This is a genomic window from Streptomyces sp. NEAU-174 (genome assembly GCF_052665095.1).
This window is the reverse complement of record NZ_JBQTCE010000006.1, coordinates 191520-247142: the sequence shown is the minus strand read 5'-3', so window position 1 is coordinate 247142 and position 55623 is coordinate 191520. Positions and strand designations below refer to the sequence as shown.

At 70.5% G+C, this 55623-nt stretch carries 49 protein-coding genes and 9 pseudogenes (2 of these 58 running past the window's edge); 26 read left to right on the top strand and 32 right to left on the bottom strand.

Features of this window, described 5'->3' with window-relative positions; all coding sequences use genetic code 11:
* The 4 genes in view from ACT2CW_RS19500 to ACT2CW_RS19485 are tightly spaced (each overlapping or abutting the next) and all read right to left on the bottom strand, a layout consistent with a single transcriptional unit that may run on beyond the window.
* Positions 1-137: the 5' portion of a mandelate racemase/muconate lactonizing enzyme family protein gene (locus ACT2CW_RS19500; protein ID WP_445517550.1), read on the bottom strand. 925 nt of this gene lie to the left of the window's left edge; the window shows 137 of its 1062 coding nt (coding positions 1-137); its start codon is at positions 135-137; its stop codon lies beyond the left edge, outside the window.
* Positions 134-1255, bottom strand: a complete 1122-nt coding sequence (locus ACT2CW_RS19495) for a PLP-dependent cysteine synthase family protein (protein ID WP_445517549.1) — start codon at positions 1253-1255, stop codon at positions 134-136. Before ACT2CW_RS19495 ends, ACT2CW_RS19500 begins: the two co-directional genes overlap by 4 nt.
* On the bottom strand, positions 1252-2142 hold the full coding sequence (locus ACT2CW_RS19490; protein ID WP_445517548.1) for a hypothetical protein: 891 nt from the start codon (positions 2140-2142) through the stop codon (positions 1252-1254). Before ACT2CW_RS19490 ends, ACT2CW_RS19495 begins: the two co-directional genes overlap by 4 nt.
* On the bottom strand, positions 2139-3395 hold the full coding sequence (locus ACT2CW_RS19485) for an ATP-grasp domain-containing protein (RefSeq protein ID WP_445517547.1): 1257 nt from the start codon (positions 3393-3395) through the stop codon (positions 2139-2141). Before ACT2CW_RS19485 ends, ACT2CW_RS19490 begins: the two co-directional genes overlap by 4 nt.
* Positions 3396-3495: 100 nt before the next feature.
* On the opposite strand from ACT2CW_RS19485, the gene ACT2CW_RS19480 reads away from it, so the two are divergent.
* Positions 3496-5034, top strand: a complete 1539-nt coding sequence (locus tag ACT2CW_RS19480) for an alpha/beta hydrolase (protein WP_445517546.1) — start codon at positions 3496-3498, stop codon at positions 5032-5034.
* 305 nt (positions 5035-5339) lie between these two features.
* Here the strand turns inward: ACT2CW_RS19480 and ACT2CW_RS19475 are convergent, their stop codons facing one another.
* On the bottom strand, positions 5340-5627 hold the full coding sequence (locus tag ACT2CW_RS19475) for a hypothetical protein (RefSeq protein ID WP_414085405.1): 288 nt from the start codon (positions 5625-5627) through the stop codon (positions 5340-5342).
* A gap of 54 nt (positions 5628-5681) precedes the next feature.
* Here ACT2CW_RS19475 and ACT2CW_RS19470 point away from each other — a divergent pair, with 54 nt between their 5' ends.
* On the top strand, positions 5682-6413 hold the full coding sequence (locus tag ACT2CW_RS19470; RefSeq protein WP_445517545.1) for a MerR family transcriptional regulator: 732 nt from the start codon (positions 5682-5684) through the stop codon (positions 6411-6413).
* Positions 6414-6540: 127 nt separating this feature from the next.
* Positions 6541-6852, top strand: a pseudogene (locus tag ACT2CW_RS19465) (sensor histidine kinase); the annotation flags it as partial.
* Between the two features lie 25 nt (positions 6853-6877).
* Here the strand turns inward: ACT2CW_RS19465 and ACT2CW_RS19460 are convergent.
* Positions 6878-7360 (bottom strand): CBS domain-containing protein, encoded by a 483-nt coding sequence (locus tag ACT2CW_RS19460; protein ID WP_445517544.1) that lies wholly within the window; start codon positions 7358-7360, stop codon positions 6878-6880.
* Positions 7361-7740: 380 nt separating this feature from the next.
* On the opposite strand from ACT2CW_RS19460, the gene ACT2CW_RS19455 reads away from it, so the two are divergent.
* Complete coding sequence (locus tag ACT2CW_RS19455; RefSeq protein WP_445517543.1) at positions 7741-8388, top strand: DUF1707 SHOCT-like domain-containing protein; 648 nt, start codon at positions 7741-7743, stop codon at positions 8386-8388.
* Positions 8389-8813: 425 nt separating this feature from the next.
* A complete protein-coding gene (locus ACT2CW_RS19450) occupies positions 8814-10694 on the top strand; it encodes an APC family permease (RefSeq protein ID WP_445517542.1) in 1881 nt (626 codons plus the stop codon).
* On the opposite strand, the gene ACT2CW_RS19445 is transcribed toward ACT2CW_RS19450, so the two are convergent.
* Positions 10596-11051 (bottom strand): hypothetical protein, encoded by a 456-nt coding sequence (locus ACT2CW_RS19445; protein ID WP_445517541.1) that lies wholly within the window; start codon positions 11049-11051, stop codon positions 10596-10598. The genes ACT2CW_RS19450 and ACT2CW_RS19445 overlap by 99 nt on opposite strands.
* A gap of 156 nt (positions 11052-11207) precedes the next feature.
* On the opposite strand from ACT2CW_RS19445, the pseudogene ACT2CW_RS19440 reads away from it, so the two are divergent.
* Together ACT2CW_RS19440 and ACT2CW_RS19435 are read left to right on the top strand one after the other, a co-directional pair.
* Positions 11208-13564: pseudogene (locus ACT2CW_RS19440) on the top strand (ATP-binding protein).
* The gene (locus tag ACT2CW_RS19435; RefSeq protein WP_445517540.1) at positions 13561-14244 is read left to right on the top strand and encodes a response regulator; all 684 of its coding nucleotides are present in this window, start codon (positions 13561-13563) and stop codon (positions 14242-14244) included. The pseudogene ACT2CW_RS19440 and the gene ACT2CW_RS19435 overlap by 4 nt, the downstream one beginning before the upstream one ends.
* Before the next feature lie 15 nt (positions 14245-14259).
* On the opposite strand, the gene ACT2CW_RS19430 is transcribed toward ACT2CW_RS19435, so the two are convergent.
* Both ACT2CW_RS19430 and ACT2CW_RS19425 read right to left on the bottom strand, forming a co-directional pair.
* The gene (locus ACT2CW_RS19430; protein WP_445517539.1) at positions 14260-15081 is read right to left on the bottom strand and encodes an SDR family NAD(P)-dependent oxidoreductase; all 822 of its coding nucleotides are present in this window, start codon (positions 15079-15081) and stop codon (positions 14260-14262) included.
* Between the two features lie 317 nt (positions 15082-15398).
* Positions 15399-15941, bottom strand: a complete 543-nt coding sequence (locus ACT2CW_RS19425) for a hypothetical protein (RefSeq protein ID WP_445517538.1) — start codon at positions 15939-15941, stop codon at positions 15399-15401.
* 273 nt (positions 15942-16214) lie between these two features.
* Here ACT2CW_RS19425 and ACT2CW_RS19420 point away from each other — a divergent pair.
* Positions 16215-16415 (top strand): annotated as a pseudogene (locus ACT2CW_RS19420) (pressure sensor protein); the annotation flags it as partial.
* A 378-nt stretch (positions 16416-16793) separates the two neighbouring features.
* Here the strand turns inward: ACT2CW_RS19420 and ACT2CW_RS19415 are convergent.
* Positions 16794-17267, bottom strand: a complete 474-nt coding sequence (locus ACT2CW_RS19415) for a GbsR/MarR family transcriptional regulator (RefSeq protein ID WP_445517537.1) — start codon at positions 17265-17267, stop codon at positions 16794-16796.
* Between the two features lie 5 nt (positions 17268-17272).
* On the opposite strand from ACT2CW_RS19415, the gene ACT2CW_RS19410 reads away from it, so the two are divergent.
* Positions 17273-18118 carry an ABC transporter ATP-binding protein gene (locus tag ACT2CW_RS19410; RefSeq protein WP_445517740.1) on the top strand — a complete coding sequence of 282 codons (846 nt, stop codon included), beginning with the start codon at positions 17273-17275 and terminating at the stop codon, positions 18116-18118.
* A gap of 56 nt (positions 18119-18174) precedes the next feature.
* A complete protein-coding gene (locus tag ACT2CW_RS19405; RefSeq protein ID WP_445517536.1) occupies positions 18175-18942 on the top strand; it encodes an ABC transporter permease subunit in 768 nt (255 codons plus the stop codon).
* A 220-nt stretch (positions 18943-19162) separates the two neighbouring features.
* Here the strand turns inward: ACT2CW_RS19405 and ACT2CW_RS19400 are convergent, their stop codons facing one another.
* The 8 genes and pseudogenes from ACT2CW_RS19400 to rpsN form a co-directional block, all read right to left on the bottom strand.
* Positions 19163-19927, bottom strand: a complete 765-nt coding sequence (locus tag ACT2CW_RS19400; protein WP_445517535.1) for a potassium channel family protein — start codon at positions 19925-19927, stop codon at positions 19163-19165.
* 362 nt (positions 19928-20289) lie between these two features.
* Positions 20290-21054, bottom strand: a pseudogene (locus ACT2CW_RS19395) (hypothetical protein); the annotation flags it as partial.
* A gap of 84 nt (positions 21055-21138) precedes the next feature.
* Positions 21139-22437, bottom strand: coding sequence for an ArsB/NhaD family transporter (locus tag ACT2CW_RS19390; protein ID WP_445517534.1), 1299 nt, complete (start codon positions 22435-22437; stop codon positions 21139-21141).
* Complete coding sequence (locus ACT2CW_RS19385; protein WP_445517533.1) at positions 22434-22904, bottom strand: CBS domain-containing protein; 471 nt, start codon at positions 22902-22904, stop codon at positions 22434-22436. The genes ACT2CW_RS19390 and ACT2CW_RS19385 overlap by 4 nt, the downstream gene beginning before the upstream one ends.
* On the bottom strand, positions 22891-24168 hold the full coding sequence (locus ACT2CW_RS19380) for a cation:proton antiporter (RefSeq protein WP_445517532.1): 1278 nt from the start codon (positions 24166-24168) through the stop codon (positions 22891-22893). Before ACT2CW_RS19380 ends, ACT2CW_RS19385 begins: the two co-directional genes overlap by 14 nt.
* An 810-nt stretch (positions 24169-24978) precedes the next feature.
* Positions 24979-25953: an Lrp/AsnC family transcriptional regulator gene (locus tag ACT2CW_RS19375; protein ID WP_445517531.1), complete on the bottom strand. Its 975-nt coding sequence runs from the start codon at positions 25951-25953 to the stop codon at positions 24979-24981.
* A gap of 104 nt (positions 25954-26057) precedes the next feature.
* Positions 26058-28538: an MFS transporter gene (locus tag ACT2CW_RS19370; RefSeq protein WP_445517530.1), complete on the bottom strand. Its 2481-nt coding sequence runs from the start codon at positions 28536-28538 to the stop codon at positions 26058-26060.
* A gap of 235 nt (positions 28539-28773) precedes the next feature.
* Positions 28774-29049, bottom strand: a complete 276-nt coding sequence (gene rpsN, locus ACT2CW_RS19365) for a 30S ribosomal protein S14 (protein ID WP_445517739.1) — start codon at positions 29047-29049, stop codon at positions 28774-28776.
* 107 nt (positions 29050-29156) lie between these two features.
* Here rpsN and ACT2CW_RS19360 point away from each other — a divergent pair.
* Together ACT2CW_RS19360 and ACT2CW_RS19355 are read left to right on the top strand one after the other, a co-directional pair.
* Positions 29157-29564, top strand: a pseudogene (locus ACT2CW_RS19360) (CobW C-terminal domain-containing protein); the annotation flags it as partial.
* A 335-nt stretch (positions 29565-29899) separates the two neighbouring features.
* Positions 29900-30167 (top strand): annotated as a pseudogene (locus ACT2CW_RS19355) (IS1380 family transposase); the annotation flags it as partial.
* 46 nt (positions 30168-30213) lie between these two features.
* Here the strand turns inward: ACT2CW_RS19355 and ACT2CW_RS19350 are convergent.
* Together ACT2CW_RS19350 and ACT2CW_RS19345 are read right to left on the bottom strand one after the other, a co-directional pair.
* A complete protein-coding gene (locus ACT2CW_RS19350) occupies positions 30214-30594 on the bottom strand; it encodes a nuclear transport factor 2 family protein (RefSeq protein WP_164437397.1) in 381 nt (126 codons plus the stop codon).
* Positions 30595-30667: 73 nt separating this feature from the next.
* The gene (locus ACT2CW_RS19345; protein WP_445517529.1) at positions 30668-31693 is read right to left on the bottom strand and encodes an alpha/beta fold hydrolase; all 1026 of its coding nucleotides are present in this window, start codon (positions 31691-31693) and stop codon (positions 30668-30670) included.
* Positions 31694-32406: 713 nt separating this feature from the next.
* Between ACT2CW_RS19345 and ACT2CW_RS19340 the strand changes: the two are divergent.
* Positions 32407-33809, top strand: a pseudogene (locus ACT2CW_RS19340) (IS1380 family transposase).
* Between the two features lie 312 nt (positions 33810-34121).
* Here ACT2CW_RS19340 and ACT2CW_RS19335 read toward each other — a convergent pair.
* Positions 34122-34721: an ALF repeat-containing protein gene (locus ACT2CW_RS19335; RefSeq protein WP_445517528.1), complete on the bottom strand. Its 600-nt coding sequence runs from the start codon at positions 34719-34721 to the stop codon at positions 34122-34124.
* A gap of 207 nt (positions 34722-34928) precedes the next feature.
* Positions 34929-36221 carry an 8-amino-7-oxononanoate synthase gene (locus tag ACT2CW_RS19330; RefSeq protein WP_445517527.1) on the bottom strand — a complete coding sequence of 431 codons (1293 nt, stop codon included), beginning with the start codon at positions 36219-36221 and terminating at the stop codon, positions 34929-34931.
* Between the two features lie 148 nt (positions 36222-36369).
* Here ACT2CW_RS19330 and ACT2CW_RS19325 point away from each other — a divergent pair, with 148 nt between their 5' ends.
* Complete coding sequence (locus tag ACT2CW_RS19325) at positions 36370-37713, top strand: cytochrome P450 (RefSeq protein WP_445517526.1); 1344 nt, start codon at positions 36370-36372, stop codon at positions 37711-37713.
* On the opposite strand, the gene ACT2CW_RS19320 is transcribed toward ACT2CW_RS19325, so the two are convergent.
* Positions 37703-38635 carry an AraC family transcriptional regulator gene (locus tag ACT2CW_RS19320; protein ID WP_445517525.1) on the bottom strand — a complete coding sequence of 311 codons (933 nt, stop codon included), beginning with the start codon at positions 38633-38635 and terminating at the stop codon, positions 37703-37705. The genes ACT2CW_RS19325 and ACT2CW_RS19320 overlap by 11 nt on opposite strands.
* Before the next feature lie 73 nt (positions 38636-38708).
* On the opposite strand from ACT2CW_RS19320, the gene ACT2CW_RS19315 reads away from it, so the two are divergent.
* The gene (locus ACT2CW_RS19315; RefSeq protein WP_445517524.1) at positions 38709-39698 is read left to right on the top strand and encodes an SDR family NAD(P)-dependent oxidoreductase; all 990 of its coding nucleotides are present in this window, start codon (positions 38709-38711) and stop codon (positions 39696-39698) included.
* 26 nt (positions 39699-39724) lie between these two features.
* Here the strand turns inward: ACT2CW_RS19315 and ACT2CW_RS19310 are convergent, their stop codons facing one another.
* The 4 genes from ACT2CW_RS19310 to ACT2CW_RS19295 all read right to left on the bottom strand — a co-directional run bounded on the left by ACT2CW_RS19310 (position 39725) and on the right by ACT2CW_RS19295 (position 43094).
* Positions 39725-40384: a response regulator gene (locus ACT2CW_RS19310; RefSeq protein ID WP_445517523.1), complete on the bottom strand. Its 660-nt coding sequence runs from the start codon at positions 40382-40384 to the stop codon at positions 39725-39727.
* A complete protein-coding gene (locus ACT2CW_RS19305) occupies positions 40381-41514 on the bottom strand; it encodes a sensor histidine kinase (protein WP_445517738.1) in 1134 nt (377 codons plus the stop codon). Before ACT2CW_RS19305 ends, ACT2CW_RS19310 begins: the two co-directional genes overlap by 4 nt.
* 163 nt (positions 41515-41677) lie before the next feature.
* A complete protein-coding gene (locus tag ACT2CW_RS19300) occupies positions 41678-42364 on the bottom strand; it encodes a hypothetical protein (protein WP_445517522.1) in 687 nt (228 codons plus the stop codon).
* A 73-nt stretch (positions 42365-42437) separates the two neighbouring features.
* Positions 42438-43094 carry a hypothetical protein gene (locus tag ACT2CW_RS19295; protein ID WP_445517521.1) on the bottom strand — a complete coding sequence of 219 codons (657 nt, stop codon included), beginning with the start codon at positions 43092-43094 and terminating at the stop codon, positions 42438-42440.
* 220 nt (positions 43095-43314) lie between these two features.
* Here ACT2CW_RS19295 and ACT2CW_RS19290 point away from each other — a divergent pair, with 220 nt between their 5' ends.
* On the top strand, positions 43315-44193 hold the full coding sequence (locus ACT2CW_RS19290; RefSeq protein ID WP_414083662.1) for a dioxygenase family protein: 879 nt from the start codon (positions 43315-43317) through the stop codon (positions 44191-44193).
* 4 nt (positions 44194-44197) lie between these two features.
* On the opposite strand, the gene ACT2CW_RS19285 is transcribed toward ACT2CW_RS19290, so the two are convergent.
* Positions 44198-44677, bottom strand: coding sequence for an Lrp/AsnC family transcriptional regulator (locus tag ACT2CW_RS19285; protein ID WP_037965986.1), 480 nt, complete (start codon positions 44675-44677; stop codon positions 44198-44200).
* Positions 44678-44831: 154 nt separating this feature from the next.
* Here ACT2CW_RS19285 and ACT2CW_RS19280 point away from each other — a divergent pair, with 154 nt between their 5' ends.
* Positions 44832-47183: a transketolase-like TK C-terminal-containing protein gene (locus tag ACT2CW_RS19280; protein ID WP_445517520.1), complete on the top strand. Its 2352-nt coding sequence runs from the start codon at positions 44832-44834 to the stop codon at positions 47181-47183.
* A gap of 8 nt (positions 47184-47191) precedes the next feature.
* Here the strand turns inward: ACT2CW_RS19280 and ACT2CW_RS19275 are convergent, their stop codons facing one another.
* The gene (locus tag ACT2CW_RS19275) at positions 47192-48379 is read right to left on the bottom strand and encodes a YbfB/YjiJ family MFS transporter (protein ID WP_445517737.1); all 1188 of its coding nucleotides are present in this window, start codon (positions 48377-48379) and stop codon (positions 47192-47194) included.
* A gap of 510 nt (positions 48380-48889) precedes the next feature.
* Between ACT2CW_RS19275 and ACT2CW_RS19270 the strand changes: the two genes are divergently transcribed.
* The 6 genes and pseudogenes from ACT2CW_RS19270 (at position 48890) to ACT2CW_RS19245 (ending at position 51740) form a co-directional block, all read left to right on the top strand.
* Positions 48890-49603, top strand: coding sequence for an SDR family NAD(P)-dependent oxidoreductase (locus tag ACT2CW_RS19270; protein ID WP_182468325.1), 714 nt, complete (start codon positions 48890-48892; stop codon positions 49601-49603).
* A gap of 41 nt (positions 49604-49644) precedes the next feature.
* A pseudogene (locus tag ACT2CW_RS19265) lies at positions 49645-49890 on the top strand (SDR family NAD(P)-dependent oxidoreductase); the annotation flags it as partial.
* Positions 49891-50063: 173 nt separating this feature from the next.
* Entirely contained in the window at positions 50064-50186 is a 123-nt protein-coding gene (locus ACT2CW_RS19260; protein ID WP_445517748.1) for a hypothetical protein, read from the top strand.
* A 2-nt stretch (positions 50187-50188) separates the two neighbouring features.
* On the top strand, positions 50189-50335 hold the full coding sequence (locus ACT2CW_RS19255) for a hypothetical protein (protein WP_445517747.1): 147 nt from the start codon (positions 50189-50191) through the stop codon (positions 50333-50335).
* A gap of 15 nt (positions 50336-50350) precedes the next feature.
* Positions 50351-50773 (top strand): annotated as a pseudogene (locus tag ACT2CW_RS19250) (mycothiol-dependent nitroreductase Rv2466c family protein); the annotation flags it as partial.
* A gap of 253 nt (positions 50774-51026) precedes the next feature.
* Positions 51027-51740 carry an SDR family NAD(P)-dependent oxidoreductase gene (locus ACT2CW_RS19245; protein ID WP_445517519.1) on the top strand — a complete coding sequence of 238 codons (714 nt, stop codon included), beginning with the start codon at positions 51027-51029 and terminating at the stop codon, positions 51738-51740.
* Between the two features lies 1 nt (position 51741).
* On the opposite strand, the gene ACT2CW_RS19240 is transcribed toward ACT2CW_RS19245, so the two are convergent.
* Both ACT2CW_RS19240 and ACT2CW_RS19235 read right to left on the bottom strand, forming a co-directional pair.
* Entirely contained in the window at positions 51742-52044 is a 303-nt protein-coding gene (locus ACT2CW_RS19240) for a muconolactone Delta-isomerase family protein (RefSeq protein WP_445517518.1), read from the bottom strand.
* 82 nt (positions 52045-52126) lie between these two features.
* Positions 52127-52507, bottom strand: coding sequence for an SgcJ/EcaC family oxidoreductase (locus ACT2CW_RS19235; RefSeq protein ID WP_445517517.1), 381 nt, complete (start codon positions 52505-52507; stop codon positions 52127-52129).
* 102 nt (positions 52508-52609) lie between these two features.
* Here ACT2CW_RS19235 and ACT2CW_RS19230 point away from each other — a divergent pair, with 102 nt between their 5' ends.
* Together ACT2CW_RS19230 and ACT2CW_RS19225 are read left to right on the top strand one after the other, a co-directional pair.
* A complete protein-coding gene (locus ACT2CW_RS19230) occupies positions 52610-53227 on the top strand; it encodes a TetR/AcrR family transcriptional regulator (protein WP_445517516.1) in 618 nt (205 codons plus the stop codon).
* Between the two features lie 48 nt (positions 53228-53275).
* A complete protein-coding gene (locus ACT2CW_RS19225; protein WP_445517515.1) occupies positions 53276-54199 on the top strand; it encodes a LysR family transcriptional regulator in 924 nt (307 codons plus the stop codon).
* Between the two features lie 37 nt (positions 54200-54236).
* Here ACT2CW_RS19225 and ACT2CW_RS19220 read toward each other — a convergent pair whose 3' ends face one another.
* Positions 54237-55196, bottom strand: a complete 960-nt coding sequence (locus tag ACT2CW_RS19220; RefSeq protein ID WP_445517514.1) for an SDR family NAD(P)-dependent oxidoreductase — start codon at positions 55194-55196, stop codon at positions 54237-54239.
* A gap of 161 nt (positions 55197-55357) precedes the next feature.
* On the opposite strand from ACT2CW_RS19220, the gene ACT2CW_RS19215 reads away from it, so the two are divergent.
* Positions 55358-55623 carry the 5' portion of a TetR/AcrR family transcriptional regulator gene (locus tag ACT2CW_RS19215; RefSeq protein ID WP_445517513.1) on the top strand. The gene runs 316 nt beyond the window's last position, so 266 of the gene's 582 nt are visible here — the first part of the coding sequence; the start codon lies at positions 55358-55360; its stop codon lies beyond the right edge, outside the window.

Below are 55623 nucleotides of genomic sequence, written 5' to 3'. Positions count from 1 at the left end.
GTGACGGCCTCGCCATGGCCGCTGACCCCGTCGTGCTCGACCCTCAGCCACACCGCGTCGCGGGCGGCCATCGTCGAGCGGGAGATGCGCAGCGGCTCGGTGAGTCGCAGACGGATGGTGCGCTGACTGGACTTCACAGGTTCTCTTCCAGGTGGTGGGGGCGGCGCCCAGGGGGGAGGGACGTGAGCGGATCGACACGCAAGGGGTCGGTGACCCTGGTACATCGCGTCCAGCCGGTGGCCTCGGCCGCGCCGGGGTGCGGGATCTCCACGGGCCGGGTGGCCGCCGTGGCCGGATCGAGACCGTGGGCGGCGGCGAAGTCGTCGTCGTAGACGCTGCCGAGGTAGCGGTGCGGGCCGTCGGGGAAGACGGTGGCGACGACCGCTCCGGGGTGGACGCGGGCGGCCCAGGCGGCGACCAGCGCGACCGCACCGGTGCTCCAGCCGCCGCTGACGAAGCTCCCCCGGGCGAGCCTGCGGCAGCTGTCCACGGCCTCTGCCGGGCCGACCCAGTGGACCTCGTCGAAGGCGTCGTAGGCGACGTTGCGCGGGTGGATGCTGCTGCCCAGGCCGCGCATCAGCCGGGGCCGCGCGGGCTGGCCGAAGATCGTGGAGCCGGTGGCGTCGACGCCGATCAGCCGTAGCGCGGGCCAGTGCCGCCGCAGCGGACCGATGATCCCCGCGCTGTGGCCGCCGGTGCCCACGCTGCACACCAGGATGTCCAGGTGGTCCAGCTGGGCGGTGAGTTCGGCGGCGAGTGAGGCGTAACCGGCGGTGTTGTCGGGGTTGTTGTACTGGTCGGGCCAGTACGCGCCGGGCAGTTCGGCGAGCAGCTCCCGCAGCCGGGCGAGGCGGGCGGCCTGCCAGCCGCCCCTCTCCGCCGGGCGGCGCACCAGCTCCAGGCGCACTCCGTGGGCACGCAGCAACTGCCGTATGGACGGCTCGAGTTCGCTGTCGCCGACCAGTACGACGGAGTGGCCGAGGGCCTGCCCGGCGAAGGCGAGCCCGATGCCGAGCGTGCCGGAGGTGGACTCCACCACCGGCGCTCCGGGCGGCAGTTCGCCCCGCTCTCGGGCGCCCAGCAGCATCGACACGGCGGCCCGCGCCTTCATGCCGCCCGCCGCGAGCCCTTCGAGCTTGGCCCAGAAGCCGGGGTGCGGCCCCGGCAGATCGGAGGCGATGCGGACCACGGGCGTGCGGCCGAGCAGGGCGAGCAGTTCCCGGCGGGCGGTGGGACGGACGGCTGTCGTGGTCACCGGGCACCTCCGGGGCGGTCGGCGCGGTAGTGGTGGACGGTGCCGGGGCCGCCGTCCAGCCAGAAGAACGGGTACGGTTCGGCGCACACCGCGCTCACCCCGTGCCCCAGGAGCCGGGGCAGTACGGCGCTGCCGGTCTGCGCGAACAGCACCATCCGCTTGCCGTGCCGCAGCGCGTGCTCCCGCAGCGGCTCGAAGGTCCCGTTGCCCAGCGTCATCCCGGAGACGAGCAGCGCGTCGCCGCGGGCGGCCGCGGCGAGCGCGTCGGTGACGACCGGCTCATCCCACTCCGTCACCCCGCCCTTGAGGTCGCACGGCACATAGCCGATTCCGTGCGAGCGAAGCGCCTCCAGCAGGGAGTTGACAACGCCGACCGCGAGCACCGTCGCCCCCGGCGGCAGTTCGAGCAGTTCGACGACGGCCCGCGCCCGTGCCCGGGACTTCTCCAGCGACGTCCCGGCGGGGAGCGCGACCGGACGGGCCCCGTGCTCGGGGGTGTGCGGAGTGATGTGCATCAGGTAGGCGTCGAGCGCGGCCACGCGCACCGGGAGCAGCGGATGGTCCAGGAGCTCGGCCACATCGGCGCCGACACACTCCTCCACGGCGCTGTCGGACAGGGCGCCGGGCTCGACCGCGCACGAGCCGACGGCCCCGGCGAGCCGCAGGCTGAGCACCTCGTTGCGGTAGCCGGTGCCGCGCCCGTCGTGCCGTACGGCCTGCCGCGTGGTGAAGGCCACGGCGATCCGCCGGGTGCGCGGGTCGGGCCCGAGTTCGCCGGCCCGGACACGTGTCACGAGATCGTCGTACGTCCGCACGCGGGCCGCGCAAGGGGCGCGGGCGGAGTCGACGGTGATTATGCCGGAGGTGTCGGAGGTGTCGGCGGTCATCGGATCACCAGTCCGGACCGCACCTCGGCGAGAAGCGCCTCGACCCGGTCCCGGGCTCCGGCCCCGTCCGGATCCCCGGCCATCACATGCCCGAGGTACTCGTTGTTGCTGCCCGCCGCCTTCACCTGCCTGCCGGGCTCCGTGAGTTGCACCTCCAACACGCCGGGAGCATCCCGCGGCCCCGCGCCGTCCAGCGAGGCGAGTGTGCCCGTGCGCTCCGGCACGAGGAAGCCGATGGCGGCGCTGCGCAGCCCGGTTTCCGTGCGCCGCAGATCGGGAGTGCGGGCCAGGGCCAGGTCCACGCAGGCGGCGGCGAGGTCGATTCCGGTGACATGGCGGACGAGTTCGGTGATGCGGTTTCCGGCGGGACGCGGGTTGACCTCGACCACGCGTGGCCCGTCGGAGGTCAGCTTGACCTCGGTGTGCGCCACTACGCCGTCGGTCAGCCCGAGCGCCTTGAGCGCACCCAGCGCGGTCTGCTCGGCGGCCTCCGTGTCGACGGCCGTCAGCGCGGCGGGGAACATGTGCCCGGTCTCGATGAACGCGGGCGCCCCGCCGACGCTCTTGTCGGTCACACCCACCACATGGACCGCGCCCCCGTACGAGACCGTCTCGACGCTCACCTCGGGGCCGTCCAGCAGCTCTTCGAGCAGGACCGCGGGCGTGCGTCGCTGGCCGCGCGCATTGACCGGGAAGTCGGCCAACGCACCGAAGGCGGAGGCGAGTTGGGACTCGTCGTCCACACGCCGTACGTACATGCCCGCACACAGGTCGACGGGCTTGACGACCAGCGGGTAGCCGATCTCCCGCGCGGCCCGGGCGATGTCGGCCCACTCCTCGTGCACGGCGAAGCGGGGCCCGGGCACCCCGGCCTCGGCGAGGACGCGGCGCGTGGCGTCCTTGCGGCAGGCGTTCCGGACCGCCTCAGGGGCCGGGCCGGGCAGGCCGAGGTGGCCGGCTATCCGCGCGACCGTCGGCAGGTAGTAGTCGCAGGACGTGATCGCCCCGTCGAAGCCGAACACCGAGTGCAGCCGCTCGACCTCCGGCAGCAGCGCCTCGGTGTCATTGGTGTCGGCAGTGATCACGTTGCGCGCCCCGAGCAGTGGGTGCGCCGTGCCCTCGGGGGCGGAGCGCAGGTAGTGGTGCAGGTCGCGGGTGAGGAAGGTGAACTCGTGCCCACCCTCGCGGATCGCCCGTGGCAGCAGTCTGCTCATCGATCCGACCCAGCTCTCTACCACCAACAGATGAGCCACAGCTCCCCTTTTCCATTCGTGTGGGATAACGTGGCGGACACACTATCGATAATCGTTTTCATTGTCATCTGACTCTGTGTGAACCGAGGAAGGAATCGTTGTGACCTCACCCACGCACCGCACGGCCCCGCTGTGCGCCCTGGCGGCCATCGCCGCGACCCTCGTCCCCGCCGCGCCCGCCCAGTCCGCCGCCCGTGTCCCCTCCGCCGGTTCGGCATCCGCACTCCGCTTCGGCGCCTGCCCCGGATCCGAGCCCGAGCCGCCCGCACCGGAGCGCGTCGAATGCGGGCGGCTGAGCGTCCCGCTGGACTGGAACCGCCCCCGTGGCCCGCGCATCGAGATCGCCGTCTCGCGTATCCGGGCCTCGGGGGCACCCGCCGTGCGGCGCGGCATCCTGCTGGTCAACCCCGGTGGGCCAGGCGGCTCCGGGCTCCCCTACGCGGTCACCAAGCGGGCCAAACTCCCCGTGAGCGTGCGTCGTTCGTACGACGTCATCGGCTTCGACCCACGCGGCGTCGGGCAGAGCGCGCCGGTCGACTGCGGCCCGATGGGCGGTCTCTTCGCCGCCCCGGGCGCGGACCCCGTGCCCGTCGGCCCGACGGCCGAGCGGACCCACCTGGCGTCACTGCGCGACCTGGCCGACGACTGCGCGGCGGGCGCCGGCGACGTATCGCGGTACCTGTCGACGGAACAGACCGCCCGGGACATGGACGCGATACGCGCCGCGCTCGGCGAACGGCGGACGAACTTCCTCGGTGTCTCCTACGGCACCTACCTCGGCGCGGCCTACGCCGCGGCCTTCCCGCACCGCACGGGCCGGATGGTCCTGGACAGCGTCGTAGGGCCCTGGAACTGGTACGACTTCGATGTGATCCAGAGCCGGGCACTGCTGCGGCAGCGCGACACCTTCTTCGCCTGGACCGCCGCCCACGCGGACCGCTTCCGCCTGGGCGACAGCGCGGTGGCCGTACGCCGGGCCTACCTGCACGTACGCGACGGACTCACCGCCGACCCCGCGGCCGGCTTCGGCCCCGCGGAATTCGACCGAGCCGTGTACCGCGCCCTCGGCCGCACCGAACGCTGGGCGGGCCTCGCCGATGGCCTGCGAACCTACCTGCGCGACGGCAGCCCCGACGCACTCCGTCCCGCCGAGGACTTCGCCGGCCCGGATTCACGCAACTACGAAGCCGCCAACCGCATCGTCAAGTGCGCCGACGGCCCCGGCCCCACGCCCCGGCGGATCGTGACGGACATCCGCCGCACCCGACGCGTCGACCCCCAGCCGGTCCTCACCGGCATGGAGGCGACCACCTGCGCCTACTGGCACCACCATCCCGCCCGCAGCACCCCGCTCGGCAGCCCCGACGCGCCGCCCGTTCTCCTGGTGGCCTCCGCCCACGACCCCGTCACGCCCATCGAGGGCGCGCGCCAGTTGCGCCGTCTGCTTCCCGGCTCGCGCCTGGTGACGCTCGACAACGACTACTCGCACGGGGTGTTCGCCAGCCGGGGCAACGCCTGCGTGGACGACGCCACGGCCGCCTACCTCGTCGACGGGGCCGCGCCAACGGCGGATGTGCGCTGTGCGGGGCCCGGCCTGCCCGGGCCGCCGCCCACCGACAGCAGGTCCACGCCTCAATAGCGTGCCTTGGGCGCTCGTGTCGCATCGCCGTGATGCGGCCGCCCGTCGTCGTGGGGCTGTCATGCCGTTTCGACGCCGAGTCCGGCGAGCAGGCCGCGGACGCGCTCCGCTCTGCTCGGCCCCGAGGACGCGCAGGACGACAGCTCGCTGCCGGGTTCTCCGGCTGCGAAGGAGAGGCCCAGTGGACAGGGATGTCGACTGCCCGCGAACCGACGAGGTCGACGGTGGGATCTGCGAGCGCGGCGTTGACGAGCGCGCGGATCTCCTCCGCCGTCATCGGCTTCTGTTGTCCGCCGATCGGATCCTCAATCCCGATGTCCTTCGGCCGGTGTGTCCAGCAATCGGTTCAACTCGTTCCCAGCCTCGTCGTACCCAGCGTCGGAGATCCGTTGCAGCTCACGCAGGTCGCCGGTCGCGATCGCGCGTCGAGTGAGCAGGAACCCGGCGTGCATGCACCCCTCGTCCAACAGCTCGCTCAGCTCCCCCAGGTCGCCGGCTGCGTCGGCGAGGTCGGCCAGCCGGTCCAAAGCGGTCTCGTTGCCCCCGTCGGCCAGCTCGCGCAAGGTCTCCCGATCGATGTTGGTATTCGCCATGGCGCCATGATGCGAGCCTGCCCCTGGGGAAAGGTCAAGTGGGACGATGGCGGTGTGATCACCATCGGGCAGCTGGCCAGATACGTCGGAGTGTCGATCAAGACCATTCGCGTCTATCACGACAAGGGGCTGTTCCCCGAGCCCGACCGCGATGCGTCCGGCTACCGGCGGTACGGCGCGCACGACGCCATCGACCTGATCAAGATCCGCACCCTCGCCGAGGCCGGCGTCCCCCTGGCCCGTATCCGGAACCTGAGATCAGCGACCGACCAGGAGCTCCAGCAGGCGCTGCGCGAAATCGACAATGAGCTCACCGCCCGCATCCGTGGCCTGCGAGCAACGCAAGGGCGCCTGCGTCAGCTCGCCGCCGGGCATCTGACACCGCTTCCCGTCGAGGTCGGTGCCCATCTGGAACACCTGGTCCGCTGGGGATTCACCCCTCGATGGGTGGACCTGCAACGCGACCTGTGGATCCTTGTGTTCGCCACCCACCCAGAACGCGCGATCACTCTCTTGGCCGACCAAGCCGAGACCCTGGCCGACCCCGCGCTGCGGCAGCTCTTCCTCGACTACGACCACGCGCACGACCTCGATGCCGACGATCCCCGCATCGACGACCTCGCCCGCCGGATCGCCGAAGCGACCCGAGAACGCTACGGACCCGACGACCTGCCCAAGCTGGATGCGGACTCTGAGATCCCCGCGCTCATCCAGGGTGCCGTCAACGCCTCGTCCCCGGCATGGCGGCGACTCGACACGCTCATTCGTGAGCAACTGGACGCGTGACGCGACGCTGCCCCAAGGCAAGCGCTGGTGGTGGCGCTTGGCGACACCCCGATCACCCGGACGATGGGCGTGGCGCGGCGTAAGAGTCCCGTCAAGACCGTCAGAGTCTCCGTAAGAGGGCCGTTAAGGACAGCCGGTCCTCGTCTCCGCCAGCGCTCTGGGTGACCGGGTCGAGGTCCGGGTCCTGGACCGTGGCCCTGGCGTGCCGGACGAGGCCAAGGAGCGCATCTTCGAACCCTTCCAGCGCTACGACGACTCCCCGCGCGGCAACGGAGTCGGCCTCGGACTGGCGGTCGCGCGCGGCTTCGCCGAGGCCATGGGCGGCACCCTGCGCGCGGAGGACACCCCCGGCGGCGGCCTCACCATGGTCCTCAGCCTTCCGGAGGCGGCGGACCGCCCACCGGCCACCCCCGGCCTTTCCACGAGTGCCACGTCGTAGGCGGCGACACTCAGAAGCCCACCGGTCAGGCGCCCGGGGCGCCCAAGGTGCCTGTCTTGTCCAGCAGCTCACGCAGCAGATGCGAGGCGGTGATGACGCCGAGCAGACGCGTACCGGTCTTGTCCTTCCTGACGACCGCGACCAGGGGGCTTCGCATCTGCGCCATCAGAGCGGCGACCTCGAGCGCGGTGTCGTCGGGGTCGGCGATCGGCGGCGGAGCCGCCGTGCCGGGCAGGCACTCGCCGACGCGGCGGCCGGCCAGCGCCTGGCACAGCCGGTCGGCGTGCTGCTCATCGACCACCGCGGCCAAGGTGGGGTCCTCGATGACATAGCCGGGGACCAACACTTTGATCATTTGGGAGGCGGGCAGGATGGCCTTCGGCTCGCCCCGTTCGTCCAGCACGAGCAGGCCGGGCAGCTTGTGCTCGGCCATCAGCCGCGCCGCGTCCAGGGCGCTGCTGTCGACGCTCACCGACTCGTACTCCATCGCCAGGTCACATGCGCGCACCGTGGCTCCTCGTCTTTCCTGTACGTCCTGGAACCCAGCGTCGTACGCGTCCCATCTCTCGCGCCAGGTCATCGGACGGTTATATACGCGATTCATGCGGCACTGCCGGGTGACTGGCTCCTTCAACGGTGACGATCTTGTTCTATGCATTTCGGACGCGCTGAAGCGGCCATGGGAGCGGTGTGAACTAGCCCCGGGGAGGCGGTTGTTGCCGCGACCGGGCCTCGGCATGCCGCATGCCGCATGCCGTGAATCGAAGCTGACCATCGCCTCTCGGCGATGGGGCCTGGTCGGGATCCATGTCGCGATATAACGTAAGTCTGCTACTCACGCCGCTGCATGCGTCGCGCGGAGACGTTGGACACGACCAGGACGGAAGCATGTCGGAAGAGATTTCGCCCACCGGGAAACACCCCGGCCCCGGCTCGTCGCCCGAGCTGCGAGCCTCTCATGCGGACCGGGACCGGGTGGTGGATGTGCTGCGTATCGCGGCCGGGGACGGCCTGCTGACCGCGGAAGAGCTGGACGAGCGGCTGGAAGCCGCCCTGTCGGCGCGGACTCTGGGCGAACTGGCCGCGCTCACCACTGACCTGCCACCCGTTGGCGTGACTGGAGCAGAGGCCAAGGACGTAGTCCGGATCGAACAGGTCCACAGTGGCGCGATCGAGCGCGTGGGGCGCTGGGTGGTACCGCGGAGGCTGGAGCTCGCGGTGACGTACTGCGAGGTGACGCTCGACTTCACCGACGCAGTGATCACGCACGACACCTTGCGGATCGACGTGGGCATGACGGGGAAGACCCTGACGCTGGTCACGAGGCCGGGCATCGTGGTCGACACCGATGGTCTGCAACTGGTGCACTGTAGGGTCAAGTACCGTCGGACTCCCACGCATCCGGATACACCGGTCACTCTGCGAGTGGAGCTGGTCGGTCTGAAGGCCCACGGCCGCGTGGTGGTACGGCCGCCGCGCCGGACCTTCGGGCAGTGGCTGCTGCGCAGGCCCACGTCCGTTACCGCAGGTGCTTGACTCCAACGTGGTGTGCGGCGGAGAGAGCGGGGAGGGCGGAAGGCGGTGCCCCCACGGGGACCGACGCGCACTCAGGTACGGTGCCGGGCACCGTGAACGCGCCGGATCGCGGTTTCCAGCGGCGACGGTGCTGGTCATCGCGCTGATAGCCCCAACACACCGCTGAGCGGCCGTTCCGCGGCCCTCTCCGCCGCGAGACCCAAGCTCCCACGACCGGCGGCCCGCGGACCATGGACGTTATCGCTGTCCTGACGCCGTACCACCCGGGATTGACGCGGTCCTGACGGCGCCGTGTGAGCGGTGTCAGGAGAGCATCAAAAGTGCCGCGCTCGGTGACAGGAATCCGATAACGGGGCTCGGCCCTTCCGGTCGGCCCTTGAAGCTGAGCACTCCGGTCGGAAAACGATCCTGGAGGTAGCAGCGCCATGTCGACGGTTGCCCGTGGTGGACACGGAACCAAGGCCACGGCCACGGCCGATGAGGAGCCGCCCGATACCGGCGCGGTGTCCGAGGACCCGGGCGGGCGGCACAGACTCACCGCCGTCCAGGGTCTGGCCGCGCTCTCGCTGGACGCGATGGCGTCCGTGGCGTACGGCCCGGAGGCCATCGTCCTGGTCCTGGCCGCCGCCGGTGCCCACGGGCTCGGCTTCACCCTGCCGGTCACCCTCGCCATCGCCGGGCTGCTGGCGGTGCTGGTGGCCTCCTACCGACAGGTCATCGCCGCCTTCCCCAACGGCGGCGGCGCCTACGCGGTGGCCAAGGCACATCTTGGCCGACGGCCCGCCCCGGTGGCCGCGGCCTCGCTGATCCTGGACTACGTCCTCAATGTGGCCGTGTCCGTGACCGCCGGAGTCGCCGCCCTGACCTCGGCCTTCCCGGCCCTGTACGACGAGAGGGTGTGGATCTGTCTCGCCGTGCTCGCGCTGGTCACCGCGGTCAATCTGCGGGGCATCGCCGACTCCGCCCGCGCCTTCATCCTCCCCACCGCCGTCTTCGTGGGCAGCATCCTCGCCATCATCGCCGTCGGCCTCTTCCGGTCCGCCCCGGTCTCCACCGCCACCGCCGACGGCCATGCCTCCGCGCTCGGCCACGGCGCCACGACGGTCGGCGCGCTGCTCCTGCTGAAGGCCTTCGCCTCGGGCTGCTCCGCTCTCACCGGCGTCGAGGCCGTCGCCAACGCCGTACCCTCCTTCCGCACACCGGCCGTCCGCCGGGCCCAGCGCACCGAGGTGGCCCTCGGCGCCCTGCTCGGTGTCATGCTCATCGGCCTGTCGGTGCTGATTGGCCGCTTCCACCTCCAGCCCGTCGAGGGTGTCACCGTGCTCGCCCAGCTCGCGGACGCCTCCCTCGGCCACAACTGGGCTTTCTACGTCGTCCAGTTCGCCACCACGGTGCTGCTCGCGCTCGCCGCCAACACCTCCTTCGGCGGACTGCCCGTCCTGATGAGTCTGCTCGCCCGGGACAACCATCTGCCGCACGTCTTCGGCCTGAAGGCCGACCGCCAGGTCCACCGCCACGGCGTACTCGCCCTCGCCGTGGTCTCCGCCGCCCTGCTGATCGTCTCAGGCGGGGACACCAACACCCTCGTACCGCTCTTTGCCATCGGCGTCTTCGTCGGCTTCACCCTCTGTCAGACCGGCATGGTCCGCCACTGGCGCCAACATCGCACCCCCGGCTGGCGGGGCAAGGCGGCGCTCAACGGCTTCGGCGCCCTGCTCACCGGCGTCGCCGCGATCGTGGTCACCGCCACCAAATTCACCGAGGGCGCCTGGCTCATCGTCATCGCCCTGCCGCTGCTCGTCGTGGTCTTCGAGCGCGTCCACGGCGCGTACGACCGGATGGGACGGGCGCTGGAGCTCGGCCGCGTCCCCGACGCACCGCACCGGGACCACTCGCTGGTCGTCGTCCCGGTCTCCGGTCTGTCCCGGCTGACCCGTGAGGCCCTGGACGCGGCCGTGTCCCTCGGCGACGAGGTCCACGCCGTCACCGTCGTCCACCCCGGCCCCGAGGACCGGCGGGCCGCCGAGACACTCCGCCGCGACTGGGAGCTGTGGGACCCGGGCGTCGACCTGATCGAGGTGGACTCCGCGACCCGGTCCCTGGGCCGCCCGATCACGGCGTACGTCCGCGACCTCGGCGCACACCATCCCGGCTCACGGATCACCGTCCTCATCCCCGAGACCGAACCCGCCCGGATGTGGCAGCGGCTACTGCTGAACCAACGCGGCGCCGTCGTCGCCCACGCGCTGCGCCGCGACACCGACGCGGTCGTCTGCCGACTCCGTTTCCGGCTGCCGACGGCCTGAAAGACCCACGCTGCTGATGCGCGGCCACCGTGGCACCGGCGTCCTTCGGTTCGACGCCTTGGAAGCGCTCGCGGGTTTGCTCTCCGCGGGCGAGCAGTGGGCGCCGACCCAGCCGCCTGCCAGCAGCGCGGACGCGCCCGCCGCATGCTGCCAGGGGACGGCTCCGGAGGCGATGGCGGCCGAGACCGCCAGACGGAACAGCACCAGCGAGGTCGCGTCGTTGAAGAGGCTCTCGGCCTGCACCAGCGTCTGGATACACGTCAAGACGCCGTCAACGTCTTCGGCCAACGCGTCAGGACCGCGCCAACAAGAGTCCTTGGTGGTCGCGTGCCGCGCTTCGCTGGGGGAGTCGGCCATGTGCCGACACCGACTGCTCCAGTGGGAGCGGGGACGTTCATACGACTCAGCGGGGTCCCGTATGTCAAACCTGGTCCGCACAGTGGCGACCGTCGCGTGGTACGGGACCCGCCCACGCCACCGGTCGGCGTGCTCATCGCACAAGGAGGGCCCTCGATGACGCACCGCGTCGTCGCAGCAGGCACGGCGGGCAGCCGGCCCGGCACGCTGAAGGTGTTCCTCGGGGCCGCGCCCGGGGTCGGCAAGACCTACCGGATGCTGGACGAAGGCCGACGCCGGGCCCGCCGGGGCACGGACGTGGTGGTGGGCTTCGCCGAGTGCCACAAGCGCCGGTACACCGAGGAGATGCTCGAGGGACTGGAGACCGTCCCCCGGGCCGCACGCGAGTATCGCGGTACCACCTTCACCGAGATGGACCTCGACGCGGTCCTGGCCCGCTCACCCCGGGTGGCGCTCATCGACGAACTCGCCCACACCAACATCCCCGGCGGGCGCCACGCCAAGCGGTGGCAGGACATCGAGGAACTGCTCAGGGCGGGAATCGACGTCGTCACCACCGTCGACATCCAGCACCTCGAATCGCTCAACGACGTCGTGGAGAAGATCACCGGCGTGCCGCAGCGGGAGACCGTGCCGGACGAGGTCGTGCGCCGCGCCGACCAGATCGAGCTGGTCGACATGGCCGGTGAAGCGCTGCGCCGCCGCATGGCGCACGGAAACATCTACGCCCCCGAGAAGGTCGACGCCGCGCTGGCGAACTACTACCGCTTGGGCAACCTCACCGCCCTGCGCGAGCTGGCGCTGCTGTGGGTCGCGGGGCGGGTGGACGAGGCCCTGCACACGTACCGCTTCGAGCATGGGATCGATGGCGTGTGGGAGACGCGGGAACGGGTGGTGGTGGCCCTTACCGGCGGCCCGGAGGGCGAGACACTGATCCGCCGTGCCGCCCGGATCGCCGACCGTTCGGCCGGGGGCGACCTGCTGGCACCAGCCGCCGTGGCCACCTGCTGCGCTTCCTCACCGGGCGCGGCGTGGGGGACACCATCGTCGAGCTGTCCGGCGACATCGACGTCCACATGGTGACCCATGAACGAGCCGGCCGCGGCCGTCTCCTGCCCGCCCGCGGAGGCAGTCTGTCCCGCGTCCGCAAGGTGGCCGGGCCGGTCGCCGGACTCGTCCTCCCACCGCTGCTGACCGCCGTCCTCGCCACCAACCGCGGAGGGCTCAACCTCACCAGCGAGGCACTGCTCTTGCTGCTCACGGTGGTCGGCGTCGCCTGCGTCGGCGGCGTGGTCTCCGCGCTGCTCGCCTCGATCACGGCGTCGCTGCTGCTCAACTACTACTTCATCCCGCCCATCGGCCAGTTCACCATCGGTACGCCCAACAACGCGCTGGCCCTCGCCACCTTCGCGGTGGTCGCCGTGACGGTCGCGACGATCGTCGACCGCTCCCTGCGGCTGTCCCGCCGCGCGGCCAATGCCACCGCCGAGGCGGAGACGCTGTCGTCCCTCGCGGGGGATGTGCTGCGCGGCGACCAGACGGTGCAGGGGCTCCTGGACCGTACGCGGGAGGCGTTCGGCATGAATTCCGCCGAACTCACCGCCCGCACCGGTCCGGACGGCGGAGCTGGGGCCGGAGAAGGTGTGCGGCCCGTCGCCGTGCCCGTCGGCCCGGAGGACCGCCTCGTCCTGCGTGGCCGTCACCTCGACGCCTCCGAACGCCGGGTGCTGACCGCCTTCGCCGGGCACGTGGCCGCCGCCCTGGAACGGGCCCGGCTGGCCGAGGCCGCCGCCGAGGTCGAGCCGGTCAAGGCCGCCGACCGGATGCGCACCGCCCTGCTCGCCGCCGTCAGCCACGATCTGCGCACCCCGATCGCCGGCGGCTGGGCCGCCATCAGCTCGCTGCGCAGCCGCGACGTGGAGTTTTCCGAAGAGGACCGCGACGAACTGCTGGCCACCGCCGAGGAGTCGATGGCCAAGCTCAACCGACTGGTCGACAACCTCCTCGACATGAGCCGCCTCCAGGCCGGTGCCCTCACCCTCCGCCTCCAGCCCACGGCCCTGTCCGAGGTCACCCCGCTGGCCCTGGACACCCTGCCCGACAGCCCCGTCGATGTCGTGCCCCAGGGACTGGCGGACGTCCCCGACGTGCTCGCCGACCCTCCGCTCCTGGAGCGCGTCATCGCGAACCTGGTCACCAATGCCGTACGGCACACGCCCGAGGGCACACAGGTGCTGATCGGCGCCAGTGCCCTGGCCTCCCGGGTGGAGCTGAGGATCGTCGATCGGGGTCCCGGCCTGCCCCCGGCCGACCGGGAACGGATCTTCGAACCGTTCCAGCGGCTGGGGGACACCGACAACACCACCGGCCTCGGGCTCGGGCTGGCCCTCTCCCGTGGCCTGACCGAGGCCATGGACGGCCTCCTCATCCCCGAGGACACCCCCGGCGGTGGGCTGACCATGGTCGTGTCCCTGCCCGTCGCCCCGTCACCGGAACCGAGGGCCGTGGCATGAGGAGCGTCCTGGTGGCCGAGGACGACCCGCAGCTGTTGCGGGCGCTGGACATGGCCCTGCGAGCCCAGCACTACACGGTCCACACCGCACAGGACGGCGAGACCGCCCTGCGATTCGTCTCGTGCTGTCTGCCGGACGCCCTCATCCTTGACCTCGGGCTGCCCGGCACGGCGGGTACGGACCTCATCCGCGGCGTCCGGGCCTGGAGTCCGCTGCCCATCATCGCGCTGTCCGGGCACACCGAACCCGCCGACACGGTCAAGGTGCTGGACGCCGGTGCGGACGACTGCCTGATCAAACCGTTCGCCGTGGAGGAGCTGGCCGCCAGGCTGCGCGCGGCGCTGCGCCGCCCGCCCGTCCTTCAGCAACCGGATGCGGTGGACATCGCCTCCTGGCGGGTCGATCTCGGGGCGTATCGCATCGCGCCCAGGTCGGGAGAGGGCGAGGCACCGCATCTCACCCCCACGGAGTGGCGCGTCCTCGCCCTGTTACTGCGCCATCCCGGCCGCCTGATCACCGGCCAACAGCTACTGCGCGACGTCTGGGGCCCGGGCTACGAGAGCCGGAGCAACTACCTGCGCATCTACCTCGCCGGCCTGCGCCGCAAGCTGGAACCCGAACCGGCACGCCCACGCCACCTGATCACCGTGCCGGGGCTGGTGTACCGGTTCGAGCCATGACCACGGCCCTGGGCGTCAGGCGGCCCTGGCGACCAGCCGGTCGGCCACCTTGCACAGCCGGCGGACCGTACGGTCCTCGGTCGCGATGGGAGCGGCCGGGGGGAGCGCGGTGCGGTCGTAATAGGCGCCGGGGATCACATCGGTCGCCGGATCACACAGCCGCGCCACGCGCGCGGCACCCTCGGCGGCGGGGTCCCCCTCATGCGCGTACAGCGACAGCAGCGCCGTCTCACAGATCCCCGGGTGCACACTGACCGCGGTGTACGGTGCCCTGCCGGAGGCGGCGGCCCGGGCGAAGATCGTCAAGGCGAGCTGCGACTGCGCGTACACAGCGTGCCGGGAGTAGCGCTGGGCCCGGCTCAGGTCGTTCCAGGCGATGGACGCGGTGCGGTGCATGGAGGAGGACACATTGACCACTCGGCTGCCCGGCCGGGATCGCAAGGGTCCGGTCAGCTCCCGGGTGAGCAGGTAGGCGGCCAGGAAGTTGACCTGGAAGGCCAACTCGTTGCCGTCGGGGGTGAGGGTGCGGCGCTCCGGTGCGGCCACGGCCGCGTTGTTCACCAGCACGTCGAGCGCCGGGTGTGCCTCGGCCACCGACCGGGCCAGCGCGCGGACCTCGGCGAGGCGCGAGAAGTCCGCCACGGCGAGATCGAGGCGTGTCCGATCGGCGCCCGCGTCGACCAGCCGCTCCACGGCCCGCCGCCCGGCATCGGCATCTGGTGCGTGAACGAGGACGGTCCAGCCACGCTCGGCCAGGAGCCGGGCGGTCTCCCAGCCGATGCCCGAGCTGGCTCCGGTCACCAGGGCGGTCCGGGCTGAGGATGAGGGAAGAGACATGATTCCTTCCTGAAGGGCGCGGGGCAGGCAGGCGCATCCCCCGCGTGGCGGAGAACGTGAGAAGAAGGGACGGCTCCCGCTCGCGCGGGCGGCCGTGGGCTCGGCGCGTCAGAGCGCGCGGAGAGAACAGGGCGCGCAACCGGGCCGCACCGTATGCGGTGGCCGGTCGTCATGGCGCAGAGCGCTGTTCATGGCCACCATTCAAGAGCGCGGCCGGTCCTGGTTCCAGAGACTCCAGCCGTTTCTGACGGGCCTCTGACGGAGTCCTGACACCCCTCTGACGCGGGTCACTCCGCCCCGACCCTTATCTGATCGGGTCACTCCAACCCGGACGCCTTGAGCACCGCGTGAGCCGTTTCCCCGTCGATCTGCTCGCCCAGCCGCCGCAGCGTCTCCTCCCCGTGCCGCAAGGTGCCGCGCGCGAGGGAGCGCCGGGCACCGGTCTCCAGCTCGTGCCACAGCAGGGGATCGGCGAGCAGGACGCGGGGGTCGAGCGCCACCGAGCGGCCGTGGGCGTCCCTCAGAACGAGGCGGGTGGCGATCCTGCCGTCCTGCCGTATCGAGACGAGGGCGTCGGTGCGGACGCGGCGCACGCGGAGCCATCCGCGCACCGTCAGCCATCCCTCATCCGCGGTCACTCGCGGTGGCCGCAATACGGCGAAGACGAGGATCGCGAGCAGGGACCAGAGATCGGCGCGCGGGATGGTGAGTCCGCCTGAACCCCAGTCGAGCAGGGTTGTCAGCGCGGCGAACGACAGTGCGATGTACCCCGCGCCTCGTGCGTCCGCACGCCATCGGCGCTGGCCTACTGCGTTCCCGCGCGACGGGCGTCTGGCGGATCGGCCGTCTCGCCGTTCCATGGCCATCACGCTAGACGGACGGCTCCGCGGGCGGCATCGGCCCTGACGTCCCTCTTACGTGGTCCATGCTCGTTGTTAACGGTCTGCCGAGGCTCAGCCGACGCGGACGTGAGGGCGGCGGTCGCGTTCGGTTCGGCCTCGCGGAGGACTTCCCCGGTGACGAGTGCGGCCTCTCCCAAGCCGAACAGGAAGAAGGTCCGGACAAGCGTCGCGCCGACGCTGAGGGACGACCATGGAGAAGGAAGACAACCGCTCGCGCGAGAGGAGTGAACCGTGGCGCGCGGAAGGCTGCGGGTCTACCTCGGTGCCGCCCCCGGGGTGGGCAAGACCTACGACATGCTCGGCGAGGGACAGCGCCGCGCCGGCCGGGGCACCGACGTGGCCATCGGATTCATGGAGGACTACGGTCGCCCGCACACCCGAAAGATGGCCGAGGGCCTGGAGACCGTGTTCCGCACGAGCGTGTCGTACCGCGACCCGCCCGAGAAGATCGACGCCGCGCTGTCGCACTACTTCCGCCCTGGCAACCGAAAGGCTCATCCGCCGCGGCAAGCGGACCTCCTCCCGCGGGGCAGGGGGCTAACTACTCGCTACCACCAGTGCTCCCTGAGATGGTTCGTCAAACATGACCGGCGTGTTGTCGCGAGCGTTGCGCATCCACGTGTACAGCGCGGGACCGCCGTCGGCGAAGAACGGCGGTGCGGCCACGGACTGGTCAGCCATATGTTCCCTACCCTCTTCTACTCCGCAGCGGGCACGGTGCTCGTCGCACCCACGCGGCTCGTCGCGGATCAGTCTTCGCTCGCCCGCCGACGAGGCGCCCCGGGGAGTACCCCAGCACCACCCCCGGAATCAGGGGTTCTCGGCGTCGTACTGCTCGCGCCATTTCTCGATAAGCGGGGTGAATTCCCGCTGCATGAAGGCGTAGAAGTCGTGCATCGCATGGAGCCGACGCCCGGCGGGACTCTGCGTGCCCGCCAACCCCAGCCCTTCCGACGCGGCCTGTTCCATGATGTCGATCACCGCGTTCTGGCTGCCCATCATCGTGGCCCAGGCGTGCTTGCGGAACCGATAGTGGTCGCGACGGCTGCCCGGTGCGGGCACCCGCTCGATGATGCCGATCTGGATGAGCTGCTTGACGGCCCCGGAGACGGCGCCCGAGCTGATCTGGAGACGTTCGCAGAGGGTGCCTGCGGTCATCGTCTCCTCCTGGCTGTAGAGCAGGGCGGTCATCACTCGGGCCGTAGTGCGCTGCATACCCCCCTCGGCGAGCAGGAGGGCCAACCGCTCGGCAGCGTCGAGGAGTTCCGCGTCGTTCTGTTCCATCCAGGATCGGCTTTCTGGGACCCAACGGCGCGGGGAAGACCACGACGATCCGGCTGCTCCTGGATCTGATCCGGCCCACCTCGGGCTCCCGGATGGTCCTGGGCCTCGACCCGCTGACCGATGGCATCAGGTTACGCGCCCGTGTGGGCTACTTGCCGGGTGACTTCGTGTGTGACGGGCGGCAGAGCGTCAGCGGCTACCTGCGCTTCCTCGCCGCGCTGCGCGGCGAGGTGCCGCAGGGGCGGATCGACGAACTCCCTGAGCGTCTCGGCCTCGACCAGAGCGCCAGGATCAAGAAGTTGTCCAAGGGCAACCGGCAGAAGGTAGGTCTGGTACAGGCCCTGATGCACACCCCCGAACTGCTGATCCTCGACGAGCCCACCTCCGGGCTCGACCCGCTCGTCCAGCAGACCTTCCTGGAACTGATCGCCGACGCCGCTGAGCGCGGACAGACGGTCTTCATGTCCAGCCACATCATGAGCGAGGTCGAGGCCGTCGCCCACCGCGTGGGCATCATCCGCGACGGTTCCCTCGTCGCCCTCGACAGCGTCGCCAACCTGCGCTCCGTGTCCACGCGGGAGGTCGAGGTCACTTTCGCCTCTCCTGTGTCCACTGACGCGTTCATCCGAGTGCCCGGCGCCGACGGACTGCATGTCGACACCGCCGGCACCACGCTCAGCGGGTCGTTCTCCGGTGATCCGGACGACTTGGTCAAGGCCCTCGCCGGGCACACCGTCACCGGTCTACAGGTCACCAAACCGGCTCTCGAAGACCTCTTCCATTCCTACTACGAAGGGGCGGAAGCCGCGCCCCGCCCCACGCCGCGCCCCGCTCCGGTCGGCGAAGCCTGAGCCACTGAGTACTCGACAGCGGCCTCGTACACCGGACCGGAAAGGATCCTCGGGCCATGAGTTCCCCCCTCTACACCAAGTTCCTCGCCGACAGCAGGCGCGGGCTGATCGCTTGGGCCGTCGGCTGCGCCGTCGTCGGGATGGGATACGCCAGTACGTACCCGGAGCAGAAGAACAACACCGACAGCATGCCGACGGCGTTCCGCGAGTCCCCCCACGTCGACGCGACGGCGGCGGGTTATCTACAGGCCACGGTCTTCGGCCTCATTTTGCCGCTGCTGGCCATGATCTACGGAATCACCGCAGGTCTGCGGGCCACCGCGAGCGACGAGGAGTCGGGCCAGATGGACCTGCTGCTCGCGCACCCCGCCACCCGCACCAAGCTCGTGGTGCAGCGCTTCGCCGGTGCGGTGACGGGTGCCCTGGTGATCTGTGCCGTTGTCTGGCTCGCCCTGCTCGCGATCCGCGACGGCGCCGAGCTCAACAGTGTCACACCCGTGGAGCTCCTCGCGCAGTGTGTGAACCTGCTTCTGTTGTGCGTGACCTTCGCGGCACTCGCCTTCGGCGCCGGCACGGCCTTCGGCAGCAAAGTCGCCGTGCTCGCGAGCAGCATCGTCGTCGGTGTCATCGCCTACATGGGGAACTCCCTCTACACGCAGGTCGGCGACGGTATCAAGTACGTCTCACCGATGTACTACTACATCGGTGGTGAGCCCCTCCGGAACGGCTTCCAGTGGGGGGATATCGCCGTTTTGGTCATCCTCTCCGCCGTCTTCCTCGCCGTCGGCACGGTCCGCTTCAACCGACGCGATGTGAACTGCTGAGCCTCACGCGAATGGGATTCCATGAGGACTCCGGTGCTGTCTGGTTGTCCCCAGGGGGCAACCAGACAATCTCCGCTTGCTCCACCCCCTTACCACCGTGGCGCGCCTCGCCCCCCTGAGTGTTCGCGTCTACGCGAGCGCTCTGGGGGACCACCGAGGCACTTGGCGGCACCCTGCATGCTGAATGCGTTGCCGCCGAGGTCGGCGCCGAGTGCCAACATCACGCTGGGCCAAGGCCGTTGTGATCCCTCGCGTAAGCTTGAAAGATCTCATACACGCTGCCGCCCGTATGCAGGAAACGCTGGTCGAGGACGGCGGCCAGATCTTCGAGTGCGACGGTCAGGACGGCTGTGGAGGTCCGGACATCGGCGTGCCCAGTGGTACGGATGGACTGGCCCAGTTCAGCGGCGTAGCCGAGGGTTTGGGCCAGGGACGTGTCGCCGAGCCCGTCGTGGAAGTAGTACGACTCGGCGTACTGGAGAAAGTCCACGTGCACGCGTGCGATGTCGGCGGCCAGCCCGTCGAGGAGGGCGACAGCGGGGGCGGTGTCCAGAGATTCCTCGGTGAGGTGGGCGCGACGCAGATGGGACAGGCGCAGTGCGAGGGCCCGCCGACGTGTGAGCGCCGGGTAGATGCCGAGGATCCAGGAGACGATGGCGGTCAGCAGAGCGAAGCCGACGAGGGCTTCCAGCGGAGCGACGATGCGCAGCCATCCGACTGCGGGGGTGATGTCGCCGAGGCCGAGAGTGGCCAAGGTGACCAGTGAGATGTACAGAGCGTCCACCGGTGTTGAGTGCTCCATCGGGTCCAGGCCGGTGGCGAAGGAGAAGCCGTGCGGCATGTGCGGCCAGTAGACCAGCGCCCATCCCACGGCCACGCCGCAGGCCCACATGGCCACCACCACGACCATGCCGAGCGGTCCGGCCAGGCCTGCGGCCCGCCTACGGGGGCTCAGCCGCGATGAGAGCCGCCACAGGCTGGTCATGACCATCCTGCTCAGCCCCCCGTGTCGAGTGGGGTGCCACAAGGTGTGGAACATATCGCGGAGGATGAACATCACGGTTGCCGCACCAACCATGGTGATAATCCACTTCATGCGATCTCCGAACGCCGCCGTATCTCCTCAGCATGCAGCCCCCTCTGCCGTCGCCGGATGAGGACAAGCCGTATCACCATCATTTGGAGGAGAGCAGAAGACGGGGCGGACGTCTCCGCGCTCTTCGGCGGCGGAGATCAGCTGTTGCCGAGGAGTTCGCCCAGGCCATGGCGGGTCGTGGGTTCAGTACGTAGCCGGGGTGCAGGTCCCACACCAGACCGGGCTTCCGATCGGCCACGTCGCGATCACCGCGCGAGCAGCGCATGCGCCCGCCGGATCTTGGCGGCCTCCAGAACGCGTTCATGGGTGACGTCACCAACGACGGTCGGCAGTTGGAGGACTTTGCGCGCGGTCGGCGCGTCGGTCGCGGGGTCGTCAATGGCCAGCACGTCCAGCACGGTGAGGTAGGCCGCGTGGGGAAGGTCGTCCCGGTGAACCGCCACGAGGCGAGGGCGAGCGCGAGAACGGCGGTCACCATCCCGGCGACGGACCAGCGCAGTCGGCGGGAGAACGGCGAGCCGAGCGGCACCCTGCGGCTGCCGAGCCGACGGGGCGACAGCGGTGGGCCGGTGGAGGAGACGGCTTCCAGGTCGGCCACCTCGTCGCGGGCGGGCGGGGTGTGCTCGGCCGCGTGCAGCAGCAGCCCGCCGGCCTGCACCACTTTTCGGGTGCCGCGACAGCGGTGGCCGCAGGTGCGGGGGCCACGGTGTCGGCGTCGGACAGCACGGTGGTGGCGGCGTCCAGCTCCGCCGGGGCCAGTCATCAGCGAGGTCCGGCGCCTCCATGACCCGAACGCCGGTATCCGGTGCCCCGTCCGACGCGCCCTGCCGGGGGAGCGGCGCCCGTCCGACCGCCGCTGCCACACGGCCGAGGAGAGCGGACGCGCGAGCGGGCCCTATGGCCCGTAACCGTGCGGTCTCCGCGCCCGGAACGACGACCGTCACCTGTGTGCGGTGGACCTCGTGCAGTTCGGCCGCCAGGCGGTGGGCCAGCGCGTCATCGCCGCAGACGATCATGTGGGGGCCGGCGGGATCGCCGGACGGCCCTTGAGGTGAGGAAGACATGATGGTGGAGACCCCGTCGGTCGGTGATGTCGGGGGTCAGCCGAGGGCGAAGTACCGCAACCACAGGTATCCCGCGGCGATGGTGACCGTGACCGCGGTGACGAGCAGCCCGTATTTGGTGAACTGCCAGAAGGAGATGGGCTGCTGGTTGCGTTCGGCGATGCCCAGAACGACAACGTTGGCGGAGGCGCCGATGGCCGTGGCATTGCCGCCGAGGTCGGCGCCCAAGGCCAGGGCCCACCACAGTACATGGGCGCCGTCGCCGCCGAAGCCGTGCGTCAGGTCGGCGGTGATGGGGGCCATGGTGGCGACGTACGGGATGTTGTCGACGACGCCGGACAGCACGGCCGAGCCGAACACCAGCAGCATCGTCGCGCCCAGTTCACTGCCACCGGTGGCATCCGCCAGGGCGCGGGAGACCTCCCCGATGACGCCGGTCTCGATGAGCGCTCCGACCATGATGAACAGCCCGGCGAAAAAGGCGAGGGTCGGCCACTCGACCTCCTTCAGCGCCTCGCCGGTCTCCACCTTCGAAATGGCGATGAGTATCCCGGCGCCGAGCAGGGCGACCACGCTCGGCGCGTAGTGCAGCACCGGATGTGCCACGAACCCGAAGACGACCAGGGCCAGAACCCCCAGGCCCTGGTACAGCAGCCGGTGGTCGCGAATGGCCTCGTGTTCTTCCAGCGCCATCACGTCGGCGGCACGTTCCTCGTCGTACACCAGTGCCTTGCGGAACATCACCCGGCACAGCACCACCAGAACGGCGGTGAGAACTGCGGCGATGGGTGCCAGGTGGACCAGGAAGTCATTGAAGGTCAGCCCGCCCCGGCTGGCGATGATGATGTTCGGCGGGTCACCGACGAGCGTCGCGGTGCCGCCGATGTTGGACGCCATCACCTCGGCGATCAGGAACGGCGCCGCGGGCAGCGAGAGGCGCTCGCACACCAGCAGGGTGACAGGCGCGACCAGTAGCACGGTGGTGACGTTGTCCAGCAGCGCGGAGGCGGACGCGGTGATCACTATCAGCATCGTCATCACGCGGAAGGGCTTGCCGCGGGCGCGTTTGACCGCCCAGATCGCCAGATACTCGAACAGGCCCGTCTGCCGCAGCACCCCGACGATCGCCATCATGCCGAGCAGCAGGAAGACGACGTTCCAGTCGATCCCGGAGCGTTCGTCGAAGAAGGCGGCCTTGTCGTCGGTGGCTCTGATCGTGAGCATGGCCGCCGCCCCGGCCAGGGCGGCGGCCGTGCGGTGCACGTGCTCGCTGATGATCGCCACGTACGCGATCACGAAGATCGCGATCGCCGCCCAGCTGTGCCAGTCGCTCATGTCACCCCAAGAAGACGTTCCAGCAGATGCGCGGCGGTGATCACGCCGAGCAGCCGGGAGCCGCCGCGCTTCCCTCGCTCATCCCGTTCCACCACCGCGATCAGCGGGCTGCGTTCGCGTGCCATGAGCGCCGCGACCTCCAGCGCGGTGTCATCCGGGTCCGCGACCGGCGGCTTGTGACGTTCCCGGGGCAGGCAGTCGGCCACCCGTCGTCCCGCCAGCGCCTGGCACAGCCGGTCCGCGTGCGGCTCGTCGACCACCGCCGCGAGCGTGGGGTCTTCGATCACGTAGCCGGGCACGAGCAGCTTGACCAGAGCCGACCCGGGCAGCACGGCATAGGGCTCCGCTCCGTCGTCCATCACCAGCACCCCGGGCAGCCGCTGCTCGGCCAGCAGCCGGGCCGCGTCCAGCGCATCGCTGTCCAGACGCACCGACGGATATTCCACCGCCAGATCACGTGCGCGCATTGCCGTCCTCCTCCGTCCGGGCCGCGGGCTCCGCGGCCACCGCAGTCCGTTTCCCCTTGTGCTCATCGTCATCGTCGTCATCCGGTATGCCGACGAGGTCCTCGACATCGAAGAGGCGGGCAACGGGCACATCCGTACTGCTGTGGGCGGCGATGGAGAAGGCGATGCACACCGCGATCAGGGTGTATGCCTCCTGGCCCTGCGGAATGCCGGACTGCACCACCAGCAGCCCGTAGACGACGGAGGCGAAGCCCTTCGGGCCGAACCAGGCCGCCGCCAGCTTCTCCCGCCGGTCGAAACGCGTGCCGATCAGCGAGATCAGCAGCGACGCAGGCCGGACCAGAACGATCGCCAGCACCACGGCGACATATCCGCCGGCCGACAGGTCACCGAACAGGCGCGGCGTCAGCAGCGCCCCGAACACGAGCAGCGCCGCGAACTTGCTCAGCTCCGCCAGCGCCTCCCCCAGCGGTTCGAAGGCGTGCCTGGACTCCGGCGACACCGAGGCGAGCACCGCGCCCGCGGAGAAGGCCGCCAGATACGGGTTGGCGTGGGTGAGGTGGCACGTCGCGTAGAGGATCACCCCGGCCGCCAGCGGCAGCAGCGGCTGGAGCTTCGGCTCCGCACCCAGCAGCCGGAACCGTACGAGCCCGTTCACGGCCAGCGGCAGCACGATGCCCAGCGCCAGACCGCCGACCAGCTCCAGGGCGATCTTCGACAGCGACGCCTCCGCCGCATCCGAGGCCGGCCCGGCCGTCGCGATCAGCACCAGCACGACCGGCAGCGCCAGCCCGTCGTTGATCCCGCTCTCCACGTTCAGCAGCTGCCGCAGCCGCGCCGGGACCTCCTTACGGCCCACGATCGCCGACGCGAACACCGGGTCGGTCGGCGCCAGCACGGCCCCGACCAGGAAGGACGTCGTCCAGTCCAGACCGGCCAGGAAATGGGTGATCAGCGCCATCCCCACGAACGCCAGCGGCATCCCGAGCCCGAGGGCGCGCGCCGGATTCCGCCAGGCGCCGCGCAGGGCGGGGAACGAGACGTGCATGCCGTCGGTGAACAGCACTGCGAACAGCGCGAGATCGGCCGTGACCGAGACGATCGGGCTGTTCGCTGTGATGTGGATCAGGCCAAAGGCCCCGTCACCGACGAGCGCGCCCGCGACGAGGAAGAGCAGCGAGGTGGAGAGTACGGAGCGGGCCGCCAGGCCCGAGACCAGCACCGCGATGAGGAGCGCGACGCCGAAAACAGCGATGAGCACCATGGGTTGTTCCGCCCCCGATCGGCAAAGAGAGTGATCCCCTGTTCGCCGACCAGACTTCCCGGCACTCCGCCAGGCACCTTACATGATCCTGACGCGTTCACTATGGAATCTTGATCCCGGGCCGTATCGGACCGTGGCAGAGCCGCCCTGCACCCCGAGCGGAGCGGCCAGGGTGTTGCCGGCGCTCGCGCTCGTCATCGTGCATGGCGCAGCCCGATCCGCGTCGGGGGCGCCTCTCGTGCCGCGCTGCTCATGCGGTCACCCCTTCCGGTCACGGCGGTCGCGGCCAGGACGACGACACGTCGACCGAAGACGGCCCCGAGCCCGGTGGCCAGAGCGCCTGCTCGGACCGGTCACCGTCGTGCTCGCGGTGGTGGCCGGTGCGGCGGGTGTGCTGATGGTGCGGAAGGCGGTACGCCGGCGTTCTACCAGCGGATGTGGGCGGCGGTGGCGGCGTTCTGCTCGTCGTGCGTTTGCTGGTCTATGCCATTGAGAGCGAAGCAGCGCAGCGCGGCGAACTCGGACTCGATCCAGTTCAGCCAGGAGCCGTAGGCAGGAAGACCAGCTCGACGTGCGGCCCAGGGACGGACCTCGGCCTGCTTGTTGCGGGGAGAAGCGGCGGATTCGCCAGAACTCGACGCGCTGGGCGAGCGGATCTCGGCCTCTCCGGGGAGGCGATGCTCGACCAGGTCATGGCCCGTATCGCGAGCCGATTCGCGGTCCGCGAGGATGTGGCACCGCAGGGCGCATCGGGAACGGCCAGTCGGCCGGCGTGTTCTTCGCCTACGCCACCCAGTGGTGTGGTTGGAGTCAGCGGCCGGGTTCGTACGTGAGTTGCTTGACCTCGCGCAAGGTGAGGGCGGTCTCGATGGAGTGGACTCCGTCGAGCGCTCCGATCTTGTTGCTCAGATAGGTGTACAGGCCGCCGGCGTCGGCATGGAGCGTGGCGGCGACGATGTTGGCCTGGCCGGTGGTGGCTGCCGCGAAGCGCACTTCGGGATGGGTCGCGAGGGCGTGGCCGACGTCGGCGAGGGCGGCCGGGGCGACGGTGAGCCAGAGCATGGCGACGACGTCGTTGCCGAGGTGCTCGTGGTCGAACTGTACGTCCAGGTAGAGGACTCCGGAGGAGCGCAGGCGGTCCAGGCGCCGTTTGACCGCGGATTCCGGCAGGCCGGTGCTCGCCTGGAGTTCGGTGAGCGGGGCCCGGCCGTCGCGGCTGAGGATGGCGAGCAGCGCTTCGTCGGCGTCCTCCAGGACGACGGGGGCGGTGGCCGGTTCGGTGGGTGGCGGGCTGAGGGCCGCCTGTTCGCCGGGGCTGAGGGCGTTGATCTTGCTCAGCCAGCCGACGGGGCCTCCGTAGAAGTGGTGCAGCAGGCAGTGGGCGCTGACCGAGGTGACGCGGGGGGTGCGCTGGAGGCGGTCGAGAAGGAGTTCGTCCCGGGCCTGCCGGGTGCGTGGCTTCATCGCGCACATCACCTCCGTGCCGCCCGAGATCACGCTGACGTAGGAGGTGTCCGGGCGCCGGGCGAGGGCGCCCGCCAGCTGTTCGGCGGCGTCCGGCGTGCAGCGCAGGCGAAGGAGCCAGGTGCTGCGGCCGAGGCGGCTTTCGTCGGTGATGCCGAGCACGCGCAGCTGTACAGTGGCGCCCAGCCGACGGAAGCGGCGGGCGACGGTCTGGTCGGAGACCCCCAGGGCATGCGCGATCCGGTTGAACGGCGCCCGACCGTCGAGCTGGAGTGCTTGCAGCAGCTTCAGGTCGAGTGGATCGGGCGCTTGGGACTGCACTGGTTTCTCCTGCTGTTCGGGGCGGATGTGCGGATGTCAGTGAAATGATCCGTCCAGAGGGTGCTCCTGCGTGACCGGTGACCGTCGGGTCTTCTCAGTTCTTCTCAGTTGTCCGGGTGAGCCAGCTCCAGGTGGACGTTGTCGATGCCTTGGCCGTGCAGGGTGACCGTGGTGGCCACGGGCGGGTATCCGGCGGTGATCAGCGAGTAGCTGCCCGCGTCCAGGTCGGTGAAGGAGTAGGCGCCGTCGGAGCCGGTGGTCGTGGTGCCCACCACGTTTCCGGCCGCGTCCACCAGCGTCACCCGCGCGTCGGTGAGGGCCCGGCGGCCGGCTCCCGCTCGCACCACGCCCCGCAGCCGCGCGCCCGGCCGCAGTGGCACCTCCAGCGTGGTGACTCCGGAGCCGGACAGCTGAACCGGGAGGGCGACGGGCCGGAACCCGGGGGCGTTCACCGCGAGGGTGTGGTCGCCGACGGGCAGCTCACCGAAGCCGAACCCGCCGGAGGCGTCGGTCGTGCCGCTGGCCAGTACGTCGCCGCGAACGTCCGTGACCATGACCACGGCCTCCTCCACAGGCACCCCGTCACCGGCCGAGACCACGTTGCCGACGAGCCCGCCGGCCCCGGTCAGCACCACGTCATGGAGCAGCGGCTCCTCGTGCAGCACCACCGTGGTCGCCTGGGGCTGGTGGCCATCCGCCGCGGTGATCAGTACGTACGACCCCGCCGCCGGGGCGGTCAGCTCGTAGCGGCCGGCGCTGTGGGCCACCGTCCGGCCGACCTGACGCCCAGCCGTCGAGATCAGTGTGAGCGTGGCGCCCGCCATCCCCTCGCCGGCGGCGTCACGGACCCGGCCGTGCAGAAGTGGTCCGGGACCGGTCTCGGCCGAGGCGGCGGCCTTGTCGCTCACGGAGTCGCTTCCGCCCGGCTGCCGGAGTGAGGCCCGCGCCGGACCGTGCGCGGCGGCTGCGCCGACCAATACCGGCTCGGGCTCCACCGCTACCGGCTCCGGCTCCACCGCGGGCGACGGTTTCGCCGCCTCGGGTGCCGCCGGGACCGAGGCCCGCGGGGTGCGCAGCAGCACCGCCCCGACGATGGCGGCGAGCAGCGCGAGGGCCGCGGCCACGATCAGGCACAGGTGAAGGCCGTCGAGGAAGGCCGCGGACAAGGCGCCCAGGGCGCGGCCGGTGTCCGCTCCCAGGTCCATCCGGGCCACCGTCCCCAGCCCGCCGGCCTCCACGGCCGCGGTGATTCGCTGCGCGGTCGCGCCGTCGACGCCGGCGGTCCGAAGATGGCCGGGGAGGGTGTCGGCGGTCCTGGTGGTCAGCAGCACGCCCAGAACGGCCGGGCCGAGTGCGCCGCCCACCTGCCGGAAGGCGTTGTTGCCCGCCGCCGCCATACCGGCCAGGCGGTGCGGCACGGAGGCGACGGCGGTGGCGGTCATGGGCGTGACGACCAGGCCCAGACCGAGGCCCAGAAGAGCCAGTCGCCAGGCCAGCGCACCGAACGGCGTGTGCGAGTCGAGCGCGGTCAGGGATACCAGGGCCCCCGCGGTGAGCAACAGTCCGGTGGTGATCAGGACGCGCGCCGAGACCCGGCGCATCAACGGCCCGACCACCACCCCGACGAGCAGGCACACCGCCGATACCGCCAGCATCCGGTAGCCCGCGTCGAGGGTGTCGAGCCGCTGCACCATGCCGAAGTAGAGGCTGAGGACGAAGAAGAAACCGATCAGCCCCAGGAAGCTGATCATCGCGATCAGCGTCGTGGCGCTGAATGCCGGGCTGCGGAAGAGCGTCAGGTCCAGCATCGGGCTGGCACTGCGCCGTTCGGCCAGGATGAAGGCGAGGGCGCTGACGGCCGCGAGCGAAAGCGCGACGATCACCCGGGGCTCGGAGAAGGAGTCGGCGCCGCCTTCGATCACGCCGTAGACGAGCGAGGTGATCGCCAACGCGGCGGTGATCTGCCCGGGCCAGTCCAGCCGGCGGGAGCCGGGCGCCCGGGAGTCGGCCACCAGCGGCGCCGCGATCAGCATGGTGAGGACGGCCACGGGTATGGTCGGCAGGTAGATCCAGCGCCAGGCGGCGTGGTCGAGGATGACCCCCGCCATCAGGGGGCCGACGGCCAGTGCCGTCATGAGGGCCGCCGCCCACAGCCCGACGAACTTCGCGCGCTGGTGCGGATCGGGCACCGCGTGGCTGATCAGCGCCAGCGTGGTGGGCAGCAGCGCGGCCGCGCCCAGCCCGGCCAGCGCCTGCCCGGCCCACAGCACCTGGACCGACTGCGCGCTCAGGGCGACGGCGGCTCCGACGACGGCGAACGCCAAGCCCGCCTGGAAGACCTTCTTGCGGCCGTGTACGTCTCCGAAGACACCGGCGCTCAGGATGAGGGCCGCCATGGGCAGGACGAACGCATCGGTGATCCACGACAGCTGAGATGTCGACGCGTGCAGGGCCCGTTGGATGGCGGGAAGACTCACCGAGACGCTGGTGACCGGCAGATAGGCGACGAACACCCCGACGCAGGCCATGACGAGCGTGGCTTTCGGCCTCTGCCGTGCCCCGTTCGCAGTTGTTCCGACGTTCACAAATACTCCCCATTCAGTGCGGCGGGTCGCCGACACGGCGATCACTTTCCAGCCAGCCCCGCCCAGGAGCCAGCCACAGCCGGCAGAGCTCGGAGAACCGACATCGAGGCGCCCGCTGCGAAGGTTTTCCGACACCTGTACGGTGCACCTGGCCCGCCGCGGTGCCGCCGTGGCGCCGTCGTCGCGTGCGGTGGCACCGGACCCGGAGGGCTGAGCCGTCGGGCCCGGCGGGCGGTCACCAGCTGCTCTTGGTCACTCCGGGGAGCTCCCCCGCGTGGGCCATCTCGCGGAGCCGGATGCGGGACAGGCCGAAGGCGCGGAGATGGCCGCGGGGGCGGCCGTCGATGGAGTCGCGGTTGCGTACGCGGGTGGCGCTGGCGTCGCGGGGCCGGCGGCGCAGTTCCCGCTGGGCGTCGAGCCGTTCCTCCGCCGGGGTCCTGGGGTCGGCGATGACCGCCTTCAGTTCGGCGCGGCGTTTGGCGTAGCGGGCCCCTGAGGGTGAGCCGGATATGGCGGCCCTCGCCCGGCGGCCAGTAGCGCTTGCGCTGGATATTGGGGTCGAACCGGCGCGCTGACGTCGGCGACCATGTGCTGCTCACCCAACTCACCCCGGGCGGCCCCTTCCACCCGGGCCGTCTCCACGCCGCGCTCGAGGATCTGACCTGCGCCGCCGCCCGTAGCCGCGGCCGCTTCTGGCTGGCCGACCGGCCCGACACCTTGCTGTCGTGGGACGCGGCGGGCGGGGCCCTGTGCGTGGAGTCGGCCGGACCGTGGCTGGCCGCGCTGCCGGACGCCGCCTGGGAGATGGTGCCGGCCGCGCGTCGGGTCGCCGCCGCCCTCGACTGGCACCCCGACCACGGCGACCGCTGCCAGCACCTCACCTTCACCTCACCCGGCCTCGACCGCGACAACCTGCTCGCACTGCTCGACTCGTGTCTGCTCACCGACGCCGAGTACGCGGCGGGCCCGGGCGGCTGGAAGCACCTCTCCCATGCCGTCGACGAACTGCTCGATCCCGCGATGTGAAGCGCGCGTCGAGCACCGTCTCGAAGCCGGGTGGCCGCCCGCCGAGTGAGCTCTCGCACAGGCGGGCGGCCTGGCTGCTTGCCCAGTCAGAGGAGAACGCGGGCAATATCGAGCCACTTCTGCGCATCCTTGCCGACCGCCGTGAGGTCAGTTTCGGCTCGGGGCCTGCGTTAGCCTCGCCGTTTCGCTTGGGTTTGGCGGCTGGCGAGGCGGGAAACGCGAAAGTGCCTTCCTGACCTGGGACGATGAACCTTGCTCAGGGGTTCTGTCGGTCCAGGCGGAGGGCACTTTCTGCGTGAAGGGTATCGGGTGGCCCCAGGGTCTATGTCAGTGCCGATGGTTCGGGGGTCGTCGGGCATGCCGGTGCACGGTTGCTGGCGGATCTTGCCGAGGCCACAGGTCTGACCGCCGCGTACTCCACCGCTCTCAGGCCGCTGCGGCCTCGCGGGACCGGACATGATCCGGGACGGATCGCCACCGACCTGGCGGTGATGCTCGCCGACGGCGGTGAGGCCATCGCGGACCTGGCCGTGCTGCGGGACCAGGCCGACGTGTTCGGCTCGGTCGCCTCGACACCGACGGCCTGGCGACTGCTCTCTACCGAGGGGCGGGGTTGCCTTGCGACCACCAGCCTCGCGCGCGTGATCGGTCAGGTGCCCGGAGCGATCGCACAGGCCGAGACGCAGACCCAGGTGCCATTACGCTTCTGATACGTGTCCGTGTACAGAGCTTCCTGGTCCACTCCATTGGCGAGCAGGGTGTAAGTTGCGCGACCGTGGATCAGAGCAACGTCACTGAGGATACGGATCTTGACGTCGTGCACAGCGAGATCCTTGAAGGGCCGCGGCTTAGCGATGTATTCGAGGAAATCGGCACGGTCGCGGGTGACACCCGGAGTCTGCACGATGAAGTCTTCGGCAAGAAACTCGCTGAAGCGCTTGACATCGTTGAACTGGTCGGAGTGGATGTAGTCATTGTTGAGCTGCTCGAGGATGGCCAGATCTTCGGCGGACTGTTCGGTGGTGCTCATTTTCTTGTACCTTCCCTGTACGGTTCGGCGCTGCCTGCAAGGTGGGGTGCCGTTTCGGCCTTTGAGGTGAACGCTACTTTTGCAGGAAGGACTGCAGCATGGCCGTTACTTCCTGCGGCTTTTCCTCAGTTACGAAGTGGCCAGAATTCTTCAGGACACGCCCCTGAACGTTCACGGCGTAGTCATGCCATTGGTCGGGAACTATTCGGCCGAAGGAATCCTCGCCGCCGATGGCGAGGATCGGCATCTTCAGTTTGCCCTGGGCCAGGAACTCCTTGTTCTGCTGCACGTTCGTCCGGAGTTGACGGTATACGTTCATCCAGGCTGTCGTGCGACCGGGCTCCTTCAGATAGTGGGCGTAGAAGTCATAGTCCGAGGCTGTGAACGGCGACTTGTTGCCCGCCAAGTACTCGGTGATCATGTCCTCGACCAAGACGCGCTCGTGACCAGCGATGAGGTGTTCGGCGAGAGGCAACTGGAACAGGCCGAAGTGCCAGGCTGCGGGCTTTTTCGGGTCCGCGTTGAGAACGGGGTAGCTGTAGATGCTGTCATCCGGGATGGGAGCTTCCATCACGGCCATACGTCGCACCTCTGGGCGCCATTGTGCAGCGTAGGCGTAGGCGACCCACACACCAATGTCGTGGGCGACTACCTGAACGCCGTTGTCGAGCTTCAGCTGCTTCAGCAGCTGATGCACGTCCCTGGCCAACTGTGCAGCCTGATAACCACTCTTAGTGACCTGAGAGTTGCCAGTGCCACGGAGGTCGACGGCGATCACAGTGTGCGTCTTGGAGAGCGGAACCATCTGCTGCCGCCACTCGGCCCAAGACTGGGGGAACCCGTGGATCATCACCACAGGTGAACCTTTGCCCCCCTGCATGTAGTGCATACGAAAGCCGTTCACTTCCGCATACTTGGACTGAAAACCAGCGGGTGGCACAGATTGCGGGTAAGGCGTAGGTGACTGCACCGCTACGGGGCCGTGATCGGGATTCTCACCCCACGCCCCGGAGCTCAAAGTCACGGAAACTACGAGGAGGGCCATCAAAGCCGCGATAAGCGAACGGCGCCTGTTTGGCTTTCCTGTTCCGATGTCCATTGCTTTCCTGCCTGGAGTCGGTATCTCGTTATGCGCCACTAGGCACGCGAGTGCGATGTAGCGTTACCCACTCGCTCATTTCACTTTCCACGCCCGGAACAGGCTGAATAGAAAAGTACCGCCGGACCTTGCTTCTTCCGTCCGCTGCCTGTTCATCTGACGACTGGAGTTGGCCGCCGACCGGTACCCCACTACAATCAGAGCGTGTTCCGATCTCTATGGATCTCTTCGTAGATAAGCGCCCGAGAGGAGCAAGTTCTTACCTCCGGCCCACCCAGGCAGACCCATCCGTTTCCCGGCGAGATCCGCCTAGGCCTCCCCCATCCACTCTCCTACGGACTCCAAGGTCGTGCGAGCTCGCCAGCACGCGATCGGGGCCCGCAAAGAAGGGGCCCGGCCGGCGAGCTGAACGACCATGCCATCGGCCGGTCCCGCAGCGGACTGACCACGAAGATCAACTTCGCACCGACAAGGCGTGCCACTCCCGCGGCAGCGGCTCCCACACCTAACATCGCTTCGGCTCAGGCGCTGGATCGTGCACGCCATCATCGGCTTCCAGATCGAGCTTTTCTGGACGGCCAGTGCCCGGACCTAGCCTGCGCGTTTCAGTTGCCACGGTGTCCGGATCTTGAGCGGAAACGCGAAAGTGCCTTCTGAGCTGGGACGATGAGGCTTGTCTAAGGTCGTCGTTCCAGCAGGAAGGCACTTTCTGCATGCACACTACCGGGTCGCGCCCCAGGCTCGTGGTCTCGGCCGACGGGCGCGGGGTGGTCAACCACGCTGGGTCCCGCCTGCTGGCCGATCTCGCCGATGCCACCGGCCTGACCGCATCCTTCACTGCCGCGCTGCGTCGGCTGCGTCCACGCGGTACCGGGCACGTCCCGGGCAGGATCGCGGTGGATCTGGCGGTGATGCTCGCCGACGGCGGCGAGGCCATCACGGACCTGGCTCTACTACGCGATCAGGCCGAGGTGTTCGGTCCGGTGGCCTCCACTCCGACCGCCTGGCGGCTGCTGGCCGGAATCGATCCTGCCGCCCTCGCGGCACTGCGGGCGGCCCGCGCCGCCGCCCGCGAAGTCGCCTGGATGCAGGCTGCCGACACCGGCCCTGGGATACCCACGGCCCACGCGGGCGGACGCGACCTTGCGGGCCTGGTCCTGGACATCGACGCCACACTCGTCACCTGTCACTCCGAGAAGGAGCAGGCGGCGGCCACCTATAAACGCGGCTTCGGCTACCACCCGCTGCTGTGCTTCCTGGACAACACCGGAGAAGCCCTGGCCGGAGTGCTGCGGCCGGGCAACGCCGGGGCCAACACCGCCGCCGATCACATCGCTGTCCTCGAGCAGGCCCTGGCCCAGATCCCCGACGCCCACCGCCACGGCACCGACATCCTCATCCGCACCGACAGCGCCGGAGGCGCGAAGGCATTCCTGACCCACCTGCGCAGCTTGCGCTCGCGCGGCATCCACACGTTCTTCTCGGTCGGTCATTCCGTCACCGAACCGGTCCGCCGCGCGATCCGCACCCTGGCCGAGCACGTCTGGCATCCCGCGCCGGAGCAGGACGGCTCCTTGCGCACCGGCGCGGAGGTCGCCGAGCTGACCGGCCTTGTGGACCTGGACGGCCACCCCGACGGCACGCGGATCATCGTGCGGCGTGAGCACCCGCATCCCGGCGCCCAACTGTCCCTGTTCGACCTCGACGAAGGCATGCGCCACCAGGTCTTCCTCACCGACACCCCCTACGGCGAGGCTCGTTGCAGCACCTGGAAGTACGCCACCGGGCGCACGCCCGCGTCGAAGACCGCATTCGCTGCGGCAAGACCACCGGCTTCGGCCGCTTTCCCTCGCGACACTTCACCATCAACACCGCCTGGCTGGAGCTGGCTCTGACCGCCCTCGACCTGCTCGCCTGGATGCGCGCTCTGCTGCTGGAAGGCGAACTGGCCACCGCCGAGCCGAAGAAGCTCCGCTACCGGCTGCTGCACGCAGCTGCCCGCATCACCCGCGGCGGTCGCCGCCTGCACCTGCGGATCTCCGCAACCTGGCCCTGGCGAAACGATCTGACCAGCGCATTCGCCCGCCTCACGGCCCTGCCACGGCCGGCCATCTGAACCGCGGCACCGCCCCTGACCACCCACGACCCGAGGAACCCTGGAGAACCCGACCCGCGCGTCGGGCCCCAGCTATGCCCACCCGGCCACGAGCAACCGAAACCACCGCTTCACCACGATCCGACCAACTCAGCCACGCGAAGCGAAACGGGGAGGTTAGGTGACTCGAAGGCAGAAGTCGAGGGCACTTCCCTGGCCGACACGCCACTGTTCCAGCAGCGCTGATCGCCGGTTTGGCGGCTCCCGCGGCGGCGTCGAGATCAGTGACCGGATTACCGCGGGACGGGCCGGGCGGCGGCGCCCCCGCTTGGCCTAGCCGTCCACCTCGTACTGCCCCACCTCACGGAAATAGCGCAGGGCTTCCGGGGAGCCGTCGTCGAGGGCGGCGTTGGCTGCGGCGCGCAGGGCGTCACTGATGTTCGGATCCGCGAGCATGCGGGCTATGTAGACGGCGTCGTCCTCGGCTTGGGCCAGTCGGTAGCCGGTCTCCAGCCAGGCGCGCATCTCCTCCGGGGAGTTGTTGTCGAGGAGCTTGTTGGCCTCCTCGATGACTCGCTTGTCGTTGTTCTGCCTCGCTGCGTAGAGGATGCGGGCGATGGCCACCCGGTCGTCCTCGGCCTGGGCCAGTCGGTAGCCGGTCTTGAGGAAGGCGCGCATATCATCCACGGTGCCGTTGAGAGCCTCATTGGCCTCTCGGACGACCCCTCGGCCGCTGTTCTCGTCCGCCAGGATGGCGGCGATCGCTGCACGCAGTTCGTCCTCCGACATCTCGTCCACGGGTGTGTCGGACACGGTCGCCACGGTGGTGGTCACCGTGTCCGCCGAACCGTTGGCAAACGCCGGGGCGGTGAAGAGGAGGGCCGGGGTCAGGGCGGTGGCCACGACGAGCAGAACGGCACGCGTCGGTCTCATGTGTATATGCCTCCGTGTTCGCGGACTTCAGGTACGCAGATGATCACCCATGCACGCCGAAATCGCATGAGGAATCGGTTAATCCGGAAAAGAGCGGCCGGAATGATCACCAATTGGAGCCTGGCCCAAGCCGCACCCGACTTCCTGGAGAGGCGCCACCTCGCGCCCGCCCGCCCAGCCGCCCCCGGGACTGGTGGCGTTGGTGCGTCAGGTGTCCGTGCCGCTGCGCGGGGCACAACGGGCGACCACCGTCACGGCTTGCTCGATCTGGTCGTCGGTGAGGTCGCCGCGTGCGGTGAGTCGTAGCCGGGAGTGGCGGTCGGGTGTGGAGGGCGGGCGGAAGCAGCCCACCGCCACGCCCGCCTCCCGGCACGCCCGCGCCCATGTCACGGCGGCTTCCGGTGAGGGCGCTCGTACGGACACCACCGCGGCGTCCGGCACGCTCGCGTCCAGCCCGGCGGCCGCCAGGCCCGTCGACAGCCGCCGGGCCACCTCCCGGGCTCGTGCGGCGCGCTCCGGCTCCTCGCGCAACAGCCGCAGCGCGCCCAGGGCCGCGCCCACGCTCGCCGGGGCGAGCCCGGTGTCGAAGATGAAGGTGCGGGCGGTCTCCGTGAGGTGCCGGATGACCCTACGGGGGCCCAGTACCGCCCCGCCCTGGGACCCCAGGGACTTCGACAGGGTCACGGTGGCCACTACGTCCGGGGAGCCGGCCAGACCGGCGGCGGACAGCGCGCCGCTGCCCCCGTCGCCGACCACTCCGAGGCCGTGCGCGTCATCCACCAGCAGCGCGGCGCCATGCGCACGGCATGCCTGGGCCAGCTCCGTCAGCGGCGCGGCGTCGCCGTCCACCGAGAAGACCGAGTCGGTCACCACCAGGGCACGACCACCGCCGTGCCCGGTGAGCGCGGTACGCACCGCGTCCGGCTCACGGTGCGGCACCTGCGTGACCTTCGCCCGGGAGAGTCGGCAGCCGTCGACCAGGGAGGCGTGGTTGTAGGCGTCGAAGACGATGAGTGTGCCCGGCCCCGTCAGAGCCGTGAGGGCGGCCAGATTGGCCGCGTATCCGGAGGAGAAGACCAGCGCGGCCTCGAAGCCGCAGAAGTCCGCGAGTTCCTCCTCGAGTTCCTGGTGCAGCTGCGTGGTGCCGGTGACCAGGCGCGAACCGGTGGCACCGCCGCCCCAGCGCGCCACCGCTTCCGTGGCCGCCCGCACCACGCGCGGGTGGCGGACCAGGCCCAGGTAGTCGTTGCCCGCCAGATCCAGTACCGGCTCGTCGGCCGGTCGCGGGCGCAGGTGACGGGTCAGCCCGGCGCGGCGGCGCAACTCGGTGCGCCGGTCGATCCAGTCGAAGACCGCCGCCGGGGCGGGGGCGGCATGTCCCGGGCGGGCGCGATGCGGATCGTCCCGGCTCGGGGAAGGCGCGGTGGCATCCGGTGCGGGGACGGACCGATCGCCCGAGGCCGGGGCGGGTGTGGTCGGCTGGACGGGGTGCTGGGCCATGACCGGTACTCTGACACGCGCCCGGTGGCCGGTCGGCGGGTGGGGGAGAGGGCGGCCGGTGGGGTGGACCGGGGTGGCCGCCGTGCGTCCGAGTGATGCCGAGCACAAGGGCGGCGGTGCCGGGGCGGCCACGTGTTAGCGTCCGTCCGTGCGCATACCGGCTCTGGACACCTCCGCACCTGGTACGGAGGTCCGCGACGGCGGACCCGGAAGCGGAGTGGCGGGGCCCCTCCCGCCCGGCGCGGGCGGTCCGCTGGACGGTCTGGACCTGTTCGGCGACGGCTTCGTCCGCGACCCCTACCCCTGGTTGGACCTGCTGCGGTCCCAGGCGCCCGTGCACCATGACGCGGGCACCGGTCTGTGGCTGGTCAGCCGCCACCAGGACATCCGCCGGGTGCTGCTCGACCCCGCCACCTTCCGACCGGACAACGCCCAGCACGCGGTCACCCCGCTGCCCGTGGCCGTGCTGCGGGTGCTCGCCCGGGCCGGCTTCCAGCTCCCGCCGGCGCTCGCCAACAACGGCACCGACAGCCACCCCGGGCTGCGCCGGGTCACCACCCGGTTCTTCAACGCACGGCGTGTCGCGGAAGCCGTACCGGTGATCGAGCGCCTGGCCGCGGAACTGCTCGGCACGGCGCGGGCGCGGATCGACGCCGACGGCGAATACGACCTGTTCACCTCCTTCGCGCACGTCCTTCCCTGCCGGGTACTGATGGAGCTGCTGGGCGTCCACGACGTCGATCCGGCCACGCTGATCCGCTGGAGCGACGCCTCGCTGGAGCTGTTCTGGGGCAGGCCCACACCGGACCGACAGCTCGAACTGGCGGAACTGGCCGGTGAGTTCCATCAATGGCTGACCACGACCGTGCGCACCGGCAAGGCCACCGCCGACTCCTTCATCGGAGCACTCGCCCGGCACCGGCTGCCCGACGGAGCACCGCTGGACCCCCAGACCGCGGTCGCCGCCTGCTTCTTCGTCTTCATCGCGGGCCAGTCGACCACCGGACAGCTCATCGCCACCGTACTGCGCCGTGCGCTGAGCGAGCCCGGACTGTGGCCGCGCCTGGCACAGGAGGAGGAAGCGGCCGGCGCCTGGGTGGAGGAGGTGCTGCGGCGCGAGCCACCGGTGACCACCTGGCGCAGGGTGGTAGCGCGACCGGTGGAACTGGGCGGGGTAAGGCTGCCCGCTGGGGCACAGCTGCTGTTGATGCTCATGGGCAGCGGCTCGGACCCGGAGGTCTTCACCGACCCGGAACGGATGTGTCCACACCGGGCCAACGTCCGCCACCACCTGGCCTTCGGCACCGGTCGCCACCGCTGCCCAGGAGCGTCGTTGGCGCGAACGGAAGCCGCGGTGGCCCTGCGGGCAGCGGCTCGTGGCCTGCCGAAGGCGCGCCTCGTGGCAGGCGCGGAGGGCCCACCGATGCTCGGACTGCTGTCCTTCCGGGCGCCTCTGCGCGTGGCCGTGGCCGAGTCGCCTTTCAACGGGTGAGCTTCTCGTCACGCAGCCGGTGCCGGTAGCGCAGCGGTGACTCTCCCACCTCCCGTTTGAACGCGGAGCTGAAGGCGCTCACGGAGGTGTACCCCAGGGCGGATGCCAGCGACCCAATGGGGTCGTCACCGTCGCGCAGGGCGCGCTGCGCCAGCAGCATCCGCCAGCGGTTGAGATAGGTGAGCGGCGGCATGCCCGCCACGGTCCGGAAGTGGGTGGCGAAGGACGTCCGTGACATCGCCGAGGCCCTCGCCAGCGTCTCCAGCCGCCAGGGCTTCGCCGGTTCGGCGTGCATGAGGCCGAGCGCCGCATGCAGACGGTCGTCGGTCAGCGCCCGCAGCCACCCCGAGGGGAGCTCGGCCTGGTCGACGTAGGCGCGCAACATGTCGAGCAGCAGAAGCTGGCCGTGCTGCCGGATGGCGAACGCGGAGCCGACGCGGTCGCCGGTCAGCTCGTCGAGGAGCTGGTCCAGCCTGTCTCGCAGATGGGTCGCGGCGGGGGACGCCCGGACATGCCCCACCGGCGGAAGCGCCTGGAGCAGCAGGGTCCGGCCCACCGGGTTGAGGGCGACGTGGCCGCCGAGGATCACATCGGCCCCGGTGTGGTCCGCGTCGTCCTCGCGGAGGGAGGTGTAGCTCGCCGTGGTCACATCGATGTCGCGGGGCGGCCCGTCACCGGCGCCTCCCCGGAGCTCCAGCCAGGCCTGATTGTTCAGGAGGGCGACGTCGCCCGTGTCGAGGGCGATGGGGCTCCCGGTGCTGTCGGTGGTCAGCCAGGCACGGCCGCGCGCCACCGCGATGAACTTCAGGGGATGGTCGAGGGTGCCGCGCGCCACCCAGTGGTCCCGGGCCGCGAAGCCGCTCGACATCAGCCCCCGGATCTCGATGTGGTCGAACACTTCGGACAGCTGGTCGTCGGCCATATCCGTACGATCGAGCAAAAACCCCGAACGGGCAAGTATTCAACGTACGAGGGACACACCCGAGAGTGGACCCATGCATCACACACAACACCCCCTCGGGTCCGGCTTCACCGCGGCCTCCACGGCCGCCGAGGTGCTCGCGGGCATCGACCTGTCCGGCACCCACGCCGTCATCACCGCCGGCCACGCCGGACTCGGCCTGGAGACCACCCGGGCACTCAGCGCGGCCGGCGCGGCCGTCACCGTCGGCTCGCGCCACCCGGACCGCGCCGCGGCCGCGCTGGCCGGGATCGAGAGCGTCGAGGTCGGTCGGCTCGACCTGCTCGACCCGGCCTCGATCGACGCCTTCGCGGCCCGGTACCTCGACTCCGGCCGTCCGCTCCACATCCTGGTCAACAACGCCGGTCTGCCGCTCCCCGACGGCCTGGTGCGCGACGCACGCGGCTACGAGCCGCAGTTCGCTACCAATCACTTGGGCCACTTCCAGCTGACCCTGGGCCTGCTGCCCGCGCTGCGCGCCGCTCACGGTGCCCGGGTCGTCAACGTGTCATCCGGTGGCCACCGGCTCTCCGACATCCGCTGGGACGATCCGCACTTCACCACGGGCTATGACGGCCACCTCGCCTACGGCCAGTCCAAGACGGCCAATGTGCTGTTCGCCGTCGAGCTGGACCGCCGCTGGTCCCCGGACCGTATCCGCGGCTACGCCGTGCACCCGGGCATCGTCGTCGGCACGAAACTGAACGACTCGGTCGGCGAGGAGCAGCAGAGGGCCATGGGACTGCTCGACGACTCCGGCCGGCCGGTCGTCGACCCCGACCGCGGGATCAAGAACCCACAACAGGGGGCGAGCACCATCGTGTTCGCGGCGGCCAGTCCACTGCTCGACGGGATCGGCGGTGTCTACCTCAAGGACAACGACATCTCACCGCTGGACGAGGACCCGGCCCCCATCGCCTTCGGCATCGACCAGGACCCTCCCGCCGATGTCGTGCCACACGCCATCGACCCGCGGTCCGCCCGGCGGCTCTGGGAGATGAGCGAGGAACTGATCAAGGGATGAGTGGCGGTGGTCAGCCGTGTGGCGCGTCAGGTCACCAGGCCCTGGCGGTAGGCGTAGACGACCGCCTGCACACGGTCGCGGAGCCCGAGTTTGGTGAGGATGCGTGACACGAAGGTCTTGACGGTCTCCTGGCTGATCACCAGCGTCGCGGCGATCTCGCTGTTGGACAGGCCGTTCGCGATGAGGCGGAGCACCTCCAGTTCGCGAGGGGTCAGCGGGATGTCGTCCGGGGCGCCGTCGGGAGGCCGGATCCGGGCGGCGTACCTGCCCACGAGCTGGCGTGTCACCTCGGGGTCCAGCAGGGCCGCGCCCGTGGACACGGTCCGGATCCCGTGCAGCAGTTGGGACGGCGGCGCGTCCTTGAGCAGGAACCCGCTCGCCCCCGCGCGCAGCGCCTCGTAGACGTAGGTGTCCAGGTTGAACGTGGTCACCACGAGCACCTTGACGGGGCGCCGCACCCCCGCACCGGCCAGCAGGCGGGTGGCCTCGATGCCGTCGAGCACCGGCATGCGGACGTCCATCACCACGACGTCCGGGTGCAGTCGGCCGGCGAGGTCGACCGCGGTCCGCCCGTCTTCGCACTCGCCCACCACCTCGAGGTCGGGCTGGGCGTCGATGATCGTCACCAGTCCGGTGCGGATCAGCACCTGGTCGTCGCAGACCAGGACCCGGATCGGCTCGGTCATGACGGGCTCCCCGCGGGTATCCGCGCCCGGACGACGAAGCCGCCGTTCGTCCGGGCGCCCGCCTGGAAGTCGCCGCCGAGCACATCGACCCGTTCGCGCAGACCGGCCAGCCCCCGCCCGCTCCCACCGGGCGAGGCGGGGGCCCGCGAGCCGGAGCCGTCCGTGCTGACTTCCACGGTGATGTCCCTCTCCCCGTGGTGGACCTGGACCGAAGTGCGGCTGCCGTGGGCGTACTTGAGGGCGTTCGTCAGGGCCTCCTGTACGACCCGGTAGGCCACCAGGTCGGCGCTGCCGGTCGACTCCGCCGGTCTGCCCTCCTCGGTGAACTCCACCGGCTGCCCGGACCTGCGGGTCTGCTCCACGAGCGTGAGAAGTCTGCCGACAGCCGGTGTCGTGGCCTCGGTGCCGTGGTCGGGGTTGATCAGGTCGAGCAGGTGCCGCAGATCGGTGGTGGCACGTCTGCCGGTCTCGGTGACCGCGGTCAGGGCTTGGTCGAGTCGCTCCGGCGCGGCGGTCAGATAGCGTGCCGCCTCGGCCTGTACGACCATCGCCGTCACATGGTGGGTCACCACGTCGTGGAGCTCACGGGCGATGCGGGCGCGTTCCGCGGCGCGGGTGTCCTCGGCGACGCGGCGGCGGCGCTCGGCTTCCGCGGCACGGGTGGAGCGCAGCCACGACCCCATGCCCCAGGGGAGGGCCAGCGCCAGGTAGTACATCACGAACTCGCTCGGCGCCTCGGCGCCCGACCCGAGCCGGTACAGCGCGACCGCCAGCGGCACATACGCCACGGAGAACACGAGCGCGGTGGCGCGCCGGTGCCGCTCCAGATGGGACCCCACGCTCAGCAGCGCGACGGGCATCGCGGTGCCCGCGAACGAGTGGTAGCCGCGGAGCTGGTCGACGGCGAGGCCGAGCGACACCAGGGCGAGACAGACCACCGGCCACCGGCGGCGCACGGCGAGCGGGAGGCACTGGAGGGCGACCGCCACGATGGCCAGCGCGTCGTAGGGGCGGGCCGGCAGGCCGCCCAGCTGCGTCCCGTGGTTGTGGAACTCCGGGATGAGCGACCCGGCGAGGATCAGCAGCCCGAGCGGGAGGTCCCGGACCGTGACATCGAACCGGTGCCACATCTCCGGGACACGTCGAACACTGATCACCGGGCGAGTCTAGCGGTGGTGGCGGACCGGAACAGGACACCGCGGAACGGCGGTTCCCCCGCCACCGCGGCGGCGGCCACGACCTTCCGGAATGCGTGCCCAGCGGTCCCGACGCGCAGACCCGGCCTGGCCGCGTTCACACCTCGGGGTCGATCTTCGAGGAGAGGAAGAACAGACCGAAGGCGATCACCAGGAACAACGCCGCCAGCTCGCTGTCCCGCAGATACAGAACGACGGTCACGACGATGGAGGCGAGCCCGAGCAGGCCGGTGACACAGCCGAGGATCCGCCGGGGCCGGGCGGACGGCCCGGAGAGGTGGTCGAGGTCCGGGTCCTTCGCGTTCCGCCAATGCGGAAACGGCCCCGGCCGGTAGCGCCAGCCGTCCTCCCTCAGGCGCTGAACCTCCGGGTGGCTACGGGCGTGGCGCAGCGGGCGCGGCGCGAGCTGGCGCCAGGGCAGCCACGCCTGACGGGTGGCGATCCACACCAGTGCGGGAAGGCACGCCACCACGGCCCAGATGACCGAGTGGACCTTTCCGGACGGTGTGCTGGGCAGGATCCCCAGGAGCGCGTCCAACTCACCGCCGGCGGCGTAGGCGATCGGCGCGGCGATGGCAACCGCCAGCGTGGACTGCGCGATCGTATGGCCGCCATGGCACCGCTCGCACCGTGGCACCCGGACGCTGATGCTCTGCCACTTGGTGCGGACGCCCAGATACCAGGTGGGGCTGGACTCGACATCCCGGTGCAACCCGACGATGCGATCGTGCCGGGCGGCGGTGGTCTCGCCGGCGCAGAACCAGCACTGTCGCGGTCGCGTCATGAGCGTCTCCTGGATCCGGCATGCGTTCGGCGGCACATGAACCTACCGTGGCCATGGCCTGCACCACCCCTGGTCAGCCGAGCTGCTTCTCGATCTTCGAGAGCTGGAGTGCGGGCCACTTCTCCACCATCGCGTCCTCGTCCGCCTCGCTCACCTGGTCGCTCCCGTCCCAGACGATGGCCTCCACGACGACCGTCTCGACGCGGATCGCCAGGACCGTGACGCCCGGCGCCTCGAAGGACAGTGCCGCGTCCCCCAGATCGGACGAGTGCTCCTCGGCGCCCCGGATCTTGTGGATCTCTTCGCGGTTGGCGGCCACCAGTCCGTCCCAGGCCGCTTCCGCGGCGTCCTGGTCGTCGTAGGCGAGAACATCGGACTTGACCCGGAAGAACACGTTCTCCGACCGCTCGAGCACGACCATCCCCGCGCCGTGCAGGTGGCGGCACGCCCAGCCGTCGCCCTCCTCGCGCCATTTCCGGCACTGCTTGTCCAGGCCGGTGCCGGCCAGCACGGATCTCCCCTCCTTGTTGCCGGCCGGCACCGACAGGGCACCGGTGAGCCCGTCGTGCGGGACGAACCCCGGCAGGTCCCGCTTGGTCGGCAGTGCCGCGTCCATGTCCGCCGCGTCCAGCGTGGGGGCGGGCCACAGCAGATACGCGCCGAGCCCGGCCGCTGCCAGCACCGCGACCACCACTCCGACCAGCGCCCCGCGGCGCGTCATTCGAACCATGTCCGTCACCGTAAGGACAGGCGTCGGGACCGGTCCCCATCCTCATGCGGCCGAACCCATCGTGCGAGCCGGCTACTGGAATCCGCGGCCGGTGGAACGGACCGCGGCGCGCGCCCTCTTGACCCGCGCCCGGGTCGGCGAGACACCGTGAACGTCATCCGGCGACGAACATCCCCGGACCGAGTCCGTCATCGACACCCGACCACCACGGGAGCGCGCCATGCGTGATCTGACCAGCGACACCATCACCGATGCCGTGATCTCCGCCATGCGGGACACCGAGGACGCCCGCGTCGCGGAGATCCTGGAATCGCTGGTGCGGCACCTCCACGCCTTCGTCCGCGATGTCGGGCTGACGGAGGAGGAGTGGGCCCGGGGAGTGGACTTCCTGACGCGCACCGGGCAGATGTGCACATCGACACGCCAGGAGTTCATCCTGCTGTCCGATGTGCTGGGCATCACCACGCTGGTCGACTCCCTGAGCAACCGACGACCCACGGAAACCACCCAGAACAGCGTCCTGGGCCCCTTCTTCAGGGAGGACAGGCCGCACCACGCCGACGCCGCCGACATCTCCGGAGGTCTGCCCGGCACCCCGCTGTTCTTCGAGGGACGGGTCGTGAGCCGCGCGGGAGCGCCGGTGGCCGACGCGGCGGTGGACGTCTGGCACAGCGACGGGGACGGCCACTACGACGTGGAGGTGCCCGGCCAGGCCGACCCGGCCATGCGCGCGCTGTTCCGCACCGACGGGACGGGACACTTCGGGTTCCGTTCCATCCGCCCGTCCAGCTACCCGATCCCCGGCGACGGCCCGGTCGGCGAACTCCTGGGCGCCACCGGCAGGTCGCCGATGCGTCCCGCCCATGTGCACCTGCGGATCGAGGCCGAGGGCTTCCAGCGCGTGACCACCATGCTGTTCCCGTCGGACGACTCGTATCTGGACACGGATCCGGTGTTCGGGGTCAAGGAGTCGCTGATCACGTCCTATGACACCTACGAGGCCGGTGCCGGGCCCTGCCGCGAGCTGACCGACGAGCCGTACACCGTGCTGCGGCACACCTTCGTCCTCGAACCCCGCCCCGCGGACTCGCCCGGGTGACCACTTACTCCGCCGCGGCACGGCGCAGCAGCGGGGTGAGGCGGTGCGGCACCAGCTCGCGCATGGCCAGGGCCGTCGCCGTGCGTTCGATGCCGGGAACGGCGAGGATCCGCCCCGCGATCCGGTACAGGTCCTCCGCGTCCGCGGCGACCACCCGTACCAGCAGATCCGTCTCGCCGCTGAGGCCGAAGACCTCCACGACCTCGGCGATGCCCGCCAGTGCCTCGGACACCTCGGCCAGCCGGCGCTGATCGACCCGCGCGGTGACGAACGCGGTGAGCGGGTGGCCCAGGGCCTTCGGGGTGATCCGCCGCTCGAAGGAGCCCAGCGCGCCGCCCTGCTCCATTCTGGCCACCCGCGCCTGGACGGTGTTGCGGGACAGCCCCAGCTGCTCGGCCAGGGCGACGACGGTGGCCCGTGGCTGGGCGGCGAGGGCGAGCAGGATCCGCGCGTCGGTGGCGTCCACGCCTCGCTCACTGTTCATAGTGCTCAATCGACGTCCCTCATTCGACTCAGAGCATGAGCAGAATGCTCAACGAAAGAGCAGCATCTTGTGCAGCTGAAGAGCCATCTGTCTACTGACGGAGCACAAATTCAGTTTTCCCACGGCGTGGTGCGGACAGCGGAGGCGGTCGGTGATGGTCCTGGACCCGGAGCTGAGAGCGATCGGCGGCAACGACCCGGGCGGTGCCCGGGCGGAGGAGCTCGCCGTGCTGGAGGCGGTCGGGCAGCGGGTGCTGTGGCTGTCCACCGCGATCATCGACCACGCCAACCGGGTGCGGCCGAACCCCTCGGGGCTGAAGGTGGGCGGCCACCAGGCGTCCAGTGCCTCGATGTCCTCGATCATGACGGCGCTGTGGTTCCACGCGCTGACCGCCGAGGACCGGGTGTCGGTCAAACCCCATGCCTCACCCGTGCTGCACGCCATCAACTACCTGCTGGGCGAGTTGGACGAGTCCTATCTGACCACCCTGCGCGCCTTCGGCGGCCTCCAGAGCTACCCCAGCCGGGCCAAGGACCCCGACCCGGTCGACTACTCCACCGGTTCGGTCGGCATCGGCGCCACCGCCCCGCTGTGGGGCGCCCTCGCACGGCGCTATGTGGAGGGCCACTTCGGCGGGGCCGGGAGGGGACGGCAGTACTCCCTGCTGGGCGACGCGGAGCTGGACGAGGGCGCGATCTGGGAGGCCATTCAGGACCCGATGGTGCCCAGCCTGGGCGAGGCGGTCTGGGTCGTCGACCTGAACCGTCAGTCCCTGGACCGGGTCGTCCCCGGCATCGCCGCGGACCGGCTCCAGGGCATGTTCGCCGCGGCCGGATGGCAGGTCATCACCCTCAAGTACGGGCACGCGCTGCGGGAGTTGTTCGCGCGGCCGGGCGGCGAGGCCCTGCACGCCCGTATCGACGCCATGGACAACCCCGAATACCAACGCCTGCTGCGCTGCTCCGCCGACGAGCTGCGCGAGCGTCTGCCCGGCACCGGCTCGACCGCCGGACCGATCGCGGACCTCATCGCCCCTCTGGACGACGCCTCGCTGCTGGCGGCGCTGCGCAACCTGGGCGGGCATGACATCGGCGCGCTGATGGAAGCGTTCGACAGCGTCGACGACACCCGGCCGACCGTCATCTTCGCGTACACGGTGAAGGGCTACGGACTGCCCACCGAGGGCCACCCGCAGAACCACTCCTCGCTGCTGACCGCCGACCAGATGAGGACCCTGGCCGACCGGCTGGGAACGGACCCCGACCGGCCGTGGGCCGCCTTCGCCGCCGGATCGCCGGAAGCGGCCCGGTGCGCGGCGGCCGCCAGGCGGCTGCGCCGCCCCGGACACGCGGCGCGGCGGGCCCCCGAGGTCCCCGCCGACCTCGCCCGTCCGGCCCCGACCGGCTCCGGCAACACCCAGCAGGCCCTCGGACGTGTCCTGTTGGACCTCACCCGGCGGGCGCCGGAGGCGGCCGCCCGGATCGTGACCGTCAGCCCGGACGTCAGCTCCACCACCAACCTCGGCGGCTGGCTCAACAAGGTCGGTGTGTGGTCCCCGGCCGAGCGCCCCAACTGGTTCGCCGATGACGCCGAGACGATCCTGCACTGGCGGGAGCGGCCCACGGGCCAGCATGTGGAGCTGGGCATCGCGGAGACCAACCTGGTCGGTCTGCTCGGCGAGCTGGGTGCCACCTGGAGCCGCTGGGGCCAGCCGCTGCTGCCGATCGGCGTCGTCTACGACCCCTTCGTCAACCGGGCCCTGGAGCCGTGGTCGTTCGGCATCTACGCGGGCGGCCAGTCGATCCTGGTCGGCACGCCGTCCGGCGTCACCCTCGCCCCGGAGGGCGGCGCCCACCAGTCGATCACCACACCCTCGCTGGGCATCGAACAGCCCGGCTGCGTCACCTACGAGCCCGCGTTCGCGATCGACACCGAATGGTGTCTGCTCGACGCACTCGGCAACCTCGGTCGGCCGGACGGGAGTTCGGCCTACCTTCGGCTGTCCACCCGGCCCGTCGACCAGTCCGCGGCCGACGTGCCCGGCGACCCGGCCGCCCGTGAGCGCCGCCGCCGGCAGGTGACCGCGGGAGCGTACCGGCTGCGCCGCCACGAGAGGCCCGTGGTGACCCTCGCCGCGATGGGCGCCCTGATCCCCGAGGCCCTGGCTGCCGCCGACCGGCTGGCCGCCCTCGGCCACGGCGCCGACGTGGTCTGTGTGACCAGCCCGGACCTGCTCTTCCGCGCGCTTCAGGCCCGCCGCGGCCTGTCGCGGGACCCGAGCTGGATCCTCGACCAGGTCTTCCCCACCGACCGGGCCACACCGCTGGTCACCGTGTTGGACGGCCATCCGCACACACTGGCCTTCCTGAGCACGATCCAGAACACGCCCGTCACCACCCTCGGTGTGACGCGGTTCGGCCAGAGCGGTTCGATCGAGGACGTCTACCGCTACCACGGCATCGACACCGACAGCATCGTCACCGCCGCGCTGGACCTCGTCGACTGAGGCGGAGGTCAGTCCGCCCGGGCCCCGGCGGTGCCGAGGCCCGGGGACCGCCGGTCGGCTGCGGGCTCCGCGCGAACGACCGGGTGGCCGGGCGCGGGCATGTGGTGGGGGAACCCGATCCGGAGGAGGGCCGCCGCGACGGCGGACGCCAGCACGACGACGCCCGCGAGGAGCAGGGCCTGGTGGTACCCGTGGCGCAGCAGCGGGGTGGCGGCCAGTGGGCCGAGGATCTGGCCCACCGAGTATCCGGCCGTCAGCAGCGCGACCGCGCGGGGGAAGCGCAGATGCGCGCCGGTCGCCAGAGCGAGGGTGCTGACGCCGATGAACGTGGCGCCGAAGAGCACCGCGGAGATCAGCGCCGCGGCAACGCCACCGATCAGCGCGGGCAGGGCGATGCCGACCGCCTGGACGCCCAGCGCGGCCAGCAGAAGGCCGGGGCGGGACCAGCGCCGGCCCAGCCCAGCCCACAGCGCGGAGGACGGAATGGCCGCGAGGCCCACCAGCACCCAGGCGCCGCTGCCGATCCAGCCGGGAGAACTCTGCTCGATCGCGGCCACCAGGAAGGTGCCCGCGATGATGTAGCCGACGCCCTCCAGCGTGTACGAGGCGAGGAGCGCGGTGAACCAGCGATGGGTGCGCGGGCCGCCGGCCTGCCGCGCCGCTCCGGGCGCGGGAGCGGCGGACACCGGCGCGGGTGCGGGTTCGGGCCGCAGGAACCACGCGGGGAGGGCGAGCAGCGCGCTCAGCCCGGCGGCGGCCCACCACGTGGCCTGCCAGTCGGCGATCGTGCGCAGCGCCAGGACGAGCGACCCGGACAGGGCGATACCGGCCCCGACTCCGCCGAAGGCCCACCCGGGCAGATGGGCGGGATGGTCACGCAGATGACTGAGCAGGGAGCTGACGGCGATGACGAAGATCACCGCACTGACCACGCCCGCGCACAGCCGGAGCAGCAGCCATACAGCGGTGGCGCGGCTCAGTGGCATCCCGGCCAGCGACACCGCCAGTACCACCAGACAACTCCGCAGCACGGCGGGGGAGCGCACCAGACGTGGCAGGAAGGTCCCGGCGAGCGCACCGAGCAGATAGCCCACGTAGTTGGCGGTGGCGAGATGCGCACCCGTCGCGGCGGACAGCCCGGCCTGAACGTGCATCAGGGGAAGAATCGGCGTGTAGACGAAACGGCCGACCCCCATGCCCGCCCCCAGCGCTGCGGCGGCCTGCGCGACATGGGTCCAGGGTGAGTGACGTACGCCCCGGGAGCCGGTGGCGTACGGGCGCGGAGGTGCTGCGGTCACGATGTGTGGTCCCTTGACGGTCTGATGGTACGGAACCCTGGTGGCGCCCATGCGCGCCACCGGGAATCCCATGGCCTCAGACTGCGCCTGTCACCAGGGCGAATGCCACGATCGCCGTCCTCCCTCGTGGTAGGCCCAGCCTCTTACGGGCACCGCGCGCGCGGATGTGCGGATCCCTCCTCTCCTCGGCCTTGATGCCTCGGATGGGCCGGTCTGACCAGGGCATCTGTGTGACCGGCTGCCTCCCTTCTGGTAGGCGCTGCCTCCCACCACAGGTCACAGCCGTGCGGGGGAGGTGGGGCGCTCTCGCCGTCCCTGGATGTTTGTCGACCGGTCGTCTATGTTCGTCGAAAGGCCGGTGATCAGCGCCGGTCCGGACAACACCCCACCCCACTGGAGACAGTCACCATGAGCATTTCCGGTCAGAAGGTCGCCGTCATCACCGGCGCGTCCCAGGGCATCGGCGCGGGCCTGGTCGAGGCGTACCGCAAGCTCGGCTATGCCGTCGTCGCCACCTCACGCGGGATCGCCCCCTCTTCCGATCCCGAGACCCTCACCGTCCAGGGCGACATCGCCGACCCGGCCACCGCCGAGCGCGTGGCCGGTGCCGCCATCGAGCGCTTCGGCCGCATCGACACCCTGGTCAACAATGCCGGCGTCTTCGTCGCCAAGCCCTTCACCGAGTACACGCAGGCGGACTACGACGCGGTCACCGGCGTCAACCTCAGCGGTTTCTTCCGCATCACCCAGCTCGCCACCGAGCAGATGCTCCGCCAGGGCGGCGGACACATTGTCCAGATCACCACCAGCCTGGTCGACCACGCCCACTCCGCGGTCACCTCCGTACTGGCCTCCCTCACCAAGGGCGGACTCCAGTCGGCCACCAAGGCCCTGGCCATCGAATACGCCACCCGCGGCATACGCAGCAACGCTGTATCCCTCGGCATCATCAGGACGCCGATGCACCCGGCGGAGTACCACGACACCCTCGCCGCCCTCCACCCGGTCGGCCGGATGGGTGAGATCGGCGACATCGTCGACGCCGTCGTCTACCTGGAGAACGCCCCGTTCGTCACCGGCGAGATCCTCCACGTCGACGGCGGCCAGAGCGCCGGCCACTGACCCCCGACCGCCTGCCCGGGCGCCGGTACGGGGCGCCCGGGATGGAGCTGGACGTCACGGACGAGCACGCGGTGCGGACCGTGGTCGACCGGATCGAGCGCGGGATCGGCCCGATCGACGTGCTGATCAGCAATGCGGGGTACGGCGTGGAGGGGACGGTCGAGGAGTCCTCGATGGACGATCTGCGCCGCCAGTTCGACGTCAACGTCTACGGGACCGTGGCGGCCATCCGGGCCGTCCTGCCTTATCTGAGACGCCGCCGCGGTGGACACGTCGTCACCCTGTCGTCCATGGCCGGTCTCACCGCGCTGCCCGGAGTCGGCTTCTACGGCGCCAGCAAGCCAGCAAGTTCGCCATCGAGGGCATCTCTGCCTCGCTCGCCCAGGAGGTCGCCCAGTTCGGCATCCACGTCACCTCCCTGGCGCTCGGTTCCTTTCGCACCGACTGGGCCGGGCGCTCGATGGTCCGCGTTCCGCGCACCATCCCCGACTACGACGCCGTCTTCGAGCCCATCCGCGCCGCCCGCAAGGCCAAGGACGGCAACAGACCGGCGACCCGGCCCGCGCCGCCAAGGCCCTCCTGACCGTGCTGGACGCCGAAGACCCGCCCGTGCACCTGGTGCTCGGCAGTGATGCGCTGCGCTTGATCGAGCAGGGCCGGCAACGGCTCCAGGACGACATCGACGACTGGGCCCATCTGGCGGCTTCCACCGACTTCCCGACCGACCACTGAACCACTGGACACCACATGCCCCCTGTACCGTCGTCCCTGCCGGTCGACTTCTGGTTCGACCCCGTCTGCCCGTGGACCTGGCTGACCTCCCGCTGGATGCTGGAGGTCCGCAAGACCCGGCCCGTCGACATCACCTGGCACGTCATGAGTCTGGCGGTCCTCAACGAGACACGCCTGGACGAGTTGCCGGAACACATCCGCGACCTCATGGACCGGGCCTGGGCGCCGGTCCGCACCCTGATCGCGGCGCAGATCGCCTTCGGTGCCGACGCGCTGGAGCCCCTCTACACCGCTCTCGGCACCCGATACCACCTCAACCAGGAACCCAGGACACGCGCCACCATCGAAGCGGCGCTCGGCGATGCCGGGTTGCCTGCCGACCTCGCCGACGCCTCCACGCCCGGCTTCTACGAGATCAAGCGTAGCCGCGCCGCCGGCCCGCTCTTCGACTGAGCCCCGCCACCTGACGTGACACGCCGGGGCGCCGATGCCGGGGGAATCCGGTGCCGGCGCCCCGGCGTGCGGGTGCGCCGTCGTCGGGCGCATGATGGAGACAGCGGAAGCAACCGCGCCTGGGACCTGAATCCACCGAGCGGCCCCTCGGGAAAGCGGGCGCACTTCCACAGCGCACCTGCCCGGCGCCGCGGCCCGGATCGCACCTACCGCCTGAACCGGAGAGAGCGGTGGTCGAATGAACACCGTGCAGAAGGCCGCCATCGTCACCGGCGCTTCCCGGGGAATCGGCGCCGCCCTGGTCCCCGCCTACCGCGAGCTCGGCTACGCGGTTACCGCGACCGCCCGCTCCCTGGACGAGTCGAGCGATCCCAGTGTGCTGACCGTCAGTGGTGACGTGTCCGAGCCGGGCGTGGGCGCCCGTATCGTCGACGCGACCCTGGCCCGGTTCGGGCGGATCGACACGCTCGTCAACAACGCCGGGGTCTTCGTCTCCAAACCGTTCACCGACTTCACCGACGAGGACTATGACCTCGTGACCGGGGTCAACCTGCGCGGCTTCTTCGAGACTTCCCGCAGCGCCGTCGCCGCTATGCTCTCCCGGGACGGTGGCGGCCACGTGGTGAACCTTTCCACGAGCCTGGTCGACCACGCCAACTCACAGACGCCCTCAGCGCTCGCCTCGCTGACCAAAGGCGGACTGAACGCGGTCACCAGGGCGCTGGCGATCGAGTACGCGGCCCGTGGCATCCGGGTCAACACCGTCGCGCTGGGCACAATCCGCACTCCCATGCATCCGCCCGAGACGCAAGAGGCCCTCGCGGCGATGCACCCGCTCGGCCGGATGGGGGAGGTCGACGATGTGGTCAACGCGATCGTCTACCTCGAGAACGCCCCGTTCGTCACCGGCGAGATCGTGCACGTGGACGGCGGCCAGAACGCCGGACACTGAGTCAGCCGGTGACGCCGGCCCCACCCGGGTCATTGGGGTGCGGCTGAACGGCGGTGACCACCGCGGTCATCCAGGGCCACAGGGGCAGCGTACCGAGCACCTTCTCGTGCAACTCGGCCTCGTCGGCGGCCCGCCACAGACCGATGCTGCGCAGTTCACCCACCGGACGCCACAGCCTGGCCAGGTGGCCGGCGGCGGTCAGTTCGCCGGCCCGTACCGCCTCGGCCGCACGGCGACGGTCGACCTCGGCCGGGTCGGTGCCCTCGGGGACGGTGGTGGTGAGCTCGACCAGGAACTCTTTCATGGCTTTTCCCTCTCTCGGGCCCCTGCGGGGGGCGAGGCCGTGCGGCGCGCCCGGCCTGGCGTCGCGTGGATCGTCGCCGGCCTCAGTGATCAGCGACGATCCGGGAGACGTGGTACTGGCGGATCCGCCAACTGCCGTCCTCGTACTGGAGGACCAGAGACAGGTGCACCGGGGCCTCCCAGCCCGTCGGATCCCGGAAGGTGACGTCGGCGAAGCCACCGGCCACGTGCTCGCCGATCCGGTAGCCGTGGACGTCCCCGAGATGGGCCCTGCGGTAGTCCGGAACGGCCTCGTAGTAACCGCGCACCGCATCCCGGCCGGAGATCGTCTCGGGACCGAATCCCTGGAAGAGGGCGTCGGGTGTGAACAGGTCGGCCATGACGTCCGCCTGGTGGCTGTCGAAAGCGGTCTGCCAGCGCCTCAGCACCTCGTGCATCGGGTCGTTCGCCGCGTCAGTACTCATAGCGTCTGCTCCTCCAGCGGAGAGTGCGGGGCGGTCGTTCTCGGATGGTCAGTAGATGACCAGTCTAGTAAAAAGGTAGTCGATCGGTCGTATACTGGCAACATGGGACGGACGAGTGATGCCAGGGAAAAGATCCTCAGCGCTGCGCGGTCGCTCATCGAGCTGCGCGGTTACTCGGCTCTGGGGGTGGCCGAGATCTGTAAGGCGGCCGGAGTGCCGAAGGGCAGTTTCTACTACTTCTTCGAGTCCAAGGAGGCCCTCGCGCTGGCCGTGATCGACGAGCACTGGACCGCCCAGCGGCAGGACTGGACCCGCGTCCTGAACAGCGACGCGCGGCCGTTGGAACGGCTGCGGCAGCTGTTCGAGGAGACGGAGGCCGCCCAGCGCGCCGGCCAGCGGAGCTGCGGGACCGTTTCGGGCTGCATGTTCGGGAACCTCACCCTGGAGATGAGCAATCAGACCGAAGCCGTCCGCGAGCGGCTGCAAGAGATCTTCGAGACCCAGGTCGAGATGGTCGACTCGGCCATCGCCGAAGCCGTCGAGCGTGACGAGGTCACCGTCGCCGACACCCGCGAAGCCGCTCGGTCCGTGGTCGCGCAGCTCGAGGGCCAGGTCCTGTTCGCCAAGCTCTACAACAATGCTTCGCGGCTCAGCGCGGTGTGGCCGAACTGCCTGGCGTTGCTGGGAGCCCGCACACCGCAGGCATCGGTCGGCGCATGAGCCCTGCCACTGATCGGCTCATGGGTGCCGCCTCCCACCGCGGGTAGCATGGCGATCGTGGAGCTGCGCCAGTTGCGGTATTTCGTCGCGGTGGCCGAGGAGCTGAACTTCGGCCGGGCCGCGGAGCGGCTCCTTATCGCCGGTCCCTCCCTGTCCCAGCAGATCAAGGCGCTGGAACGGGACCTCGGTGTCCGGCTCTTCGACCGCGACCGCCGTTCGGTCGCCCTCACCCCGGCCGGAGCGGCCCTGCTCCCGCACACCCGGGAGCTGCTCGACCGCGCCGACGATCTCCGTAACCGCGCCGCGAGGATCGCGGGCTCGGAACCGGTCCGGCTCGGATATGTGAATTGGCTGCCCCCGGACCTGACCGACCGCGCCTCGTCCGTGGCGCGCCTGCACCTCGACGCATGGGTGGCGCCCTCCCATGCCCAGGCCGCCCGCGTCGCGGACGGTGGCCTCGACCTCGCGGTGTGCTGGATCCGCACGGACGATCTGGAGAAGCGCGGACTCAGCGCCCGGCTCATCGGCGCGGACCGGCTGTACGCCGTCTCCGCCGGGCCGGACACCGGCGAGGTCCGCGCCCGGGACACCATCGTCCTGCTGGACGACGACGCCACCACATGGGTGTCCTGGAACGACTACGCGGAGCGGCTGGCCGCCGCCACCGGCGCCACCGCGGTGCGTATCACGGACGGCGGTGTCACAGGCCCCGTGTTCTTCGACCACGTACGCCGGCACGGGCGGCCCATCCTCAACTCGCCCAAGGGCCAGACCACTCCACTGCCGCCCGATCTGGTCATGCGTCCCGTGGTCGAGCCGAAGGTCTATTGGACCTGGTCCCTCGTCTGGCGCCGGGAAGAACTCCGCCCGGCCGTACTGAGCGCCGTGGACGCCCTGACGGAAGACGTCGGCGACTTCGGCATCCACGCGCCGGACGCGTGGCTCCCCGACGGGGATCCGTACAAGCGGTAGTTCTCGTTTCGTCGGACCTTCGTGGGGGATGGCGTGGTCAGGCGGTGGTCACGGCGGCCGCGAGCATGTCGAGCGAGATCTGCCACAGCCGGGCCGCGTGCTGAGCGTCCAGTGCGTGGGCGGCCACTCCGCGCCGTACACCGGGCCGATGGGGCCCGGCCTCGTCGCAGTCCTCGAAGTACCGGCCGGTCACGCCCTCGGTCAGCGGGGAGGCGGCGAGCAGCACCGAGGTCGCGGCCCCCTGCTCGATGTTCTTCCAGGACACGTCGGTGCTGGTGGGATCGAACGAGGCGGGGCTGTGGGAGATGTCCCCGATGTGGCGGCCGAGCCGGGTGCTGGTGATGCGGCCGGGGTTGAGGGCGTTGACGGCGATCAGGTCCGACGCCCAGCGGCGGCTCGCCTCGACGGCGAACAGGACGTTGGCGGTCTTGGACTGGCTGTAGGCCGCCCACGGGTCGTAGGGGTGGCGCTCGAAGTTGATGTCGTCGAAGAGCACCTCGCCGTTGACGTGGCCGACCGAGCTGACCGCGACCACACGTGCGCCACGGGCTGCCGCCAGAGCGCCGTGCAGACCGGTCGCGAGGGCGAAGTGGCCGAGGTGGTTGGTGGCGAACTGCGTCTCCCAGCCCTCCTTCGTCCGCTGAAGTGGCGGGGCCATCACACCGGCATTGAGGACCAGGATGTGCAGTGGCCCATGCCAGGCATCGACGAAGGCGCGCACCGAGGCCTGGTCGGCGAGGTCGAGCATGGTGGCGTGCACCGTTCCCGGGCCGCTCGCCGGGGAGATCTCCTCGGCGGCCCGCCCACCCGCCGCCAGGTCGCGGACGCCGATGGTGACCTCGGCACCGGCGGCGGCCAGGACGCGTGCGGTTTCGCGTCCGATGCCGGAGGCCGCGCCGGTGACGAGGGCGCGCTTGCCGGTGAGGTCGACGCCGTCCAGGACCTCGGCGGCGGTGGTCCGGGCCCCGAAGGGGGTGGTGAGGAGGTGGTCGGTCATGGCGAACTCCAGGGAGATGGGGGCGTGGGGGCGAGCGCGCGGCCGGTGGCGCGGCGGGCGCGGGCCGTCGTACGCTCGTATCCGGAACGGGTTCCGGTTCGCTTTTCCGACAGTAAGCGGAACTGGTTCCGGTTGCAAGTGGTGGCGAGAGGAGACCCGGATTGACCGGCATCGAGGGGAACGCGGGGCGGCATCGCAGGCCGCTGCGCGCCGACGCGCAACGCAATGAGGACCGGCTGCTGGAGACGGCGGCGGCCGTCTTCGCCCGTGAGGGTGCGGGGGCCTCGGTCAAGGACATCGCCCGCGAGGCCGGTGTCGGCGTCGGCACGCTCTACCGCCGGTTCCCGTCCAAGGAGCTCCTGGTCGAGGCGGTCTACCGGCAGGAGGTGCGGCGCCTGTGCGAGGCGGCGCCGCACCTCGCCGCCAC

Excerpts from the sequence above, each read along its gene's own strand:
- ACT2CW_RS19490 (WP_445517548.1), bottom strand. The coding sequence starts at position 2,142 with ATGACCGCCGACACCTCCGACACCTCCGGCATAATCACCGTCGACTCC.
- ACT2CW_RS19475 (WP_414085405.1), bottom strand. The coding sequence starts at position 5,627 with ATGGCGAATACCAACATCGATCGGGAGACCTTGCGCGAGCTGGCCGAC.
- ACT2CW_RS19455 (WP_445517543.1), top strand. The coding sequence starts at position 7,741 with ATGTCGGAAGAGATTTCGCCCACCGGGAAACACCCCGGCCCCGGCTCG.
- ACT2CW_RS19450 (WP_445517542.1), top strand. The coding sequence starts at position 8,814 with ATGTCGACGGTTGCCCGTGGTGGACACGGAACCAAGGCCACGGCCACG.
- ACT2CW_RS19445 (WP_445517541.1), bottom strand. The coding sequence starts at position 11,051 with ATGGCCGACTCCCCCAGCGAAGCGCGGCACGCGACCACCAAGGACTCT.
- ACT2CW_RS19435 (WP_445517540.1), top strand. The coding sequence starts at position 13,561 with ATGAGGAGCGTCCTGGTGGCCGAGGACGACCCGCAGCTGTTGCGGGCG.
- ACT2CW_RS19430 (WP_445517539.1), bottom strand. The coding sequence starts at position 15,081 with ATGTCTCTTCCCTCATCCTCAGCCCGGACCGCCCTGGTGACCGGAGCC.
- ACT2CW_RS19425 (WP_445517538.1), bottom strand. The coding sequence starts at position 15,941 with ATGGAACGGCGAGACGGCCGATCCGCCAGACGCCCGTCGCGCGGGAAC.
- ACT2CW_RS19415 (WP_445517537.1), bottom strand. The coding sequence starts at position 17,267 with ATGGAACAGAACGACGCGGAACTCCTCGACGCTGCCGAGCGGTTGGCC.
- ACT2CW_RS19405 (WP_445517536.1), top strand. The coding sequence starts at position 18,175 with ATGAGTTCCCCCCTCTACACCAAGTTCCTCGCCGACAGCAGGCGCGGG.
- ACT2CW_RS19400 (WP_445517535.1), bottom strand. The coding sequence starts at position 19,927 with ATGACCAGCCTGTGGCGGCTCTCATCGCGGCTGAGCCCCCGTAGGCGG.
- ACT2CW_RS19390 (WP_445517534.1), bottom strand. The coding sequence starts at position 22,437 with ATGAGCGACTGGCACAGCTGGGCGGCGATCGCGATCTTCGTGATCGCG.
- ACT2CW_RS19385 (WP_445517533.1), bottom strand. The coding sequence starts at position 22,904 with ATGCGCGCACGTGATCTGGCGGTGGAATATCCGTCGGTGCGTCTGGAC.
- ACT2CW_RS19380 (WP_445517532.1), bottom strand. The coding sequence starts at position 24,168 with ATGGTGCTCATCGCTGTTTTCGGCGTCGCGCTCCTCATCGCGGTGCTG.
- ACT2CW_RS19350 (WP_164437397.1), bottom strand. The coding sequence starts at position 30,594 with ATGAGCACCACCGAACAGTCCGCCGAAGATCTGGCCATCCTCGAGCAG.
- ACT2CW_RS19345 (WP_445517529.1), bottom strand. The coding sequence starts at position 31,693 with ATGGACATCGGAACAGGAAAGCCAAACAGGCGCCGTTCGCTTATCGCG.
- ACT2CW_RS19335 (WP_445517528.1), bottom strand. The coding sequence starts at position 34,721 with ATGAGACCGACGCGTGCCGTTCTGCTCGTCGTGGCCACCGCCCTGACC.
- ACT2CW_RS19330 (WP_445517527.1), bottom strand. The coding sequence starts at position 36,221 with ATGGCCCAGCACCCCGTCCAGCCGACCACACCCGCCCCGGCCTCGGGC.
- ACT2CW_RS19320 (WP_445517525.1), bottom strand. The coding sequence starts at position 38,635 with ATGGCCGACGACCAGCTGTCCGAAGTGTTCGACCACATCGAGATCCGG.
- ACT2CW_RS19315 (WP_445517524.1), top strand. The coding sequence starts at position 38,709 with ATGCATCACACACAACACCCCCTCGGGTCCGGCTTCACCGCGGCCTCC.
- ACT2CW_RS19310 (WP_445517523.1), bottom strand. The coding sequence starts at position 40,384 with ATGACCGAGCCGATCCGGGTCCTGGTCTGCGACGACCAGGTGCTGATC.
- ACT2CW_RS19305 (WP_445517738.1), bottom strand. The coding sequence starts at position 41,514 with ATGTGGCACCGGTTCGATGTCACGGTCCGGGACCTCCCGCTCGGGCTG.
- ACT2CW_RS19300 (WP_445517522.1), bottom strand. The coding sequence starts at position 42,364 with ATGACGCGACCGCGACAGTGCTGGTTCTGCGCCGGCGAGACCACCGCC.
- ACT2CW_RS19295 (WP_445517521.1), bottom strand. The coding sequence starts at position 43,094 with ATGGTTCGAATGACGCGCCGCGGGGCGCTGGTCGGAGTGGTGGTCGCG.
- ACT2CW_RS19290 (WP_414083662.1), top strand. The coding sequence starts at position 43,315 with ATGCGTGATCTGACCAGCGACACCATCACCGATGCCGTGATCTCCGCC.
- ACT2CW_RS19285 (WP_037965986.1), bottom strand. The coding sequence starts at position 44,677 with ATGAACAGTGAGCGAGGCGTGGACGCCACCGACGCGCGGATCCTGCTC.
- ACT2CW_RS19280 (WP_445517520.1), top strand. The coding sequence starts at position 44,832 with ATGGTCCTGGACCCGGAGCTGAGAGCGATCGGCGGCAACGACCCGGGC.
- ACT2CW_RS19275 (WP_445517737.1), bottom strand. The coding sequence starts at position 48,379 with ATGGGGGTCGGCCGTTTCGTCTACACGCCGATTCTTCCCCTGATGCAC.
- ACT2CW_RS19270 (WP_182468325.1), top strand. The coding sequence starts at position 48,890 with ATGAGCATTTCCGGTCAGAAGGTCGCCGTCATCACCGGCGCGTCCCAG.
- ACT2CW_RS19260 (WP_445517748.1), top strand. The coding sequence starts at position 50,064 with ATGGTCCGCGTTCCGCGCACCATCCCCGACTACGACGCCGTCTTCGAG.
- ACT2CW_RS19245 (WP_445517519.1), top strand. The coding sequence starts at position 51,027 with ATGAACACCGTGCAGAAGGCCGCCATCGTCACCGGCGCTTCCCGGGGA.
- ACT2CW_RS19240 (WP_445517518.1), bottom strand. The coding sequence starts at position 52,044 with ATGAAAGAGTTCCTGGTCGAGCTCACCACCACCGTCCCCGAGGGCACC.
- ACT2CW_RS19235 (WP_445517517.1), bottom strand. The coding sequence starts at position 52,507 with ATGAGTACTGACGCGGCGAACGACCCGATGCACGAGGTGCTGAGGCGC.
- ACT2CW_RS19230 (WP_445517516.1), top strand. The coding sequence starts at position 52,610 with ATGGGACGGACGAGTGATGCCAGGGAAAAGATCCTCAGCGCTGCGCGG.
- ACT2CW_RS19225 (WP_445517515.1), top strand. The coding sequence starts at position 53,276 with ATGGCGATCGTGGAGCTGCGCCAGTTGCGGTATTTCGTCGCGGTGGCC.
- ACT2CW_RS19220 (WP_445517514.1), bottom strand. The coding sequence starts at position 55,196 with ATGACCGACCACCTCCTCACCACCCCCTTCGGGGCCCGGACCACCGCC.